55 protein-coding genes, 1 tRNA gene and 1 riboswitch (2 of these 57 only partly in view) are annotated in these 55,398 nt (G+C 62.8%); of the genes, 31 read left to right on the forward strand and 25 right to left on the reverse strand.

Going from position 1 to position 55,398, the window contains the following annotated elements:
• The 6 genes in view from ACRTG1_RS19215 to ACRTG1_RS19240 are tightly spaced (each overlapping or abutting the next) and all read left to right on the forward strand, a layout consistent with a single transcriptional unit that may run on beyond the window.
• Nucleotides 1–352, forward strand: partial view of an FAD binding domain-containing protein gene (locus ACRTG1_RS19215; RefSeq protein ID WP_432516851.1) — the 3' portion only. The gene continues 515 nt to the left of window position 1, outside the view; 352 of the gene's 867 nt are visible here — the last part of the coding sequence; its start codon lies off the left edge, out of view; it ends in the stop codon at nt 350–352.
• Nucleotides 349–3,096, forward strand: a complete 2,748-nt coding sequence (locus tag ACRTG1_RS19220; RefSeq protein WP_432516852.1) for a molybdopterin-dependent oxidoreductase — start codon at nt 349–351, stop codon at nt 3,094–3,096. Before ACRTG1_RS19215 ends, ACRTG1_RS19220 begins: the two co-directional genes overlap by 4 nt.
• Nucleotides 3,093–4,619 (forward strand): 6-hydroxynicotinate reductase, encoded by a 1,527-nt coding sequence (locus ACRTG1_RS19225; RefSeq protein ID WP_432516853.1) that lies wholly within the window; start codon nt 3,093–3,095, stop codon nt 4,617–4,619. The genes ACRTG1_RS19220 and ACRTG1_RS19225 overlap by 4 nt, the downstream gene beginning before the upstream one ends.
• The gene (locus tag ACRTG1_RS19230) at nt 4,616–5,533 is read left to right on the forward strand and encodes a UPF0280 family protein (RefSeq protein WP_432516854.1); all 918 of its coding nucleotides are present in this window, start codon (nt 4,616–4,618) and stop codon (nt 5,531–5,533) included. Before ACRTG1_RS19225 ends, ACRTG1_RS19230 begins: the two co-directional genes overlap by 4 nt.
• On the forward strand, nt 5,526–6,110 hold the full coding sequence (locus ACRTG1_RS19235; protein WP_206546187.1) for an amino acid synthesis family protein: 585 nt from the start codon (nt 5,526–5,528) through the stop codon (nt 6,108–6,110). Before ACRTG1_RS19230 ends, ACRTG1_RS19235 begins: the two co-directional genes overlap by 8 nt.
• Complete coding sequence (locus ACRTG1_RS19240) at nt 6,107–6,571, forward strand: MarR family winged helix-turn-helix transcriptional regulator (protein ID WP_206546188.1); 465 nt, start codon at nt 6,107–6,109, stop codon at nt 6,569–6,571. Before ACRTG1_RS19235 ends, ACRTG1_RS19240 begins: the two co-directional genes overlap by 4 nt.
• A gap of 66 nt (nt 6,572–6,637) precedes the next feature.
• Here the strand turns inward: ACRTG1_RS19240 and ACRTG1_RS19245 are convergent, their stop codons facing one another.
• Together ACRTG1_RS19245 and rpmB are read right to left on the reverse strand one after the other, a co-directional pair.
• A complete protein-coding gene (locus ACRTG1_RS19245) occupies nt 6,638–7,270 on the reverse strand; it encodes a queuosine precursor transporter (RefSeq protein ID WP_113153160.1) in 633 nt (210 codons plus the stop codon).
• 147 nt (nt 7,271–7,417) lie between these two features.
• A complete protein-coding gene (gene rpmB / locus ACRTG1_RS19250; protein WP_113153159.1) occupies nt 7,418–7,717 on the reverse strand; it encodes a 50S ribosomal protein L28 in 300 nt (99 codons plus the stop codon).
• A gap of 257 nt (nt 7,718–7,974) precedes the next feature.
• Here rpmB and ACRTG1_RS19255 point away from each other — a divergent pair, with 257 nt between their 5' ends.
• Both ACRTG1_RS19255 and yddG read left to right on the forward strand, forming a co-directional pair.
• Nucleotides 7,975–8,739 carry a DUF3108 domain-containing protein gene (locus ACRTG1_RS19255; RefSeq protein ID WP_206994876.1) on the forward strand — a complete coding sequence of 255 codons (765 nt, stop codon included), beginning with the start codon at nt 7,975–7,977 and terminating at the stop codon, nt 8,737–8,739.
• A gap of 27 nt (nt 8,740–8,766) precedes the next feature.
• The gene (gene yddG, locus ACRTG1_RS19260) at nt 8,767–9,657 is read left to right on the forward strand and encodes an aromatic amino acid exporter YddG (RefSeq protein ID WP_432516855.1); all 891 of its coding nucleotides are present in this window, start codon (nt 8,767–8,769) and stop codon (nt 9,655–9,657) included.
• A gap of 35 nt (nt 9,658–9,692) precedes the next feature.
• Here yddG and gloB read toward each other — a convergent pair whose 3' ends face one another.
• The gene (gloB, locus tag ACRTG1_RS19265; protein ID WP_206546191.1) at nt 9,693–10,460 is read right to left on the reverse strand and encodes a hydroxyacylglutathione hydrolase; all 768 of its coding nucleotides are present in this window, start codon (nt 10,458–10,460) and stop codon (nt 9,693–9,695) included.
• A gap of 104 nt (nt 10,461–10,564) precedes the next feature.
• On the opposite strand from gloB, the gene ACRTG1_RS19270 reads away from it, so the two are divergent.
• Both ACRTG1_RS19270 and ACRTG1_RS19275 read left to right on the forward strand, forming a co-directional pair.
• Nucleotides 10,565–11,350 (forward strand): class I SAM-dependent methyltransferase, encoded by a 786-nt coding sequence (locus tag ACRTG1_RS19270; protein ID WP_432516856.1) that lies wholly within the window; start codon nt 10,565–10,567, stop codon nt 11,348–11,350.
• Nucleotides 11,351–11,355: 5 nt separating this feature from the next.
• Nucleotides 11,356–12,423 carry an NAD(P)H-dependent flavin oxidoreductase gene (locus ACRTG1_RS19275; protein WP_432516857.1) on the forward strand — a complete coding sequence of 356 codons (1,068 nt, stop codon included), beginning with the start codon at nt 11,356–11,358 and terminating at the stop codon, nt 12,421–12,423.
• Nucleotides 12,424–12,428: 5 nt separating this feature from the next.
• Here ACRTG1_RS19275 and metA read toward each other — a convergent pair whose 3' ends face one another.
• On the reverse strand, nt 12,429–13,364 hold the full coding sequence (gene metA / locus ACRTG1_RS19280) for a homoserine O-acetyltransferase MetA (protein WP_206994873.1): 936 nt from the start codon (nt 13,362–13,364) through the stop codon (nt 12,429–12,431).
• A 76-nt stretch (nt 13,365–13,440) separates the two neighbouring features.
• Nucleotides 13,441–13,518, reverse strand: a riboswitch (SAM riboswitch).
• Between the two features lie 117 nt (nt 13,519–13,635).
• On the opposite strand from metA, the gene hisC reads away from it, so the two are divergent.
• Nucleotides 13,636–14,736: a histidinol-phosphate transaminase gene (gene hisC / locus ACRTG1_RS19285; protein WP_113153152.1), complete on the forward strand. Its 1,101-nt coding sequence runs from the start codon at nt 13,636–13,638 to the stop codon at nt 14,734–14,736.
• 3 nt (nt 14,737–14,739) lie between these two features.
• Entirely contained in the window at nt 14,740–15,675 is a 936-nt protein-coding gene (locus ACRTG1_RS19290) for a prephenate/arogenate dehydrogenase family protein (RefSeq protein WP_432516858.1), read from the forward strand.
• A gap of 3 nt (nt 15,676–15,678) precedes the next feature.
• Here the strand turns inward: ACRTG1_RS19290 and ACRTG1_RS19295 are convergent, their stop codons facing one another.
• On the reverse strand, nt 15,679–16,674 hold the full coding sequence (locus ACRTG1_RS19295) for a DUF2125 domain-containing protein (protein WP_432516859.1): 996 nt from the start codon (nt 16,672–16,674) through the stop codon (nt 15,679–15,681).
• A gap of 75 nt (nt 16,675–16,749) precedes the next feature.
• Here ACRTG1_RS19295 and ACRTG1_RS19300 point away from each other — a divergent pair, with 75 nt between their 5' ends.
• Entirely contained in the window at nt 16,750–17,286 is a 537-nt protein-coding gene (locus ACRTG1_RS19300; RefSeq protein WP_432516860.1) for a gamma-glutamylcyclotransferase, read from the forward strand.
• 28 nt (nt 17,287–17,314) lie between these two features.
• Here ACRTG1_RS19300 and ACRTG1_RS19305 read toward each other — a convergent pair whose 3' ends face one another.
• The 4 genes from ACRTG1_RS19305 to ftsE all read right to left on the reverse strand — a co-directional run bounded on the left by ACRTG1_RS19305 (nt 17,315) and on the right by ftsE (nt 20,747).
• A complete protein-coding gene (locus tag ACRTG1_RS19305; RefSeq protein WP_206546197.1) occupies nt 17,315–18,106 on the reverse strand; it encodes a lysophospholipid acyltransferase family protein in 792 nt (263 codons plus the stop codon).
• 201 nt (nt 18,107–18,307) lie between these two features.
• Nucleotides 18,308–19,024 (reverse strand): YdcF family protein, encoded by a 717-nt coding sequence (locus tag ACRTG1_RS19310; RefSeq protein ID WP_206546198.1) that lies wholly within the window; start codon nt 19,022–19,024, stop codon nt 18,308–18,310.
• Between the two features lie 81 nt (nt 19,025–19,105).
• Complete coding sequence (locus ACRTG1_RS19315; RefSeq protein WP_206546199.1) at nt 19,106–20,095, reverse strand: cell division protein FtsX; 990 nt, start codon at nt 20,093–20,095, stop codon at nt 19,106–19,108.
• Complete coding sequence (gene ftsE / locus ACRTG1_RS19320; protein WP_113153146.1) at nt 20,088–20,747, reverse strand: cell division ATP-binding protein FtsE; 660 nt, start codon at nt 20,745–20,747, stop codon at nt 20,088–20,090. Before ftsE ends, ACRTG1_RS19315 begins: the two co-directional genes overlap by 8 nt.
• Before the next feature lie 170 nt (nt 20,748–20,917).
• Between ftsE and ACRTG1_RS19325 the strand changes: the two genes are divergently transcribed.
• The 3 genes from ACRTG1_RS19325 to ACRTG1_RS19335 all read left to right on the forward strand — a co-directional run bounded on the left by ACRTG1_RS19325 (nt 20,918) and on the right by ACRTG1_RS19335 (nt 22,614).
• Complete coding sequence (locus ACRTG1_RS19325) at nt 20,918–21,565, forward strand: hypothetical protein (RefSeq protein ID WP_432516861.1); 648 nt, start codon at nt 20,918–20,920, stop codon at nt 21,563–21,565.
• 68 nt (nt 21,566–21,633) lie between these two features.
• Nucleotides 21,634–22,176, forward strand: coding sequence for a hypoxanthine phosphoribosyltransferase (gene hpt / locus ACRTG1_RS19330; RefSeq protein WP_113153144.1), 543 nt, complete (start codon nt 21,634–21,636; stop codon nt 22,174–22,176).
• Nucleotides 22,177–22,248: 72 nt separating this feature from the next.
• A complete protein-coding gene (locus ACRTG1_RS19335; RefSeq protein ID WP_113153143.1) occupies nt 22,249–22,614 on the forward strand; it encodes a response regulator in 366 nt (121 codons plus the stop codon).
• Between the two features lie 83 nt (nt 22,615–22,697).
• On the opposite strand, the gene ACRTG1_RS19340 is transcribed toward ACRTG1_RS19335, so the two are convergent.
• From ACRTG1_RS19340 to argH, 5 genes are all read right to left on the reverse strand, one after another.
• Nucleotides 22,698–23,051 (reverse strand): cupin domain-containing protein, encoded by a 354-nt coding sequence (locus ACRTG1_RS19340; protein ID WP_432516862.1) that lies wholly within the window; start codon nt 23,049–23,051, stop codon nt 22,698–22,700.
• Between the two features lie 91 nt (nt 23,052–23,142).
• A complete protein-coding gene (locus tag ACRTG1_RS19345) occupies nt 23,143–25,728 on the reverse strand; it encodes a TIGR02302 family protein (protein ID WP_432516863.1) in 2,586 nt (861 codons plus the stop codon).
• A gap of 124 nt (nt 25,729–25,852) precedes the next feature.
• Complete coding sequence (gene lysA, locus ACRTG1_RS19350; RefSeq protein WP_432516864.1) at nt 25,853–27,124, reverse strand: diaminopimelate decarboxylase; 1,272 nt, start codon at nt 27,122–27,124, stop codon at nt 25,853–25,855.
• Nucleotides 27,125–27,258: 134 nt separating this feature from the next.
• Nucleotides 27,259–27,462: an LPS translocon maturation chaperone LptM gene (gene lptM / locus ACRTG1_RS19355; RefSeq protein WP_113153139.1), complete on the reverse strand. Its 204-nt coding sequence runs from the start codon at nt 27,460–27,462 to the stop codon at nt 27,259–27,261.
• Between the two features lie 36 nt (nt 27,463–27,498).
• Nucleotides 27,499–28,920, reverse strand: a complete 1,422-nt coding sequence (argH, locus tag ACRTG1_RS19360; protein WP_432516865.1) for an argininosuccinate lyase — start codon at nt 28,918–28,920, stop codon at nt 27,499–27,501.
• Nucleotides 28,921–28,952: 32 nt separating this feature from the next.
• Here argH and tlpA point away from each other — a divergent pair, with 32 nt between their 5' ends.
• Nucleotides 28,953–29,633, forward strand: a complete 681-nt coding sequence (gene tlpA, locus ACRTG1_RS19365) for a thiol:disulfide interchange protein TlpA (protein WP_206546206.1) — start codon at nt 28,953–28,955, stop codon at nt 29,631–29,633.
• Between the two features lie 54 nt (nt 29,634–29,687).
• Here tlpA and ACRTG1_RS19370 read toward each other — a convergent pair whose 3' ends face one another.
• Nucleotides 29,688–30,044, reverse strand: a complete 357-nt coding sequence (locus ACRTG1_RS19370; protein ID WP_113153137.1) for a 6-pyruvoyl trahydropterin synthase family protein — start codon at nt 30,042–30,044, stop codon at nt 29,688–29,690.
• Between the two features lie 274 nt (nt 30,045–30,318).
• On the opposite strand from ACRTG1_RS19370, the gene ACRTG1_RS19375 reads away from it, so the two are divergent.
• Nucleotides 30,319–30,846 (forward strand): molybdopterin-dependent oxidoreductase, encoded by a 528-nt coding sequence (locus ACRTG1_RS19375; RefSeq protein ID WP_206546207.1) that lies wholly within the window; start codon nt 30,319–30,321, stop codon nt 30,844–30,846.
• Nucleotides 30,847–30,890: 44 nt separating this feature from the next.
• Nucleotides 30,891–33,284, forward strand: a complete 2,394-nt coding sequence (locus ACRTG1_RS19380) for a putative bifunctional diguanylate cyclase/phosphodiesterase (protein ID WP_222474110.1) — start codon at nt 30,891–30,893, stop codon at nt 33,282–33,284.
• A gap of 12 nt (nt 33,285–33,296) precedes the next feature.
• On the opposite strand, the gene ACRTG1_RS19385 is transcribed toward ACRTG1_RS19380, so the two are convergent.
• Complete coding sequence (locus tag ACRTG1_RS19385; RefSeq protein WP_432516866.1) at nt 33,297–34,934, reverse strand: AMP-binding protein; 1,638 nt, start codon at nt 34,932–34,934, stop codon at nt 33,297–33,299.
• Between the two features lie 85 nt (nt 34,935–35,019).
• Nucleotides 35,020–35,104 (reverse strand) — tRNA-Leu (locus ACRTG1_RS19390).
• A 157-nt stretch (nt 35,105–35,261) separates the two neighbouring features.
• On the opposite strand from ACRTG1_RS19390, the gene ACRTG1_RS19395 reads away from it, so the two are divergent.
• Together ACRTG1_RS19395 and ACRTG1_RS19400 are read left to right on the forward strand one after the other, a co-directional pair.
• Nucleotides 35,262–35,843 carry a YqaA family protein gene (locus tag ACRTG1_RS19395; RefSeq protein WP_206546210.1) on the forward strand — a complete coding sequence of 194 codons (582 nt, stop codon included), beginning with the start codon at nt 35,262–35,264 and terminating at the stop codon, nt 35,841–35,843.
• Nucleotides 35,844–35,852: 9 nt separating this feature from the next.
• Nucleotides 35,853–36,359: a disulfide bond formation protein B gene (locus tag ACRTG1_RS19400; RefSeq protein ID WP_113153133.1), complete on the forward strand. Its 507-nt coding sequence runs from the start codon at nt 35,853–35,855 to the stop codon at nt 36,357–36,359.
• A 20-nt stretch (nt 36,360–36,379) separates the two neighbouring features.
• Here ACRTG1_RS19400 and ACRTG1_RS19405 read toward each other — a convergent pair whose 3' ends face one another.
• Nucleotides 36,380–36,937, reverse strand: coding sequence for an HNH endonuclease (locus ACRTG1_RS19405; RefSeq protein ID WP_113153132.1), 558 nt, complete (start codon nt 36,935–36,937; stop codon nt 36,380–36,382).
• 132 nt (nt 36,938–37,069) lie between these two features.
• A complete protein-coding gene (locus ACRTG1_RS19410; RefSeq protein WP_206548323.1) occupies nt 37,070–37,714 on the reverse strand; it encodes a DNA-3-methyladenine glycosylase family protein in 645 nt (214 codons plus the stop codon).
• 88 nt (nt 37,715–37,802) lie between these two features.
• Between ACRTG1_RS19410 and gluQRS the strand changes: the two genes are divergently transcribed.
• Nucleotides 37,803–38,687, forward strand: coding sequence for a tRNA glutamyl-Q(34) synthetase GluQRS (gene gluQRS, locus ACRTG1_RS19415; RefSeq protein WP_297564742.1), 885 nt, complete (start codon nt 37,803–37,805; stop codon nt 38,685–38,687).
• A gap of 105 nt (nt 38,688–38,792) precedes the next feature.
• Here gluQRS and ACRTG1_RS19420 read toward each other — a convergent pair whose 3' ends face one another.
• Nucleotides 38,793–39,197 (reverse strand): hypothetical protein, encoded by a 405-nt coding sequence (locus tag ACRTG1_RS19420; protein ID WP_222474109.1) that lies wholly within the window; start codon nt 39,195–39,197, stop codon nt 38,793–38,795.
• Between the two features lie 78 nt (nt 39,198–39,275).
• Between ACRTG1_RS19420 and ACRTG1_RS19425 the strand changes: the two genes are divergently transcribed.
• Complete coding sequence (locus ACRTG1_RS19425) at nt 39,276–40,181, forward strand: DMT family transporter (RefSeq protein WP_206548321.1); 906 nt, start codon at nt 39,276–39,278, stop codon at nt 40,179–40,181.
• Here ACRTG1_RS19425 and ACRTG1_RS19430 read toward each other — a convergent pair.
• Nucleotides 40,145–40,999 (reverse strand): YihY/virulence factor BrkB family protein, encoded by an 855-nt coding sequence (locus tag ACRTG1_RS19430; protein WP_162742204.1) that lies wholly within the window; start codon nt 40,997–40,999, stop codon nt 40,145–40,147. The two genes, ACRTG1_RS19425 and ACRTG1_RS19430, sit on opposite strands and share 37 nt — an antisense overlap.
• Nucleotides 41,000–41,100: 101 nt before the next feature.
• Here ACRTG1_RS19430 and ACRTG1_RS19435 point away from each other — a divergent pair, with 101 nt between their 5' ends.
• The 7 genes from ACRTG1_RS19435 (at nt 41,101) to ACRTG1_RS19465 (ending at nt 46,558) form a co-directional block, all read left to right on the forward strand.
• Nucleotides 41,101–41,934, forward strand: coding sequence for an SDR family oxidoreductase (locus ACRTG1_RS19435; protein WP_113153127.1), 834 nt, complete (start codon nt 41,101–41,103; stop codon nt 41,932–41,934).
• Between the two features lie 19 nt (nt 41,935–41,953).
• On the forward strand, nt 41,954–42,154 hold the full coding sequence (locus ACRTG1_RS19440) for a twin transmembrane helix small protein (RefSeq protein WP_113153126.1): 201 nt from the start codon (nt 41,954–41,956) through the stop codon (nt 42,152–42,154).
• A gap of 8 nt (nt 42,155–42,162) precedes the next feature.
• Nucleotides 42,163–42,744, forward strand: coding sequence for a cob(I)yrinic acid a,c-diamide adenosyltransferase (locus ACRTG1_RS19445; RefSeq protein ID WP_297564749.1), 582 nt, complete (start codon nt 42,163–42,165; stop codon nt 42,742–42,744).
• Nucleotides 42,745–42,785: 41 nt separating this feature from the next.
• Nucleotides 42,786–43,553, forward strand: coding sequence for a rhomboid family intramembrane serine protease (locus tag ACRTG1_RS19450; protein WP_206548318.1), 768 nt, complete (start codon nt 42,786–42,788; stop codon nt 43,551–43,553).
• A gap of 213 nt (nt 43,554–43,766) precedes the next feature.
• Nucleotides 43,767–44,516 carry an electron transfer flavoprotein subunit beta/FixA family protein gene (locus ACRTG1_RS19455; protein ID WP_113156027.1) on the forward strand — a complete coding sequence of 250 codons (750 nt, stop codon included), beginning with the start codon at nt 43,767–43,769 and terminating at the stop codon, nt 44,514–44,516.
• A 16-nt stretch (nt 44,517–44,532) separates the two neighbouring features.
• Nucleotides 44,533–45,462, forward strand: coding sequence for an electron transfer flavoprotein subunit alpha/FixB family protein (locus ACRTG1_RS19460; protein WP_432516867.1), 930 nt, complete (start codon nt 44,533–44,535; stop codon nt 45,460–45,462).
• A 214-nt stretch (nt 45,463–45,676) separates the two neighbouring features.
• Nucleotides 45,677–46,558 (forward strand): 3-hydroxybutyryl-CoA dehydrogenase, encoded by an 882-nt coding sequence (locus tag ACRTG1_RS19465; protein WP_113153122.1) that lies wholly within the window; start codon nt 45,677–45,679, stop codon nt 46,556–46,558.
• 53 nt (nt 46,559–46,611) lie between these two features.
• On the opposite strand, the gene ACRTG1_RS19470 is transcribed toward ACRTG1_RS19465, so the two are convergent.
• From ACRTG1_RS19470 to secA, 4 genes are all read right to left on the reverse strand, one after another.
• Complete coding sequence (locus ACRTG1_RS19470) at nt 46,612–48,897, reverse strand: acyl-CoA dehydrogenase (RefSeq protein WP_432516868.1); 2,286 nt, start codon at nt 48,895–48,897, stop codon at nt 46,612–46,614.
• A gap of 90 nt (nt 48,898–48,987) precedes the next feature.
• Nucleotides 48,988–50,190 (reverse strand): GNAT family N-acetyltransferase, encoded by a 1,203-nt coding sequence (locus tag ACRTG1_RS19475; protein WP_371685973.1) that lies wholly within the window; start codon nt 50,188–50,190, stop codon nt 48,988–48,990.
• A gap of 68 nt (nt 50,191–50,258) precedes the next feature.
• A complete protein-coding gene (locus tag ACRTG1_RS19480; RefSeq protein ID WP_113153119.1) occupies nt 50,259–51,671 on the reverse strand; it encodes a lipopolysaccharide biosynthesis protein in 1,413 nt (470 codons plus the stop codon).
• Nucleotides 51,672–51,835: 164 nt separating this feature from the next.
• Entirely contained in the window at nt 51,836–54,565 is a 2,730-nt protein-coding gene (gene secA / locus ACRTG1_RS19485) for a preprotein translocase subunit SecA (protein ID WP_206546219.1), read from the reverse strand.
• Nucleotides 54,566–54,808: 243 nt separating this feature from the next.
• On the opposite strand from secA, the gene ACRTG1_RS19490 reads away from it, so the two are divergent.
• A protein-coding gene (locus tag ACRTG1_RS19490; protein ID WP_113153117.1) for a peptidylprolyl isomerase crosses the window boundary here: on the forward strand, nt 54,809–55,398 show its 5' portion. Its footprint extends 328 nt past the window's final position; the window shows 590 of its 918 coding nt (coding positions 1–590); it begins with the start codon at nt 54,809–54,811; its stop codon lies beyond the right edge, outside the window.

Here is a 55,398-nt window from a genome sequence, read left to right on the forward strand (position 1 = left end):
GGGCTTCATGAAACTGGGCGCGCGGCGCTATCTGGTGATTTCCATCGCCATGGCCGCTGCGCGGGTGGTGATTGATGGCGGGCGGATCGCGGAAGCGGCGGTCAGTGTCGGTTCTTGCTCGGCGGTGGCGCAGCGGCTCTCAGGCCTGGAGGCGCAGCTGAAAGGCGCGCGGGTTGCGGATATCCGCTCTGCGGTGGCGTCGTGCGACCTGTCCGAGCTGTCGCCAATCGACGATGTGCGCGGCACGGCCGCCTATCGGCTGGAAGCGGCGCGCGAAATCACGGCGCGGGCGCTGGAGCAGGCGCTTGAGCGGGCGCTTGGCGTTGCACCGGAAAGAGGGGCCATGGCATGAGCGCAGAGCGACTTTCCGTTTCGTTCGAGGTGAATGGCGAGCCCGTGGTGGCGGAGGTTTCTCCACTCCAGCGGCTTTCTTCCGTGCTGCGTGACGGGCTGGGGCTGACCGGCACCAAGGTTGGCTGCGATGCGGGCGATTGCGGGGCCTGTTCGGTTGAGGTGGATGGCGCGGTGGTCTGCGCCTGCCTCGTGCCGGCGGCGGGGCTGTCGGGCAGCCGCGTGCGCACGGTGGAGGGGCTTTCAAATGGCAGCCTGTCGGCGCTTCAGGAATCCTTCCTGCGCCATGGTGCAGCCCAGTGCGGCATTTGTACGCCGGGCGTTCTCGTGAGCGCGGCAGCACTTCTGGAAAAGAACCCTGCGCCATCTGAAACCGAGGTTCAGGATGCGCTTGGCGGCGTTTTGTGCCGCTGCACCGGCTATCGCAAGATCATCGATGCGGTGATGAACGCCAACCGTTCGGTTGCTTCGGATGCGGCCATGGTGGAGCAGGGCCGCGCCGTCGGGGCGTCGCCCATCAGGCTCGATGGCGAACGCAAGGTGAGTGGCGCTGAGGTGTTCGGCGCGGATGAACGTCCGGCCGATGCGCTTTCGGTGGCGGTGGTGCGCTCGCCGCACTGGCATGCGGATTTCGAGATCGGCGACACGGAGGCGTTCATCGCGGCGCATCCCGGTATTGTCGCGGTCTTCACGGCAGCCGACATTCCGGGCGAAAACCGGTTTGGCGTCATTCCGCCTTTCGCTGACCAGCCGGCGCTGGCCGGGGGGCGGGCGCGGTTTCGTGGTGAGGCTGTGGCGCTGATCGCCGGCGAACGCGCGGCCATCGAGGCGCTGGACATGGATGCGTTTCCGGTCAGCTGGAAGGCGCTGCCCCATGCGCTTACGCCGGATGAGGCGCGGCGTCCGGGCTTTCCCGATCTGCATGAGGGGCGCACGGGCAATCAGCTCACCCGGGGCTTTGTGGAGAGTGGTGATCCCGAGGCGGCTCTGGCGGGTGCTTTCGTTTCTGTCTCCGGCGAGATCGAGACATCTTATGTGGAGCATGCCTATATCGAGCCCGAGGCGGGGTTTGCGGCGATGGAGGGCGACACGCTGGTCATCAAGGCCTGCACGCAGGCGCCTTACATGGACCGCGACGACACCGCCCGGGTTCTGGGCCTGCCGCCTGAAAAGGTGCGCATCGTGCCGCTGGCGGCAGGGGGCGGTTTTGGCTCCAAGCTCGACATCTCGCTACAGCCGCTGGTGGGGCTGGTGACGCTCAAAACGGGCCGGCCGGCGGCGATGGTCTACACACGTGGCGATTCCATGCGCTCCACCACCAAGCGGCACCCGGCGGCCATGCGCGCCTCAATCGGTGCGGATGCGGCGGGGCGCGTCACCGGCATGGTGTTCGAGGGGGATTTCAACACCGGTGCCTATGCAAGCTGGGGGCCGACCGTGGCGAACCGTGTGCCGGTTCACGCCTCCGGTCCCTATCGCACGCCGAATTATCGCGCCACGGGCCGGGCGATCCACACCAATGGTCCGGTATCGGGCGCGTTTCGCGGCTTTGGCGTGCCGCAGGCGACCATCATGCAGGAAACGCTTTATGACCGGCTGGCGGAGAAGCTTGGCCGCGACCGGCTAGCGTTCCGCATCGACAATGCGCTTGTCGATGGTGATCGCACCACTTGCGGGCAGGCGCTTTCAGGCGTTGGCATTCGCGATTGTCTCGAGGCGCTGAAACCGCACTGGGCGCGCGCCCAGGCGGAAGCCGATAGCGCCAATGCGGGCGACGGGAGGCTGCGGCGCGGCATCGGCGTTGCGTCCTGCTGGTATGGCTGCGGGAACACGGCGCTGCCGAACCCCTCGACGATCCGCGTCGGCATCACGGCGTCCGGTGCGGTGATGCTGCATCAGGGCGCGGTGGATATCGGGCAGGGCTCCAACACGGTGGTGACGCAGATCTGCGCGGACGCCAGCGGTTTGCCGCTTTCGGCGTTCCAACTCGTGGGCGGGGATACGGGCGTCACGCCGGATGCGGGCAAGACGTCTGCCTCGCGCCAGACCTATGTGACGGGCAAGGCTGCGGAGAAGGCGGGCCGCGCTTTGCGGGAGAAAATCCTGCGCTTCGCAAATGTGTCGGATGCGGCGGTGATCGGCCTTGAAGACGGGGCGCTCGTCATTCGCGAGGGGGCGGTGCGGCGGCGTGTTGAGCTCGCTGAGATTGAAGCCGGTTCTGATGGCTATGTGTTTTCGGCGGAGGAAACCTACGATCCGCCCACAACGGCGCTGGACGAGAAGGGGCAGGGTGTTCCCTATGCCGTTTACGGCTATGGCGCGCAGCTTGTGGAACTGGAGGTCGACACCACGCTTGGTACGGTGCGGCTTCTGCGGATCGTCGCCGCTCACGATGTGGGCCGCGCCATCAATCCGCTTCTGGTGGAAGGCCAGATCGAGGGCGGCATTGCGCAGGGCATCGGCCTGGCGCTGATGGAGGAATATGTTCCGGGCCGCACGGAAAACCTGCACGATTATCTGATCCCCACCATTGGCGACGTGCCGCCCATCGAAACCATTCTCGTGGAAGTGCCGGACCCGGAAGGGCCGTTCGGGGCGAAGGGGCTGGGCGAGCATGTGCTGATCCCCACCGCGCCGGCGATCCTCAATGCGATCCGTCATGCGGTGGGTGTGGAGGTGACGAAAGTGCCGGCCACGCCAAGCCGCATTTTGGCGGCCATCCGGGCGCGGGAGGCAGGACAATGAACGAGCTGACCGAACGTTTCGAGGCGATGCCGCCCAAAAAGCCGGCAGGCGACAAGCTGCGCTGCGATGCATGCCCCGTCATGTGCTACATCGCCGAAGGGCGCACGGGCGCCTGTGATCGCTATGGCAATTTCGACGGGCGCATCACGCGCTGCGACCCGGTGACCATTCTCGAACATGCGGCCGAGGAAGGCGACCCGGTGGTACCCTTCGAGGGGGACGCGCCGTGGGATGGCGAACTGGTCAACACCAAGCGCCGCTTCGTGAGCGCGGTGGGCGCGGGCACCACCTATCCCGACTACAAGCCCGCCCCCTTCATTGTGTCGCAGGAGGTGGAAGGCGTCGATCTCGTCACGGTCGTGACGGAGGGGATTTTCTCCTATTGCGGCGTGAAGGTGAAGATCGACACCGACCGGCATCTCGGCCCTGAAGCCGCGACGGTGCGCGCGGATGGCGAGGCGGTCGGCCATGTGACCACGGCTGAATATGGCAGCCAGATGCTCTCGCTCGGCGGGGTGCAGCACCTGACGGGCGGCTCCAAGGCGGAAGGCCGTGTCACCTGCCAGGCGCTGATGGACCTGTGCAACAAGAAGCCGGTGGAGCTGACCATCGACGGCGGTGCAGGCATTGTCGTGCAGGCGGGAAAGCCGCCGGTCATCGACGGCACGCGCGAGGAGCGCATGCGGGTCGGCTGCGGATCGGCGACCATCGGCATGTTCGCCTCGCAATGGAAGGGGCTGGTGGACGAGGTGGTTGTCGTCGATGACCACATCACCGGCGTCGTGTCCGAGCATCAGGCGGGCAAGGTGATCGGCTGGGAAGACACCGGCATCAAGATCATTGGCCGCCGCTCCACACCGGGGCGCTATTTCAAGGTGTCCGAGCCGGGGCTGGGCTGGGGCGGCACGACCATTGACGATCCGCTGGAAATTCTTGGCCCCTTCAATGAGAAGAAGGGCGCACGGCCCGGACTTTCGCTGCTCATGGTGTCCACCACGGGCGAGCAGTTTTCCTATTACGAGCTCGACGAGGCGCTGAAGCCCGTCAAGAAGCCGTTCCCCGAACGCCTGCGCAAATCCGTGGAACTGATCGAGGAGAATTGCGAGCCGGCGCTTTGCACCGTTCTGTTCATGGGCGGTGCGGGAGGCAGTCTTCGCGCTGGTGTGACGGAAAATCCGGTCAATCTCACGCGCTCGGTTCAGGGGCTCAGAACCTATGTCACGGTTGGCGGCGCGCCGGTTTATGTGTGGCCGGGCGGTGGCATCACCATCATGGTGGACGTGATGCGCACGCCCGAGAATGCTTTTGGTTATGTGCCGACCCCGGCGCTGGTCGCGCCCATCGAGTTCACGCTCCGGCGGGAGGATTACATTCGCCTCGGCGGCTATGCGGATGAGATCCGCAGCGTGGAAGACGTGCTGGAAAAGGGTGGCGAATATTTCAATCAACGTGAGGCGCAAGGCGCTGCCGCATCGAACCCCTGGCCGCCGCTGCACCAGTTGCGCCGGGAGCCGAAGCGGTGAGCGGCCCGACCGCCAGCTGGTTGGCCGATGGGCGTCGTCTGCATCTGAACCACGGCCCGATTGATCTGATTGTCGAGGCGTTCGGCGCGGAAGATGAATGCCGTGCGGCCTGTCGGCAGGCCGTTGCGCGGTTCGATACGATCCTTGAAGAACTGGTGGCGGAACTGCCGGCTCTGCGCAGCCCTGTCGGTGAAGAGCCGCGCAGTTTTGCATCCACCACCGCGCGCCGCATGGAGGCGGCGGTAGAGCGCCATGCGCCTGCCTTCGTCACGCCCATGGCGGCGGTGGCCGGGAGCGTTGCCGATGAGGTTCTTGCTGCTCTCGTTGAGGGGCGGACGCTGGCGCGCGCCTATGTGAACAATGGCGGCGACAGCGCGTTTTATCTCAGGGAAGGCGAAAGCCTCGAAGCGGCCATTGCCGGAACTGGAAATGGCTTCGCCGACCGCGTGACAATCCGCTCAGGCGATCCCGTGCGGGGCATGGCGACGAGCGGGTGGCGCGGGCGCAGTCATTCGCTCGGCATCGCCGATGCGGTGACGGTGCTGGCGCGTTCCGCTGCTTCTGCCGATGTGGCGGCGACGCTGATCGCCAATGCGGTTGATCTGCCGGGGCACCCGGCAATATCCCGCGTTCCGGCCTGTGAAATCGATCCCGACAGTGATCTGCGCGACCGTCTGGTGACGCAGGCTGTTGGCGCGCTCTCGCGGTCCGAGGTTGCGCAGGCGCTTGAACGCGGTCTTGCGGTGGCCGAGGCGATCCGCGACCGTGGTCTCATCGAGAGTGCGGCCCTTTTCCTGTGCGGTGCGGTGCGCGAATGCGGCGCTGCCCCGCTTGTCAGCATGCGTGATCGCGCCGCCAAAGGCGCAACCGGACCCAGAAACATTTCCAGCAACAGGATTGCCCATCATGCCTGAATTCACCCTGCGCAAGATCGCGCTCGTGACCGAAGAAATTCTCCATGAGGGCGGCCCGGCCCCGATGAAGCCGCGTCGCCGCGCCGCCGCTCTGGCACTGGTGAAGAACCCCTTCGCCGGGGGCTATGTGGAAGAGGTCGAGAGCGCGATGGAGGATTTGAAGCCGCTCGGGCTGGAGATGTCCGACCGCCTCATCGCTGCGCTTGGCGGTGACATTGCGGTGATCGACGGTTTCGGCAAGGGCGCCATTGTCGGCACGGCCGGTGAGCTGGAACACGGGGCGCTGTGGCATGTGCCGGGCGGTTACGCCATGCGTGAGCGGTTGGGCGATTCGAAGGCCATCGTGCCCTCATCCAAGAAGGTGGGCGGGTTTGGCGCGCGCATCGATATTCCGCTCGGCCACATCAACGCGGCCTATGTGCGCAGCCATTTCGACGCGATGGAAGTGGGGATGCCGGATGGTCCGCGCCCTGACGAAATCCTGTTTGTGCTTGCCATGGCCTGTGGACCGCGTATCCATGCGCGCATGGGCGGCCTGACGGCCGACGAAGTGAAAGGCGAGGACGGTCTCAGATGACAGTGGAGCGCGACGGGCTCGGGATGCAGGCCGATAACAACACGGCCGATGTCTATGAGCTCGGCGAGCAGGTTGGCTTCATCCTGCGCAAGGCCAACCAGCGCCATCTGGCGATTTTTGCGGCGCGCATCAGCGATCTGACGCCGCCGCAGTTTGCTGCGCTGGCAAAGCTTCACGAGGTTGGCGCAACCTCCCAGAATCAGCTTGGCCAGCTTGTGGCGATGGACGCCGCGACCATCAAGGGCGTTATCGACCGGTTGAAGGCCCGCGATCTCGTTGCGCTTGAGCCGCATGGCAGTGACCGGCGTCGTCTGGTCGTCAGCCTGAGCGACAAGGGCAGGGAGACCATCGAGGCGCTCCTGCCCGATGCGCTGGAGGTGAGCGAGGAGACGCTGGCTCCGCTGACCCAGCGCGAGACCGCTACCTTTCTGCGCCTTCTGGCAAAGCTCGCCGAAGGCTGAGGCCAAAGCGCCGTGCGTCCGAATGGACGCACAAAGGACGCTCTAACCTCTTGAAAGAACGATGCTCTAACCCCGGTTATAGGCGGGTTTTGCGCGCAGGAATGTGAGCAGTGCGCCATAAGGCGCGAGCATGGCGAAGCCGATCAGCAGTTTCACCGCGAAATCTCCCAGCGCCAGCGAAAGCCACAGGGGCGCTTCAATGCCTGTGCCGAACAGCGAGACCGGGAAGGCCAGAGAAGCGTCTTCCAGACCGAATGCCGTGTCGAGAAAGGCAAACCGCGCGGCAAAGGCCAGCGAGAAGAAGAGCACCGTGTCGAGCATGGAGCCGATCAGCGTCGAGATGAGCGGCGCGCGCCACCATGCGCTGCCGCGAAGCCGGTCGAACACGGCGACGTCGAGAAGCTGTGCAAAGAGGAACGCTGCGCCCGAGGCAATCGCGATTCGCGGGCTGGCGAGCCAGATCGAGAGAATCACCGCCAGCACGAAGCCTGAAAGCACCACCCGCCGGGCGGCGCCGGGGCCAAAGCGGCGATTCGTCAGATCGTTGATGAGAAACGCCACCGGATAGGTGAAAGCGCCCCAGGTGAGAAGCTCACCCAGGCCAAAATGGCGAAACGGAAACTGAACGAGAAAGTTCGAGGCGGTCACGATGATCGCCATGGAGGCCATGAAAGGCCAGATCGCATAAAGCCGATTCATTTTTTTATCCTGGGTGATGGAACCAGAAAACTCGCCAGCGGTGCAAATCCTGAAAAGGCTTGAAGCCTCAACCCGGGAAATGCACGCCCCATGGCGAGCCGATCATCCTGTCAAACAGTGCCCCGGCTTTGCCGGGGCGCAGAAGCCTCAGGCAGCTGCAACCTGTTCGGACATCTTCTTCTCGACCTGCTTCTTCAGCAGACGTGCACGCTGGGAAAGCTCATTCGCTTTCGCCTTCACGAGGAACGCGTCGAGGCCACCACGGTGCTCCACCGTGCGCAGGGCGCTGGCGGAAACGCGCAGACGCACGTTCTGGCCAAGAGCCTCGGACTGCAGGGTCACGTGGCACAGGTTGGGCAGAAAGCGACGACGCGTCCTGTTGTTCGCGTGGCTAACATTGTTGCCGGTCATTACGGCTTTGCCGGTCAGTTCGCAGGCGCGGGACATTTTTCAAACCTTCATCGTCTTGGCCCGTCCATACCCCACTGCCGCACCTTAAATTGGCGGCGCGCGGTTGATCATTGGCGGCCTTATGGAAAAAGTTGCCGTTCCATAGAGATATTTGGCGAGCGGGTCAAGCACCCAGCGCCCCTGTTCGGACAATCTCCATGGCCCTTTTCCAAAGAAATGCCTTAATATTCCTCTTCACGCAAGGGGAAGGGACGCTGCCGGTTCGCCGGCCTGGCTGGAGGAGACCGCTCGTGATGCGGCCTGCTGGATATTGTCTTGTTGTTGCGATTGGCTTTTGCGCCGCTTCAGGAACCGCTCTGGCGGAGACCGAGACGCACCGCCTTCGCTATGATGCGTTTCTCTATGGCATCCCCATTGGAAAGGCCGATTTCACGAGCCGTCTGGACGAAAGCCGCTTCGAGGTTTCGGGGCGGTTCGCCAGCGCCGGCATTGCGCGCCTGTTCGACAAGACGGATGGCACGGTGATTTCGAAAGGCCGGCTCTCCGGCGATGCCGTGACGCCATCTTCCTATGAGCTTGCCTATCTGAGCGGCAAAAAGCGTGAGACGACCACGATCCGTTTTTCCAAGGGGCAGATCATGGAGACGGTGATAACGCCGAAGCCGAAGAAACGCGGCAAGGACTGGGTTGCCGTGTCGAAGAAGGATCTCGCCGGGGCGCTTGATCCGCTGTCGGCCCTGCTTTCGCCGGCGGCAAGTGCGGCTGACGTCTGCAACCGCCGCTTCAAGGTGTTCGATGGCGAAATGCGCGCAGACATCGTTTTTTCTCCGGCAGCCAGGGGAGAGCGGATTGGCACGGACCTGATCACCTGCAGGGCGAAGTTCATCCCGGTCTCGGGTTATCGCAAGGGCCGCTCGACCATCGCTTTCCTGCGCGACAAGGCTCGTCTATTGGTAGCCTTCCGGCCGCTTGGGGCGCGTGGCCATCACACGCCCGTTGAAGCGCGGATCGGTACCAAGGTCGGCACGGTCCATATCAGAGGCCGTCCGGTTGATTGAGGGGCGCATCTGCGCCGGGAGGGGATTTTGGCGCGCGCCACGCTGATCGGATTTACCGCTGTTGCCATGTGGGCGCTTCTGGCGCTTTTTACCGCCGGGTCGGGCGCTGTCCCGCCATTTCTCCTGTCGGCGCTGGCCTTTTCGGTGGCCGCGCTGATCGGTCTCGTCATGCGGGTGGCCGCGCCGTCCTCTGCGCCTGCCGCGCCCATTCCGCCCGTGGTCTGGCTGATCGGCATTGCCGGCCTGTTCGGCTACCACTTTTTCTATTTCACTGCCCTGCGCAACGCGCCGGCGGTGGAGGCGAGCCTGATCGCCTATCTCTGGCCGTTGCTCATCGTGCTCGGCTCCGCGCTCATGCCGGGCGAGCGGCTCGGCTGGCATCACATTGCCGGCGCGCTTCTGGGGCTTGCGGGCACCGCGCTCATCATCACCAAGGGCGGCGGCTTCACCTTCGAGAGCCGCTATGCGCTGGGCTATGCGGCGGCGGGGGCCTGCGCGTTTTTCTGGTCCGGTTATTCGCTCCTGTCGCGCCGTTTTCAGGCCGTGCCGACGAGCGTCGTGACCTGGTTCTGTGCGGCGACGGCGATCCTTTCCGCACTCTGCCATGTGTTGCTTGAAGAAACCGTCTGGCCGGGCTCTACGAGCGAATGGCTGAACGTGCTCGGTCTCGGGCTGATGCCGGTGGGCGCTGCGTTCTACGCCTGGGATTACGGGGTCAAGCGCGGCAACATTCAGGTTCTGGGCGCGGCGAGCTATGCCGCGCCGCTTCTTTCGACGCTGATCCTGATTGGAGCCGGCGCGGCGGAACCCTCCACCAGCATCATCGCCGCCTGTCTGCTGATCACCTTCGGCGCGGTGCTCGCGGCAAAGAACATGATCCTCAAACCGTCGCGGAAAAAGGCCGGTGAGCCGGCCTGATCCCGTGGCGTGAGGTCAGGACCTGTGGTGTGAGGTCAGGAAATGTCCTTGCGTTTCCTGATTTCGGCGAAGACTTCCTCTTCGCTCGCGCCTTCCATACCGAGATTGCGGCGGATCACCGGATCATGCGCGCGCAGGAATGGATTGGTGGCCATCTCCGCGCCGATGGTGGTCGGCAGGGTGGGCCTGCCCTCGCTGCGCAGACGCGCAATCTCCTTTGCACGCTCCTTGAGCACCGGGTTGGTGGGGTCCACCGTCAGGGCGAAGCGCGCATTGGTTTCCGTATATTCGTGGCCGCAATAGACGATTGTCTCAAGCGGCAGGGCGGCAAGCTTCTGGAGTGAGGCGAGCATGACCGGCGGCTTGCACTCGAACAGCCGCCCGCAGCCAAGCGCAAACAGCGTGTCGGCGGTGAACACGACGCCGGAATCGGCGAAGTAATAGCTTACGTGCCCCGCCGTGTGCCCAGGCGTTTCGATCACCCGAACCGCCTGCTTGCCGACGCGCACCGTGTCACCTTCCTTCACCGTGCTGTCGATGCCGGGAATGCGCCCGGCTTCTGCCGCCGGGCCGATGATGGTCAGGCCGAAACGCTCCTTGAGCGCGAGATTGGCTTCCACATGGTCGGGGTGATGGTGGGTTGTCAGGATCATCGTCGGACGCCAGCCGGTGCGTTCCACGGCTGACAGGATGGCGCGTTCTTCCGGCGCGTCGATCAGCGCCGTTTCGCCGGTTTCGCTGTCATGGGCCAGAATGCCGAAATTGTCGCTGCGACAGATGAATTGTTCGATTTCCAGGGCCATGAATCTCTCCGTTGTCGGCTGGACGATAGGGCGGGGGCGGCGGCTTGTCACGCCGGGTGCGACAATTCTTGCCGGTGTCGTGGAAGGGGGGTACCGTCCCTGCCATGATTTCGGACATTGTTGCGCTTCGCGCCTTCTATTCCTCCCTGCTCGGTCATTTGGCCGAGCGCTCCATCGCCATGGCGCTTTCCGCCATCTGGTCGAAAAGCACCAGCGAGCGGTTTGTCGGGCTTGGCTACACGCTGCCCTGGCTCGACCGTTTCGGCGCGGATGCGGAGCGCACCTTCGCCTTCATGCCGGCCATGCAGGGCGCGGTGCCGTGGCCCTCGGGCAAACCCTCCGCCACCGCTCTGGTGTTCGAGGAGGAACTGCCGCTGCCCGACGCCTCGGTTGATCGCGTGCTGATGGTGCATGCGCTGGAGCATGTGGAGAACCCGCAGCAGGCGCTTCTGGAAATCTGGCGTGTGCTGGCCCCGGGCGGGCGGTTGATCATTGCCGTGCCGAATCGGCGTGGCATGTGGGCGCGTTTCGAGCACACGCCGTTTGGCACCGGGCGGCCCTATTCGCGCGCCCAGCTTGCCGAGGCGCTGCGCGAGGCGAATTTCACCGCCACGGCCTGGGGGGACGCGCTGCACTTCCCGCCATCCGAGCGGCGCTTCATGCTGCGGCTGCATCAGCTTCTGGAGCAGGCCGGGCGGCGCTTCTGGCCGATTTTCTCGGGCGTTCTGGTGGTCGAGGCGGAGAAGCGCCTTTATCAGGGATTGCCGGTGGCGGCGCGGGCCTCGCGGCGCGTTTTCGTGCCGGTGCTTTCGCCGCAGGGCGCAACACGGGTTGGCGGCCTTCGTCGCGCTGGGGGGCGCAATGGGGGCCGAAACGGGGGAAAGGGATAACCATCATGGCAATGAGCACATCCGTTACGGAACTCTTCGGCATCGAACTGCCGATCCTTCTGGCGCCCATGGCGGGATCTGCCGGATCGGCGCTTGCGATTGCCGTGAGCAGCGCCGGCGGTCTGGGCTCGCTGCCCTGCGCCATGCTGACGCCGGAGAAGATACGCGCCGAGATGGAGGCGATCCGAAAAGGGACGGACGGACCGGTCAATCTGAACTTCTTCTGCCATGTGCCGCCTGAACCCGATCCCGCGCGCGAGGCGGCATGGCGCGAGCGTCTGCGGCCTTTTTACTCCGAATTCGGCATCGATCCCGATGCGGCACCGCCCGGTGGCGGGCGCAACCCTTTCAACGAGGAAAGCTGCGTCATCATCGAGGAGACGCGCCCGGAAGTGGTGAGCTTTCACTTCGGCCTGCCGGATGAGGCGCTGATGGCGCGCGTGCGCGAAGCGGGGGCGAAGATCATCGCTTCGGCGACCACCGTGGCCGAGGCGCGCTATCTGGAAGAAAACGGCTGCGACGCCATCATCGCGCAGGGCGCGGAAGCAGGCGGACATCGCGGCGTCTTTCTGGAGCCGGAAATTGCGACGCAGCCCGGCACGCTGGCGCTGGTGCCGCAGGTGGTGGACGCGGTTTCCGTTCCGGTCATTGCAGCCGGTGGCATCTGCGACGGGCGCGCCGTGGCGGCCTGTTTCATGCTTGGCGCTTCCGCAGTGCAGGTGGGGACGGCCTATCTGCAATCGCCCGAGGCGCTGACCGGCGCGGGTCATCGCGATGCGCTGGCGCTGGCGCGGGACGACCGCACGGTTCTGACCAATGTGTTCACCGGCAGGCCAGCCCGCGGGCTTTTGAACCGCTTCGTCAGCGAAGTGGGACCGATGAGCGATGATGCGCCGGAGTTTCCGCTGGCGACGGCTGCCATTGGCCCGCTGCGCGCTGCGGCGGAAAAGGCCGGGGTGAGCGATTTCTCGCCCTTATGGGCGGGGCAGGCGGCGGCTCTGGCCGCGCCCATGCCGGCAGGCGAACTCACGGTGAAGCTCGCCCGCGACGCTGCCGCGCTTCTACGCGGCTAGCAATTTCATTTCGTAGCCTTATGCCCTGCGCCGATCTCCGCCAGATCGTAGGGCGTCGACTGGTAGACCTGGTTGATCCAGTTGCCGAACAGAAGATGCGCGTGCGAGCGCCAGCGGTTCAGGGGCGGGCGGCTCGGATCATCATCGGGGTAATAGCCGTGCGGCACGGCGACCTCGGTTCCCGAAGCCACATCGCGATCATATTCCTCCTTCAGCGAAGTGGAATCATATTCGATGTGGTTGAACATGTAGAGCCGGTTGCCCGTCTCCTCCGTCAGCAGGCATGGCCCCGTGACATCCGATTCCATCAGCACCTGCAGGCCCGTTTCCGGCTTAATGTCGGCGGAACGCACTTCGGTCCAGCGTGACACCGGAATGGCGAAATCGTCGGAGAAACCGGCGAGGAAGGGCGAGGCGGGTGCGTTGTTGCGATGGCGGAAGACGCCGAACGCCTTCTTCTCCAGCGTGTATTTGGGAATGCGGTGAAAGTGCCATGCGGCGGCCATTGCGCCCCAGCAGATGAAGAAGGAGGAGTGGACGTTGGTCAGCGTCCAGTCGAAAATCTTCTCCAGTTCCTTCCAGTAGGTGACGTCTTCGAACGACAGAAGCTCGATGGGCGCACCCGTGATGATGAAGCCGTCGAACTTGCGGTCACGCACTTCTTCCCAGGTCTGGTAGAACGAGATGAGGTGGTCTTCCGACGTGTTCTTGGCGCGGTGGTTGCCGATGCGCACAAGCGTCAGCTCCACCTGCAGCGGCGAAGCGCCGATGAGGCGGGCGAACTGCGTTTCGGTGCGGATCTTGTTCGGCATGAGGTTGAGCAGTCCGATCTGCAGCGGGCGGACGTCCTGCCGCAGCGCTGTTTCCTCGTCCATCACGGACACACCTTCACGCACGAGCACGTCGCGGGCGGGAAGCTGGTCGGGGATCTTGATCGGCATTGTTTTGCTCCAAACAAAAAGGACCGGGCTCCAAACAAAAAGACCGGCAGCGAAATCGCGGCCGGTCTCAGCAATATTCTTGCATCGCACGGCCTTTTAGCGAGTTGTTTTACGTGGCTGCAAGCCGACCGGCCAAATCACCACGAATGGAGATCATTATTTAAGGTGGCGTTTTCTTTGCGTCAATCGCCGTCATGGTCTAAAGCATCTGACGGATTTTCGCCTGAGACAGGCGTTCCCATCAACCGTTTCCCTAGAGCAGGACCATTCAATGAGCACGTCCGACCGTCCCGAACCGAAGCCCGGTGTCATGGATATCGCCGCTTATGTACCCGGTCGCGAAAGCGCGCCCGGCGCCATGAAGGTGTGGAAGCTCTCCTCCAACGAGTCCCCGCTTGGCCCTTCGCCAGCGGCCGTTGAGGCGATCTCCAAAACCATGGGACATCTGGAGCTCTATCCGGACGGTTCGGCGACGGCGCTGCGCGAGGCGATTGCCGAGACATATGGCCTGAACCCGGCCAATATTCTCTGCTCCAATGGTTCTGACGAACTGCTCGGCCTGCTGGCCCAGACCTACATCAAGCCCGGCGATGAAGGCATCTTCACCGAGCATGGCTTCCTCGTTTACCGCATCCAGATCCTGGCCGCCGGCGGCAAGCCGGTGGTGGTGAAGGAAGACAATGAGCGCACCGACGTGGATGCGATCCTTGCGGCGGTGACGCCGAAGACGCGCATCGTGTTCCTGGCCAACCCGAACAATCCGACCGGCACCTATATTCCGGTTGAAGAGGTGCGCCGCCTGCAAGCCGGCCTTCCGAAGGATGTGCTTCTGGTGCTGGACGCCGCCTATGCGGAATATGTGCGCCGCAACGACTATGAAGCCGGTATCGAGCTGGTGTCGTCGAGCGAGAATGTCGTCATGACGCGCACCTTCTCGAAGATCCACGGCATGGCGGCGCTGCGCATCGGCTGGATGTATGCGCCGGCTCATGTGGTGGACGCGGTGAACCGCGTGCGCGGCCCCTTCAACGTCAATGCGCTGGCCATTGAGGCCGGTGCTGCTGCGATCCGCGACAAGGCGCATCTGCAGCGCGCGCTCGAGCACAACGAGACCTGGAGCGCCTGGCTGGTTGAAGAGCTTGGCAAGCTTGGTCTGCGCGTGACGCCCAGTGTCTGCAACTTCCTGCTGATCCACTTCCCGGAGAATGGCGGCAAGACGGCTGCGGAGGCCGATGCCTTCCTTGGTTCGCGCGGTTATGTGCTGCGGCGTGTGGTGCCTTATGGTTTCCCCAACGCCCTGCGCCTGACCGTCGGCCCGGAAGAGGCCAACCGCGGCGTCGTCGCCGCTCTCAAGGAATTCATGGAAGGCTGAATCGTGCCTGACCCTCTTTTTAACAAGGTCGCGCTGATCGGCATCGGCCTGATTGGCTCGTCGCTTGCACGCGCCATCAGGCACGCCGGTCTGGCGTCGACCGTCGCCATCTCGACGCGCAGTGAACAGACGCTGGAAAAGGCCCGCGAGCTGGAACTGGGCGATGTCTACGAGCAGGACGCCGCTGCGGCGGTGCGCGATGCCGATCTGGTGATCATTTCGGTGCCCGTTGGCGCTTCGGGTGCGGTGGCGCAGGCGATTGCGCCGGCGCTGAAGCCGGACGCGATCGTGACCGACGTTGGCTCCACCAAGGCATCTGTTGTCGCGCAGATGCAGCCGCATCTGCCGGACACTGTGCATTTCATCCCCGGCCACCCAATTGCCGGTACGGAGGATTCCGGACCTGCCGCCGGTTTTGCCGATCTGTTCGAGGGGCGCTGGTGCATTCTGACGCCGCTGCCGGACACGGATGCGGATGCGCTTGCGCGTCTGTCAGCCTTTTGGGAAGGCTGTGGCGCGATGGTCGACAGCATGGACCCGGAGCACCACGACATGGTGCTGGCCATCGTTTCGCACCTGCCGCACATCATCGCCTACAACATTGTCGGCACGGCGGATGATCTGGAAGCGGTGACGAAATCCGAGGTCATCAAATATTCGGCCTCCGGTTTCCGCGACTTCACGCGCCTGGCAGCGTCCGACCCGACCATGTGGCGCGATGTGTGCCTGCACAACAGCGACGCCATTCTGGAGATGCTGGCGCGGTTTTCCGAAGACCTTTCCGCACTTCAGCGCGCGATCCGCTGGGGCGATGGCGACAAGCTGTTCGAGATGTTCACGCGCACCCGCGCCATCCGTCGCTCCATCATCGAGGCGGGCCAGGACATCGACGTTCCGGACTTTGGACGTCACGCGCTGGCCCATCCCGAAAAGCCGTAAGGCTTATCTGACGGGCGGCACGCGCCCGAGCGGAATGAAACCGACAAAGACACGGCCCTGGCGGATATTGACCGGCAGGGTCGGCGCCTTGCCGAGATTGGCAAGCCCCGACGTGATGCCTGCGATCTGATCGCGCTGTGCGGGGAAAAGATCGCCGGCAAGACGCGCAATGGTCTGCGGCTCGTTGACCGTGACGCGCAGCTCGGCGTCAATCAGGCCGTTCTCCGCGATACGTATCGGCCCCTGAAGGCTGAGCCCGGCCTCGGTGCCGGCCACGCTGAGGCGCAGGTTCTGCACATTGCCGGAGCGTCCACGCAGGCCGTTTCGTGCATTGGCCAACAGCGCCACGCCATCATCCAGCGACAAAAGCACTTCACCATCGAGCGCCGGTATGGTCGCGCCACTGGTGAGAGCCGGGTCGAGCGAGAGCTTCTGCGCGATGAAGGCGAAATCCACATTCGCGCCGTTCTGGCGTGTGTGGGTCTGAATGCTGTCTGCGCGCGCGATGGGCTGACGCGTATCGTCGTCCAGCGTCAGGACCACATTGGTGGCCTCGCTCGAAACGCGCTCCGGCAGGCGGGTGGTGAGACGCGCGCTGAGGCGCATATTGTCCCAATTCGCTTCAACCGGCGGGAAATTGGGGGCGGTAATTTTCGCGGGCGAATCCAGTTCACCCACGGTGCGCATGGGCTGATAGACCTGCGCTGCGGATCGGAACGCGCCGGCATTCACGGAGACGCCGGTCTCGGCATTTTCGAAGGAAACGCTGCGGCAGAACAGGCCGATGCGGAAGGGATAACCCCGGGCCGTCGGTTCCTCGCAATTGACGTTCTGCTGGCCGAGATTGATGTCCTCAATGGCCGTGATGGTGCGGCGCTCCAGCGTGTCGGCAGCATAGAACCAGCCGCCGGTGTAAACGAGAATGGCCAGCACAATGAACAGCGCGAACAGCAGGAAGCGGCGGCTGGTATTGCGTTTGGTGCGTTTTCTTGACGGCATGAAGTCCTCCGGTTAACCCGTTCGCCACCAGTGATGACGACACAGCAACACCCTTTCAAGCATTGGGCAGGCGATATGGACGATTTTTGGGTCTTTGGCTACGGATCGCTGATGTGGCGGCCGGGTTTCGCCCACACCGAGACCCGCAAGGCCAGACTGCACGGCTATCGCCGGGCGCTGTGCATCCATTCGCATGTGCATCGCGGCACGCCGGACCGGCCGGGGCTGGTGCTGGGGCTGGACCGTGGCGGTTCGTGCCTTGGGCTCGCTTTTCGCGTGCCGGGAGAATTGCAGCACGAAGTGGTGGACTATCTGCGCGAGCGCGAGCTGGTCACCAATGTCTATCTGGAGCGCCGGGTGGGCGTTCGGCTTGAGGATGGTTCGGCGGTCGAGGCTTTGACCTATGTGGTCGACCGCGCCCACGGGCAATATGCCGGCAGCATGGACATCGACCACGCGGCGCAGCAGGTGAGTGCGTCCGTCGGGCAATCCGGGCCCAATGTCGACTATGTGCGCAACACGGTCGAGCACCTGCAGGCGCTGGGCATTCGCGATCACTGGCTTGAAGCGGTGGCTGCCCGCATCGGCAATGCGGGCAAGGGCGCTATCTAGGGGCCTGCCCCTGGGGGCAGGTCTGGCTTCAGGAGGCGGCGGTGACGCCCAGCTCCTGAAGGCGTTTGCGGGCTGTCTCCGGCAGCGGCGGCGGATTGGCCGAAGTGGCTGCTTCCACCAGCATTTCATCGCAGGCCGCTTCCGTTTCGCCGACAAGGCGCTTCTGGAACTCTTCGCGTGACAGGCCGGGTTCGATGGGCGGCAGGAAGCGCGCGCGAATGACGCCCGGATGGCGCAGGAACTTGCGCCGGGGCCAGAACAGGCCGGCCGCATGCGCAACCGGCACCACCGGAACGCCAAGCTGCGCGTAGAGCTCGACAATGCCGTATTTATAGGCCGGTTCCGCGCCCGGCGGACGGCGCGTGCCTTCGGGATAGATGATGAGCTGGCGATTTTCCTTCATCAGCTCATGGGCCTGTTTTACCGCCTGCTTGAGGGCCTTGGTGCGGCTGCCGCGATTGATCGGGATCATGCGCATCTTGGCCACGTACCAGCCGAAGAAGGGGATCCACATCAGTTCGCGCTTCAGGATGTAGAGCGCATCGGGGATGTGCGGCAGAAAGGCAATCGTGTCCCAGAAGGACTGATGCTTGGGCGCGATGATGCAGGGACCGTCCGGGAGGTTCTCCAGCCCCGAAATCTCCGAGCGCCCGCCGGTCATTGCCTGTTGCAGCCACAGGCTTGAGGCGGCCCAGAACTTCGGCACGAACCACGCCTTCTTGCGTGGCAGCAGGAAGAAGATGGGCGTCCAGAACAGCATCTGCACGATGAGGTTCAGGTAGAAGACGGCATTGAAGGCGGCTGATCGGATGAGGAGCATGAATATGGCCCGTTTGAGCAATTCCAGGAAAAGTGGGAACCGGTTTTCCGTCCGGAATTGCACGAAAACAATGAATTAGAGCGTTTTCACGATTCAGCGAAAAGCGGAAACGCTCTAGGTTCTTGTGAGGCTCTTACAGCAACCGGGGAGCGAGGCAAAGCGCCTGTGGCCAGAGTGTGGTGCGGGGAGTGCGGCCGGATTTCAATTTCCCTGCAGATCGGCCTTTGCGGTTTCTGCCGTCTTTTTCAGGAATGTCATGCGGGGAAGGGGCACGACCTCGCGCACCAGTGCGCCGACATATTTCGTGTATTCCGTGGCGAGCACGCGCAGCGCGTTCGGCTTTGCGAGCCACGCGCCATTGTCGAGCGGCGTGTTGACCACGGGATAGGGATGCACCTGCGCATCGGGCAAAAGGCGGCGCATTTCCAGAAGGCTGCGCGGCATGTGGTAGTTGTTGGTCACCAGGATGATGCTGTCATAGGCGTTGGCCTGCACCCATTTGGCGCTTTCCTCGGCATTGCCGATCGTGTCGAGCGCGGCATGGTCGATGTCGACGCAGCATTCGAAGAGTTCTGTCTCGCTGCCGGTGGCGATCCGCAGATCGTCTGCCCGGGCGATCGGGTTGACGCCGCTGATGAGGAGGCGTTTGCCCTTGCCGTTTTTCAGGAGTTCGACAGCGGCGTCGATGCGCGACTGGCCGCCGGTGAGGACGACGATGCCGTCTGCATCGTCAATGTCGCGGGGGACGGAGAGATGGCCGATATGGTCGGCAAATAAACCGAAGCCTGCGATGAAAACGAACACACCGATGGTGCACACCAGCAAAAGCACCCTGAACACGCGACGCGCGCCGGATCGCCGGCTGCGGCGTGGTGCGTGACCCTGGCCTTTCAGGCCATGCTGGGGCTCCTGTGTCATGCGGTGATCGTTAACTGCAAATTGCGGCGATGGATAGTCGACACGCATCCGGTGAACAGGTCAATTGGGACATCATCGCGGCTACATCGTGTCGGGATGGGCGGTGTCGACATTCTTCAGATAGGAGAGCACCGTCACATGGGTGGTTGCCGCCGTCAGGACGGCAATCACGATCACGATTGCGCCGACGCCGATATAGCCGGATGGGCCGATGGCGAAATTGCCGAAAAGGGCCGTGGCCTGATCGGCCTCGGGCGTGGCCATGTTGCGCGATGACCACCAGTAGAAGCCGATGAAAACGAGGATGGCGGCAAGGCCGCCGGCGGCAGCGCCTTTCATGCCGGCAAACAGGAAGTGCCGGCGGAACTGCGAGGCGATGAAGGGCGCTTCCGCTCCCACGAAATGCAGCACCTCGATGATGTGTCCATTGCCGGCCATCGCGCCGCGCGTGGCGAAGATGACGGTGAGCGCCGTGGCCGAAAGCATCAGCGCCAGCGCGGACATGCCGATGGTGACCGTGGTGCGCGCCATGGCGACGAGCCGGTCGACCCAGGTGCGGTGATCGTCCAGCGTCGCATTGGCGACGTTTTGCGACAGTTCTGCGCGCATAGCCGCGAAATCGGGCCGTGCTGTCGGGTCGATGGTGACGATCACGAGCCGGGGGACGGGCAGGCTCTCAATGTCGAGACCGGTTCCGAGCCACGGTTCGAGCAGGCGTGCGGTGGCCTCGGCGTCGACGATGTTTGCGTTGAGAACGCCATTGTAACCGGCGGCGATGTCGCGGGCCTGGGCGAGGGCGGCGTCCATGTCCAGCCCCTCATCGGGTTTGATCTGGATGGTCGCTTCGCGGGAGATCTGCGTCTGCCAGGTGGAGGCGGTGTCGCGCACCAGCGTCACCGCGCCCAGGGTGAGGCATGAAAGAAAGGTCATGATCGCGATAACGAGCACCATGGCGCGGCCGGCAATGTTGTCCGACGGCACGATGGGTGTCTGCTTGCGCGACACCGCGCCGCGCGCGCCCGAACTCAGGCGTGCGCCGACATTTTTCAGGAGGCGGGTCGTCTCAGTCATAGATTTCCAGCCTTCCGCCCGAGAGCACCATGCGGCGCGCATCCACCTGATCCATCAGGCCGAGGTCGTGGGTGGCGATGACGACGGCGGTGCCGAGCCGGTTGAGCTCCAAAAGCAGCCGCAGCAGGCGGCGGGCCAGTTGCGGGTCCACATTGCCGGTCGGTTCGTCGGCAAGCAGGATGCGGGGTTGCTCGATGAGGGCGCGGGCGATGGCGGCGCGCTGCTTTTCACCGCCGGACAGGATGGGCGGCAGCACATGCATGCGCTCACCTAAACCCACCCATTTCAGCAGTTCGATCACGTCGCTGCGATAGGTGGATTCATCGCGGCCGCGAACGCGCAGCGGCAGCGCCACATTCTCATAGGTGGTGAGATGATCCAGCAGGCGGAAGTCCTGAAAGACCACGCCGATATTGCGGCGCAGGAGCGGCAGCTCCGTGCGGGTGATCTTGGAGCGGTCCTTGCCGAAAATCGTGATCAGGCCGCGCGTCGGCTTCAGCGACATGAAAAGCAGGCGCAGGAGCGTTGTCTTGCCGGCGCCCGAAGGGCCGCTCAGAAACTGGAAGGATCGCTCCGGCAAATGAAACGAGACATCGCGGAGGATCTCCGGACCCATCCCGTATCTATGGCCGACATTTTCAAATCGAATCACGAGGAACCTGCGTTCGTTGGGTGGCGGGTGTTGCCGGGACGCATTCTGTCAGACCATCAATGCGCATGGTTAATAGCAAGTTAACTCCTGCTTGATATGCGGGAGGTCGAAGCATTAACCATTTCCATTTAGCCCGGAAAGGCGGATCACGAAAGGATAGTCTGCCGGCTATGAGGCACTCCGACAGCGCACGCCCTCTTTCGGGCGAAATCATGATGCCCGACCGGGCGCGCGGATCGCAGCGCCAAAGCGATGCCGGGCGCGATGCCGGGCGCGATGTGGTCGATGTGGGCTTCGAAACGCTTGCGCCCGGCGAGAACACCGAAGCGCGCAAGCCGCGCGCGGCGCTGCCGTCGGGTGAAACCGTCTCGGGCCTCGACATGCTGAAACCGGGCGCTGCGCACCGGCGCGTGAAGCGCGGGCCGGCAGGCCCGCTGTTCTGGGCGGTGGGCGCGCTCTTCATCGCCGGCGCGTTCTGGGTGTCTGGCGGGCACAGCCTGGTGCAGGCGATGGATTTCGGTCAGCGGGAGGCGCCGTCGCAGACCCTGCGTCTGGTGGAGGTGACATCGCGCGTCGAGCGGCAGGGATCGCAGGCGCTTCTCATCGTTGATGGCGCAGCCTTTAACGGCGGCAGCAAGATTGTCGCCATTCCATCAATCTCCATCAACGTTACCTCCGAAAACGGCTCGACAACGCGTTATTTTTTGGGGACAAACGAACAACACCTCGGACCGGGCGCGCGCTTTCCCTTCTCCAGTCGACTGGTCGCGCCTAGTGAAGGTGTAAAGTCCGTTTCTGTGACGTTTCGTTCGTCGTAGATCATCTGCTGAATACCCGGTTCCGGACCAGATCGTTTCGGGCCGCCCTTACAGGAGTTCGCCGCCCCATGCCTGTTGTACGCGGCAAGGAAATCGAGGTTTTGTTCTCGGCCTCGACCATCGCAAGGCGCAATCTGGAGCTCGCCAAGGACATCGCTTCGCGCGAGTATGACGACCTTCTGGTGATCTCCGTTCTCAAGGGATCGTTTATTTTCGCAGCCGATCTGATCCGCGCAATGCACGATGTGGGCATCTCGCCGGAAGTGGAGTTCATCATGATCTCCAGCTACGGGGCGGGCACGGAGAGCGGCAAGATCAAGGTGTTGCGCGACATCGACAACGATGTGAAAGGGCGCGACATCCTTCTGGTCGATGACATTCTGGAATCCGGCAAGACACTGAAGCACACGAGCGAACTGATGATGTCGCGCGGCGCAAAATCGGTGTCCGTAGCGGTGCTGCTCGACAAGCATTCGCGGCGGCAGACGGAAATCGACGCCGATTTTGTCGGTTTTGAATGCCCCGACTATTTTGTCGTGGGCTATGGAATGGACGTGGCGCACGCGTTTCGCGAGCTGCCTTTCGTCGGCATCGTCAAGGGCGATGCCTGAACGGAGTGATTTTTAGAAAAGTGGGGGCTGGCGTATTTACCGAAGGGTAATCGGATCGGGTGAAAACAGGTCATGGCTAAGCTTCTTATTGTCGAAGACGACGACTCCGTACGTAATTTTACCGCCCGCGCGCTGAGCGCTGCCGGTCACACCGTGGAAACCGCGGGTGACGGGCTGGAAGGGCTTGAGCGAATCAATGAAACGGCCGGCGATTACGATCTGGTCCTGTCGGACATTCGTATGCCGGCCATGGACGGCATCGAGATGGCGCGGGCCGTGGCAAACGCCTTTCCGGGCCTGCGTCTTCTCCTGATGACCGGCTATGCGGATCAGCGCGAACGTGCCGTGGAGCTTGAAGGCACCGTCAAGGGCGTCGTGAACAAGCCCTTCACGCTGAGCGAACTGCGCCAGCGGGTTGGCGAGGTTCTCGCCGCCTGACCGGCGCTTCTGCACTCGCCGCCTGACCGGCGCTTCTGCAATGGTTCAGATTGCCCGCCATGCCTCCGGATGGGGGCGGGCGATCAGATGACCGTGCGTTTCGCAGCCGTGGCTGCGTCGCCGGTGTTCGGTGTGCCCGTTGGCTCGATCAAGAGGAGATGCGCTTCCTTGTGGGCCACCGGGCAATGCTCGACATCTTTCGGCACGACGAACATTTCACCCGGTTTCAGCGTGACGGTGCGGTCGCGCAGCTGAATGTCGATTTCGCCCTTTAGCACGAGAAAGAAATCGTCGGTGTCGGGGTGAGAATGGCATTTGAATTCGCCCTCGACCTTCACGACCATCACGTCATGGCCGTTGAAGGTGGCCACGGTTCGCGGTGACCATTTTTCGTCAAAGGCAGACAGTTTTTCCGCCAGATTTATCGCATCACTCATCGCACCCCTCCGCTTCATGAAATGAAAATACGCAAAATGCCGAAACGTGACGGGTCCGGGTTGTTCTGCGGGCGAAGGCCCCGGCAGTCGGCTACTGCATGTTGAGTAGCCGTTCGAGATATTCCTTTTCGAGGGCAGGGCTCAGCGCATCGCCGAGGCGCTTGCGGATGGCGTCCAGAATGCGGCGCGCGCGCTGAGTGTCGATCTCGTCGGGAACGTCGACCGAATCGCCGAAATCCGGCCCCGTGGTCGCCTGCGGACGCCCAAGCGGATCGCGGCCATTATTGCCCTGCCGATAGCCCTGTTCGCCGCCGCCCTGCTCACCCTGCATGGCCTGCTGCATCTGGTTCATCATGTCCTGCGCGCCGCGCCGCAGGGCTTCGAGCGCACGGCCCTGTTCGCCCACGGCCTGCTCGCCTTCGCCCTCGCCAAGCGCGCCTTCGGCTTCGCCCATGGCCTCGCCGGCCTCGCCGAAACCTTCGCCGGGCTTGATGCCGAGCCCCTCAAGGCCCTCCATCAGGCTCTCCAGATCCTGCCGCAGCATGCCCTGACCCTGTTGCAGGCCGCGCATGGCGTCAGCGAATTCTTCAGGTGTCATGCCCTGACCCTGTCCGGGCTGCTGGCCCTGACCGGGTTGATTTTGCCCTTCCTGCCCCTGTTGACCGCGCTCGCCCTGCTGGCCTTCCTGACCGGGCTGCCCGCGCTGCCCGCGTTCCATCTGGTCCATGCGGAAGGTCTCGTTCATCAGCTCCTGCTGCTTGCGCATCAGATTGCCGAGCTCGTCCATCTGCTGGCGCATTTCCGACTGCTGGCCACCCTGCTGCCCCTGCTGGGAGCGGCCGGCCTGCAGGTTGTTCATCATGTTCTCAAGTTGGGAGAGCAGTTCCTGCGCCTGATCGCGCGCGCCGGATTTTGCCAGTTCCTCGATCTGGTCGAGCATGCGCTCCAGATCGCTCTGGTTCAGCATCTGGCTGTTCTCCGGCATCTGCTGGGCCAGATCGGGGTTCTGCTGCGCGCGCTCGGCGAGTTCGCGCATGAACTCCTGCATGGCGCTGCGCAATTCGTCCATCAGCTGGGCGATTTCCTCGTCGCTCGCGCCGTCTTCAAGCGCCTGCCTCAGGGCTTCCTGGGCCTGCCGCAGACGCTTCTCGGCAGCGGTGAGGTCACCATCCTCGATGATGAGTGCGATCTCCCAGAGATAATCGACCACGCTGCGCAACTGGTCGTCCGACTGCGCCGTTGCAAGCCGCGAGCGGGCCGCCGAAACACCGAGGAAATGGGCGAGATCGCTCAGCGTTCTCTCCGGCCATGTCATGACCGCGTCCATCAGGTCGAGAACGCGCTGCTTGCCATTGGCGTCCAGCGCCAGAATGCGGCGCTGCTCCACCAGCGCCTTGGCCAGCGGATTGGTGAAGATGCGCTCCGGCAGGGTAACGACTTTCGCTTCGCTCAGCGCTTCCTGCCCTGCATCGTCGACCGCGCGCAGCGTAATCGTCACCGAACTGCCGGCCCACGGGTGCTCGGTGAGGTCGCGTGAGGTCTTCGCGGCGATGCTCTTGCCATCGCGGCGCGGCAGGGTGAGCGCCAGGTCGGGCGCTTCGTAGAGCGGGCGTGCATCGGTCGCCTGCCAGGCCTGCCTGAACAGCGCCTGGGCTTCGGCAGCCCCGTAATCGTCCTCGATTTCGTAGACGAGTTCCAGCGCGCCATTGACGGCGCGTCTGGGGTCTTCGGCAAAGCGGATTGCCGGGGGATTGTCCGGCGTCACCGAAAAGAGCCAGCTTTCGATCTCCTGACCGTCGCGCTTCAGGATGAGCTTGCCATCGCCGGCAAGCGTGCTGGCGAAACGGCGGGCGGTGGCGGCGGAGGATAGCGTTTCGCTCTGCGACGCGCCTTCCGGCTCGATCAGGGTTTCCGCGTCATCGACGCCAAGGAAGGAAAGCGTTTCCGTGCCCGATCCGCCGGTGACCCGCAGCGCGAGCATGCTGCCCTGCGGCACGGTGAAGTGGTCGGTTTCGCGATTGGCCTCTGCGGTCAGATAGAGCGGTGCGCGGCGGGTGTAGTTGGGCGGCGTCACCCAGGCATCGATGCGCGGGGGAACCACTTCCGCCCCGCCATTGGCCCGAAAACCGTCCAGAATGCTGCCGCCATAGGGGCCGGTGGAGAAGGCTGCCGCAATGACCAGAAGCAATGCAGCGGCTGCGCGCAGGCCCCAGGGGTCTTTTTCCGGCACGCCGGTTTCCGGCAGGTCGCCGCGCAGATTGTTCAGCCTTCCGGCCATGCGCTTCTGGTGTTCGCGCCATAAGGCGTCGGCAAATTCGTTCTGGCTGCCGGCGAGCCGGTCCGATTGCGTTGCGACGGGCTCATGCTCAAGTTGATTGACCCGCTCGATGCGCCGGTCGATTTCAGCCGGTTGCGGGCGGCGGAAGCTGCGCAGGCGCCAGAGTGCGGCGAGGCTTGCAAGTCCGAGCAGACCGAGAACGGCGGTCCGCACCATGTCGGGCATGAGCCTGAAGAGGCCAAGCCAGGAAATGCTCAGGAACAGGCTGATAAGGACAACGAGCGGCAGTACAAGCGGCCAGAGACGTTCCACCACCATGACGGAACGAATGGCAAACCGGGTGCGCGCGAGGCGCGCGAACCGGCTCCTGTGCGTTTGCCCTGTCGGTGTTTCAGCCATAGGCGCTCTCTGCACATTGCCGCAGCGCGCGTGAATCGCACGCCCTGTCATTATGAAGGATAGCAGTAAACGCGGCGAAGGCGAGGCGGCGCGCGAAATTGTGATCCGCGCGCTGCAGGTGGTTTTACTCGGCGAGCCAGTCCGGCATCGAATCGAGCGCGATCAGCTCTTCAAGGCTCAGCCGGGGCCGAATCACGTGGAACCGGTCGCCATTCACGAGCACTTCCGGGACAAGCGGGCGCGAATTGTAGGTGCAGGCCTGCACCGCGCCATAGGCGCCGGCAGAGCCGACGGCGATCAGGTCACCGGCCTTGAGCGCAGGCAGCTCGCGGTCGAGCGCCAGATAGTCGCCGGTCTCGCAGACCGGGCCGACCACATCGGCGATGAGCGTGCCGGCATCTTTGTCCGGTTCGGCGACGGGGCGAATGGCGTGGAACGCCTCGTAAAGCGTGGGGCGGATGAGATCGTTCATCGCTGCGTCCACGATGACGAAGTTCTTCGCTTCGCCTTCCTTCACATAAACCACTTCCGACACGAGGATGCCGGCATTGGCGGCGATCAGGCGGCCGGGTTCGAGCATGACCTTCAGGCCGAGCTTTTTCATGTGCTTGCGCACGACTTCGGCATAGGCGTCAGGCAGGGGCGGCTGGTCGCCATCCTCCGCATAGGGAACGCCAAGGCCGCCGCCGAGATCCACATGCTCGATGGCGTGGCCGTCGGCGCGCAGGGTTTCGGTCAACTCCGTCAGCAATGCGAAAGCATCGTCAAAGGGCTGCAGTTCGGTGATCTGGCTGCCGATATGCATGTCGATGCCGGACACTTTCAGGCCCGGAAGCCCGGCGGCGCGCGCATAGGCGGCGCGGGCGTCCTTCCAGCTGATGCCGAACTTGTTCTCCGCCTTGCCGGTGGAGATCTTCTTGTGTGTTTTCGCGTCGACATCGGGATTGATGCGCAGCGACACATTGGCCGTCAGCCCCAGCGCGGTGGCGCGGGCGGAGAGCTGTTCAAGCTCGGGCATCGATTCGACGTTGAAGCAGAGAATGCCGGCCTGGAGCGCGAAGTCCATTTCGCGCGCGGTTTTGCCGACACCGGAAAACAGGATCTTGTTCGCAGGCACGCCGGCGGCCAGCGCACGGCGCAGCTCGCCTTCCGAGACCACATCCATGCCGGCGCCGAGGCGGGCAAGCGTGGTCAGAACGGCCTGGTTGGAGTTTGCCTTCATGGCGTAGCAGACGAGCGCGTCCAGCCCCTCGAAAGCTTCCGAGAAGACACGGTAATGGCGCGTCAGCGTTGCCGTGGAATAGCAGTAGAACGGGGTGCCGACGGCTTCCGCAATGGCGGGCACCGGCACGTCTTCGGCGTGCAGCACGCCGTCACGATATTCGAAATGATTCACGGCAGCAGGCTTTCGGCTGAGCGTTTGGTTGTCTGGCTCGCGCCGTCACGCGGCGCAAGCCTTTTTTGGGTCTGGACTTATCGATGGAGCATCGGATTATCCGAAAACCGGTTCCCACTTTTCGGTCCGATGCTCTAGAGCAGACCGTCGAGGATGAACGGACGATCTTCGACCGGTTTTTCCGGCGCCGGCGGGACGGGCTGGTCGTTGCGTTCAGCTTCCTTGCGCGCATCCACTGCCGCCTCATAGGGCGAATCAAGTGGCGCCTTGCGCCCGCAGGCGGCAAGGCCGAGCGCGAGGCCGAGCATGACAAGGGTGAGCGTGCGGCGGGCCGTCATGAGCGTTCCATTCCTCGAAAGTGCGTGGGCTGCGTTTTAGCGCTTTTTGGCGGGCGTTGCATCCCGTTTCAGGCGTTTCTTCCATGCGCTGATCTGGCGGGCCACTTCGGAGGGTGCGGTGCCGCCATAGGAGGTGCGGCTTTTCACGGAATTGCTGACCGACAGCACCGAGAAAACGCCATCGTGAATGGCCGGGTTGATCGCCTGCAGGTCTTCCAGCGCAAGCTCTTCAAGCCCGCACTTCTTTTCCTCGGCAAGCGCCACGGCGCGGCCCGTCACGTGATGGGCCTCGCGGAACGGCAGGCCCGCTTCACGCACCAGCCAGTCGGCCAGGTCGGTTGCGGTGGAGAAACCGGCTCCGGCGGCCTCCTTCATGGCGGTCGTGTTGACCTCCATGTCGCCGACCATGCCGGTCATCGCGGCAAGCATCAGGTCGAGCGTCTCGGCAGCGTCGAAGACGGCTTCCTTGTCTTCCTGCATGTCCTTTGAATAGGCGAGCGGCAGGCCTTTCATCACCGTCAGCAGCGCGATCAGGTCGCCATTGATGCGGCCGGTCTTGGCGCGGATCAGTTCAGCGGCGTCCGGGTTCTTCTTCTGCGGCATGATCGAGGAACCGGTGGAGAAGGAATCGGACAGGCGCACAAAGCCGAACTGCGGCGTCGACCAGATGACGATTTCCTCGGCCAGACGCGAAAGGTGAATGGCGCAGATGGCCGAAAGCGACAGGAACTCCAGCGCGAAATCGCGGTCCGACACGGTGTCGATGGAGTTGCGGGTGGGCTCACGGAAACCGAGCGCCTCTGCCGTCATGTGACGGTCGACGGGGAAACCGGTGCCGGCAAGGGCGGCCACGCCGATCGGGCTTTCGTCCAGCCGCTCGATGGCGTCGCGCACGCGCGAACGGTCGCGGCCGAACATTTCGACATAGGCCATCAGATGGTGGCCGAACGTGACCGGCTGTGCCGACTGCAGATGCGTGAAGCCCGGCATGACGCTCGCAGCGTGTTCCTCGGCGCGGATGAGAAAGGCCTCGATGAGGCCGCCAAGCGCGGCATCGACGCGCTGCAGCTCTTCCTTGACCCAGAGGCGGAAATCGAGCGCCACCTGATCATTGCGCGAACGCGCCGTGTGCAGGCGTCCTGCGGCCGGTCCGATAAGCTCGGCCAGACGCGCCTCGACATTCATGTGAATGTCTTCGAGCCTGGTGGAAAAGGTGAAGGAGCCAGCCTCGATCTCTGACAGGATCGTGTTCAGGCCCTCAACGATTTTTTTCTCGTCGTCAGCCGAAATTATGCCAGTCTTTGCCAGCATGGCGGCGTGGGCCAGGCTGCCGCGAATGTCCTGGGCGTAAAGCTTCTTGTCGAAACCGATGGATGCGTTGATCGCTTCCATGACGGCATCGGGTCCTGAGGCAAAACGTCCGCCCCACATGCGGTTGCTGGCTTGGTCTTCGCTCATCATGATAACCGGGCGCTAGTGTGGAAAGAAGAATGTCGAAGCAGAAACAAAAATTCCCGGCACTTCGCTTGGTCGTCCTGGCTGTTGCCGCGGGCGCTATAGCGGGTGCGATTGCGGTATACGTGAAGGGTGGGCTGGATGGCAACAAGCCGGCGACCCAGATTGCCGTCGATGCAGACAATGCCGTCTGTGAGGCGAAGCAGGAGCAGGCGCGCGCCATTGGCGCTGCGGCAACCGGTCACGTGGCGGCCATGCTGGCTGCCGATCCGCCGCGCTCGCTGAAAACACTGGCCTTTGCCGGTCCCGACGGCGAGGCGATGTCGGTCGGAGATTTTTCGGGCCGTGCGATCCTGATCAATCTCTGGGCCACCTGGTGCACGCCCTGCCGTGAGGAAATGCCGGCGCTTGATGCGCTGCAATCTGCCAAAGGCGGCGACGATTTCGAGGTTGTTGCGGTCAATGTGGATCGCGGCGACGATGAAAAGCCGACTGCGTTCCTGGAAGAAACGGGCATTGAGGCCCTGGGCTATTACCGCGACAGTTCGATGAAGATTTTCAACGATCTGAAAAGTCAGGGGCTGGCGCTTGGCCTGCCGGTGACGCTGCTTCTCGATGGGGAAGGCTGCCTCATGGCGCATATGAACGGACCCGCCGAATGGGCGAGCCCGGATGCCGGGCGTCTGATCGACGCGGTGGTTGCGAACCAGAAATGATCCTGTCGGGGAGCTTCATGCTCCCCGAAATCGCTCCGGCAGCGGAAAGCCTTTTCAGGCAGCCGCGCGCGGGCTGTAGACGCAGCCTTCGGCCTGCCCGTCAGGTCCACGCTTGACCTCAACACGATCAACCGTGAGCGTTGTCTCCGAAAGCTTGTCGAAAATCCATTTGGCAAGATTTTCGAGCGAAGGGACCGACAGGCCGTCGATCTCGTTCAGATAGGTGTGGTCCAGGGTCTTGTGGACGACGGCTATCTGTTGTTCGACTTCATAGAGATTAGCCGCCCAGCCATAAACCGGGTCAGGTTCGCCGACGAGATGGACGGAGACCTTGAAGGAATGCCCGTGCAGACCGGAATAAGGCTCCAGCTTGTGCGCGGCCTCGAATGTAAATTCCTTGTACGTTTCCACTTCCTAATCCCCTGACTTTAAATGGATTTTCGGACTCACGATCGTTTCTTCCGGAGGAAGCTTTACCTTTCCTCAAGGCTGAGCGACGCCTGCCGTAGGTCGATCGGACGATCTGTTGTATAATCCTTTTGGCTTAAAGGTTTGGCACCCGCTTTGATGCCTGTCAATCTACCGGGACGAGTGTGCCAAAAGAGGCGTGCCGTTAACCTGTTGTTTGGTTAGCCGGCATTATCCTTGGCTGCGTTTTAATTTACGCCAGCAAAGAGGCTCAAGAATGACCAATAAAAATAACCGCGGAGGCTGGTTTGCGGCACTGGCGGTGCTGCTTTTCTCGTTTGTGGCTCCGGCCGCTGCGCAGAATGCCGAACTGCCAAAGCCCGAGGGCAATGTCATCCTGACGATTGACGGCAATATCGGTGCGACCAATGGGGAAGGCGTCGCCGATTTCGATATCGCCATGCTCGAGAAGCTGAAATCCGCAAAGATCAAGACGAGCACACCCTGGTTCGACAATGAGGTCGAGTTCGAAGGGGCGCTGATGACCGAGCTGATGAAGCTCGTTCAGGCAGATGGCAAGGAAGTGGTTGTAACGGCGCTGAACGACTATCAGGCGCCGGTGCCGATTGCCGATTTTGCCGAACATGGCACGATCCTCGCCTACAAGCGCGACGGAGAGTACATGCCGGTCAGCGACAAGGGGCCGCTCTTCATCGTCTATCCTTACGATTCCTCACCTGAACTGAACACGCAGAAATACTACTCTCGTTCTGTTTGGCAGATTCGACGCTTTACCGTTCGCTAGGCGTCTGACAAGCTCTGTTCATGGCGGAACCGGAAACAATACATATGAAGCGTCGCACGGCCTCTCGTGTAGTGCAGGTGGTTCTTTCCATCGGCATGATCGCATTGGCCGTTGCGGCGCTTTATATTTCTGTTCTGGTGTTCCAGCGTCAGGAAGCACTGACGCAGATCTTCCGCTACAACATCGCCTATAGCGCCAGCCAGGGCATGAACGAGCTCCTGCGCTTCAGGCGGACCCTGACGGCGGCTCTCATCGATCCGCCGCAGGTTACCAAGCAGGATGTGGAGCTGCGCTACCAGATCCTGCTCAGCAGGCTGAGCCTGTTCGAGCAGGGCGAATTCATGAACTTCGTCACTGCATTGCCGGAAAACCGGGAAACGGTCGACGAACTGGCAAGCGCGCTGGACGAAATCGGCGGATTTATCGGCGAAATCGACGATCCGGAAGTGGCCCAGCAGGCGCTCGACCTGACAGCGCCGCTTGAACGCAAGATGGTCGCGCTCGCTTCCAAGGCGAATGAATATGGAGCGACGGCGCAGGCGGAGGATCAGCGGCAGCTTCTCACGCTGCACTGGATATTCTCATCCCTTGCGCTTTCGCTCGTCGTGTCGGGCTTCATCTTCATCGCCATGCTGCGATGGCAGCACCGGCTGCAGATCAGTGTGCAGCAGCGGCTGAAAGCGACCAATGAGGATCTGTTGCGAACGAGCGCGGAGCTCAGCGAAAGCGCTGCCGCCGCACGTCGCGCCAATGAAGAGCTGATTACCCAGAACCTGCTCTTCAACACGGCGCTGAACAACATGTCCCACGGCCTTTGCATGTTCGATGCAGAGGGCAAGCTCATCGTCAGCAATCAGAAGATGGAGAACATCTACGGCCTGAGCCAGGAGCAGCTCCGGCTGGGCACGTCGCTCGACATGCTGATCCAGCATATGGTCGAGACGGGCGCCTGCGCTGAATATGAGGCCGAACAGCTCTCTCAGATGCAATGCAAGCTGATCGAAGAGGATCGGTCCGATACGCTGATACAGGAACTGCGCGATGGGCGCACCATTCTGATTTCCCACCAGCCGATGCGCGGCGGCGGCTGGGTTGCGACTTATGAAGACATAACCGAGCGGCACAAGGCGCAGGCGCAGGTTGCCTATATGGCCCGCCACGACACGCTGACCGATCTTCCCAATCGCATTTTGATGCGTGAGCAGCTGGAGGACATTCTTGCCTCCAGCAGCGACCGGGGCCTCGCCACGGCGGTGATGTGCGTCGACCTCGACAATTTCAAAAGCATCAACGACACGCTCGGCCACCCGGTTGGCGACGCCCTTCTGCGCGCTGTTGCCGGGCGCATTCGCAACACGGTGCGCGAGACGGATGCGGTGGCGCGTCTTGGCGGCGACGAATTTGTGGTTGTTCAGGGCAATGTCGAAAAGCCGGAGCAGGCGAGCAGCCTGGCCAAGCGGCTGATCGAGGCGCTGGACGAACCCTATATCATCGAGGGGCATCAGGTGCTCACCGGCGCAAGCGTCGGCATCGCCATTGCCGAAGCCGACGAACAGGGCGGTGACCTTCTCATGCAGGCGGACGTAGCGCTCTATCAGGCCAAGGGCGATGGGCGCGGCGTGTTCCGCTTCTATGAGGCCGGCATGAACAAGCGCCTGCAGCGCCGTCGCTCACTGGAGGCGGAGTTGCGCGCGGCCAATCTGGACGAGCAGTTCCATCTCGTCTTCCAGCCGATCATCGGGCTTGGAACCAACCGGGTCACCACTTTCGAGGCGCTGCTGCGCTGGACGCACCCGGTGCACGGACCGATCTCGCCGGACGAGTTTATCCGCATTGCCGAGGAAACGGGCGCGATCGTGCCCATCGGCGAATGGGTGCTGCGCCGCGTCTGCCTTGAGATGAAGTCGCTGCCGGACAATATCAGCATCGCTGCGAACCTCTCGCCGATGCAGTTCAAGCGGGATGACATCGTGGAGACGGTCGCGCGTGTTCTCTCCGAGACCGACACGCCGGCAAACCGCCTCGAACTCGAGATCACCGAAACGCTGCTTCTGGAAGACAGCCGCAAGCTGCACACGGATCTGCGTCGCCTGCGCAAGCTGGGCACCCGCATCTCGCTCGACGATTTCGGCACCGGCTATTCATCGCTCAGCTATCTGCAGAAATTCGCCTTCGACAAGGTGAAGATCGATCGCCTTTTCATCAAGGAAATCACCAAGAGCGCGGATCAGGCGGCGATTGTTCAGACCATCGTGAACCTGGCCTTCACGCTGGGCATGACCACGGTGGTGGAAGGTGTCGAGATGGAAGAGCAGTTGCGCATCATTCGCGCCATGGGTTGCGATGAAGCGCAGGGCAATCTGTTCAGCAAGCCGATCCCTGCCTCCGACATTCCCGACTTCCTGGCTGCGCACAAGCTTCGCCGCTATGCGGCCTGATCCCGAAAGCCTTTAATCTTCTGCACGTTCGTTTCGCGCGCGCTCGCGGAAAATGCGCCGTATGACCTTGCCGGTCGTCGTGAGGGGCATGGATTCCACGAAAGCGATTTCGCGCGGATATTCGTGGGCTGAAAGGCGTTCACGCACCCATAATCGAATGTCCTCGGCAAGCGCATCGCTGGGGTCGGCTCCCTCGCGCAGGACGATATAGGCCTTCACGATTTCGGTGCGCACGGGATCGGGCTTGCCCACGGCGGCGGCGAGTGCCACGTCGGGATGGCCCGTCAGGCAATCTTCGATCTCCGTTGGCCCGATGCGATAGCCGGCCGAGGTGATGACGTCATCGTCGCGTCCGACGAAATGGATGTACCCGTCTTCATCGCAAACGCCCTGATCGCCGGTCGTCATCCAGTCGCCGATGAATTTTTCGGCGGTCGCGGCTTCGTTCTCCCAGTAACCCAGAAACATCACCGGGTCGGGCCTCAGAATGGCGATGTCGCCAGCCTCATGGGCGGGCAGGGGGCGACCCTCCCTGTCGATGACGGCAACCCGGTGTCCGGGAACCGGCAGGCCGATCGCGCCGGGCTTCCCCGCATTGAGCGCATGGCAGGACGAAAGGACGAGGTTGCATTCGGTCTGTCCGTAGAACTCGTTGATCTCCAGACCGAGCGCATTGCGCGCCCACTCGAATGTTTCGCGCCCGAGCGCTTCGCCGCCGGAGCCGATGGTGCGCAGGGAAAGGTCGAAACGCTTCCGGATATCGGGAACGGCTTTCAGCATGCGCAGCGCCGTGGGCGGGATGAAGGCGTTGCGCACCTTCATCTTCTCCATCAGGCCAAGCGCCGTTTCGGGGTCGAATTTCTCAAACCGGCCCGCGACGACGGGTGTGCCGAGATAAAGGCCGGGCAGGAGCACGTTGAGCAGTCCGCCCGCCCACGCCCAGTCGGCCGGGGTCCACAGGAGATCGCCGTCCTGCGGCAGGAATTCATGGTGGAACTGAACGCCCGGCAGATGCCCCAGCAAGACCCGGTGCCCGTGCAGCGCGCCCTTGGGCGGTCCGGTGGTGCCGGATGTGAAAATCATCATGGCCGGATCGTCCGGTCCCGTGGCGGCTGCTTCGAAGGGGCCGGCATTCTCGGCGATGATGCGGTGAAAATCCTGCGTGTCGCCGCTTGCCCCGTCCACACAGACCGAAAGCCTCAGTGCGGGGAGCCTGTCCCGGATGCGCGCAATCTTGGAGAGCCCGGTATCATTGGTGATCACCGCTGCAGCGCCCGACGTGAACAGCCGGTATTCGAGCGCTTCGGCCCCGAAGAGGAGGGCGAGCGGCACTGCGATTGCGCCGAGCTTGTAGATTGCAGCATGCGCAATCGCGGTCTCGAAGGATTGCGGGAGGAGCAGCGCAACCCGGTCGCCCCGCCTGATGCCGGCTCTGGCAAGGCCTGCGGCCAGCGCATCGGACTGCGCGGCAAACATGCCATAGGTCAGCGTGGCCGGTGTCTCTCCGGGCCCGTATTCGAAAAGGGCGATGCGTTCGGGCGCGCGTTTCGCCCAGTCATTGGAGATGGCTGTACCGATATTGAACGTCTGCGGGATGTTCCAGCGGAACCCGTCATAAAGCGCTTCGTAGCTTTCGCGCCGTTCAAGCATCGTCGTGACATGTCCTCCCCTGTCCGTCGCCTTGATGCTCTCGGGAGCCAGTGTCCCTCTAAGGAACCAGTGTCCCTTGGGGAAATGGTGCCCCTGGCCGGACTCGAACCAGCACTCCTTGCGGAACTCGATTTTGAGTCGAGCGCGTCTACCAATTCCGCCACAGGGGCCCGCCGCGAACGGCCGGACAGGCAGCGGACTATACGGGGAAGCGGGGCTCCGTCAACACTTTGCGAGACAAAACGCCCCGCGTTTCGCGTCTTTTGTCGCCAGCGTTGCACATGGCCGCCGCAGCGGCTAGACAAAGCGCCTCATCGAGGGCCATCCATGCTTCGCAAACTCTACGACTGGACCATGTCGCTGGCAGCCACACGGCATGCCGAAAAAGCGCTGGCCTCCGTGTCTTTCATCGAAAGCTCCGTGTTTCCCATCCCGCCGGATGTGCTGCTGATTCCGATGGTGTTATCGGAGCGCGCCAAATGGCTGCGCTACGCGCTCATCTGCACCGTCAGCTCCGTTCTCGGCGCGCTTCTGGGCTATTTCATCGGCGCGTTTCTCTACGAAGCGGTCGGGCAGCCGATTCTCGCCTTCTATGGCAAGGAAGATGCCTTCGATCAGGTGGCCGGCTGGTACAACACCTGGGGCGGCTGGGGTGTGCTGTTCGCGGCGGTAACGCCGTTCCCCTACAAGGTACTCACCATCTTTTCGGGCGCGACGGGGCTCAACCTCGTCACCTTCGTGGTGGTGTCGATCATCGGCCGCGGCCTGCGCTTCTTTCTGGTGTCGTGGCTGCTCTACAAGTTCGGCCCGCCGATCCGCGTCTTCATCGAAAAGAATCTTGGCCTTCTTTTCACCCTTTTCATGGTTTTGCTGGTCGGTGGTTTTGTCGCCATCCGCTACGTTTTCTAGAGGCCTTCCATGTCCCTTACCGCTCCCACCGGCGCCACCCAGAAATTGAGCGCCGCGCTGCTGGCCGTTGGCATGGCGGCGACCGTCGGCATCGCCCTCGGCTTCGAGCATATTGGCGGCTACATTCCCTGCATGCTGTGCCTCGAACAGCGCACGCCCTATTACATCGGCGCGCCGTTGATGCTTCTGGCGCTGCTGGCGTCATGGTTGAAAGCGCCCGCCATTGTCACGCGCGGCCTGCTTCTGGCCGGTGGCGCGCTCATGCTCTACGGCATGGGGCTCGGTGCGTATCATTCCGGTGTGGAATGGGGCTGGTGGGAAGGCCCTGCCGATTGCGGAGCCGGTGCCGCAAACCAGGATTTCGGTGGCAATCTGCTCGATCAGCTCAACGCCGTGATCCCGCCGTCCTGTAGCGAGGCGGCCGGTCGTTTCCTCGGCCTGTCATTTGCTGGCTGGAACGTTCTTGCAAGCGCGCTCTGGGCGGTCATCGCCCTTCGCGCCGCCTTCAAGCGGTAGGAAAGCCGCTAGCGAACAGGCTAGGGCTGCAGTTCAACATCCCAGTAAAGGTAATCCATCCAGCTTTCGTGCAGATAGTTGGGTGGGAAGAGCCGCCCGTTGTTGTGCAGATCCTGCACGGTGGGGCGGTAGGGTTTTTGCTGCGGCCACATCTTTGCCCGTGAAGGCATGACGCCGCCTTTTTTCAGATTGCAGGGCGAGCAGGCCGCGACCACGTTTTCCCAGGATGTGACACCGCCAAGGCGGCGGGGAACGACATGATCGAAGGTGAGGTCTTCATGGGTGCCGCAATACTGGCACCGGAAGCGGTCGCGCAGGAACACGTTGAAACGTGTGAAGGCTGGATAGCGCGACGGCTTTACGTAGGTTTTGAGGCAGATCACGCTCGGCAGCTTCATCGCGAAGGATGGCGAGGAAACCTGCTGGTCGTACTCGGCAACGATGTTCACCCGGTCGAGGAAGACTGCCTTGATGGCATCCTGCCACGACCACAGTGACAAAGGATAATAACTGAGCGGTCTGTAGTCCGCATTCAGCACCAGAGCAGGCATGCTGTCTGGCGAGGCCGCGATCGTCACGTCTTTGAAGCTCCTTCAACTGACCAAGTCGATCGATGCAAATACTGTAAGCCCGCCGTGACAGGATTGTGAAGCGCATATTTTGCTTTATGACATTTCAAACAGCTGGTTTTTCGCTGTTTTTTGCGTCGATCAGGGCAAAGGAGCGGCTTCGTGCCCTTTTCTCTCCCGATAATAGGCCCAGAACAGGCGTGCGGCGACGGCGCGAAGCGGCGTCCATGATTCGGCCAGCAAGGCCAGATCGCGGGGATTGGGGCGCTCGGACAGGGCCAGGGCATCGGCAACGGCAGCCTGAAGCGCGACATCGCCGGCCGGAAACACATCCGGGTGACCGGCGGCGACAAGCAGATAGACCTGCGCGGTCCATGGGCCGATGCCGGGCAGCGCGGTGAGCCGGGCGATGGCCTGATCGGCGTCAAGCGCACACAGCGCCTCAAGGTCGAGCCCGTCATCCCGGATCGCGCAGGAGAGCGCCAGAACGGTGCGCTGCTTGGCGCGTGAGAGGCCGGCAGCGATCAGCGGTTCTTCGCCGCCCGAAAGCACTGCGTCCGGTGTCAGCGGATTCACCAGCCTGACAAGCCGCCCTTCAATGGCGTCGGCGCTGGCGCGGGAAACCTGCTGGGATACGATGATGGAAACGAGGCTCGCAAATCCGGGTGCGGTGCGCCGGAGCGGAACCTCGCCCGCCCGCGCGCGCACGGCTTCAAGGCGGGGATCGATCCCGACAAGCGCGTCCAGCGCCTCCAGAATGTGCGCATCCGTGTCTATGCGGTGCATGGCGGCGCTGTGTCCTCTTCTTGCCGAGCACGAAAGAAAGCCGTAGCAATCGATGAATGCCGACCGCAACCCGATTCACGATTTACCCATGACACGCCCGGTTTTCCGGTTCGCGCCGAGCCCGAACGGCCAGCTTCATCTTGGCCACGCCTATTCCGCGCTTTTGAACCATCAGATGGCGCGCGAGGCCGATGGCCGGTTTCTCCTGCGCATGGAAGACATCGACGTGACGCGCTGCACGCCCGAGCTGGAGCGTGGCGTGCTGCATGATCTGGCCTGGCTGGGGCTTAACTGGGAGCAGCCGGTGCGCCGTCAGTCGGAGCATTTCGACGATTATCGTGCGGCTCTGGAACAGCTTGTCGAGGCGGAGCTTGTCTATCCCGCCTTCATGAGCCGGGGCGAGGTGCGGGCAAGCATTGCCTGTTACGAGGCTGATGGCGCGTCATGGCCGCGTGATCCGGATGGTGCGCCGGTTTATCCGGGCGACGACAGGTATCTCACGCCGGAAGAGCGCGAAGCGCGCATTGCCGAGGGGGCGGCCTTCGCGTGGCGTCTCGACATGCGAGCGGCGATTGCGCATGTGGGCAAACCGCTTTTCTGGGACGAGACGGGGCAGGGACCGAAGGGCGAGACGGGAAGCGTTGCCGCCGATCCAGAAGCCTGGGGCGACGTGGTGATTGCGCGTAAGGAAATCCCCGCAAGCTATCACCTGTCAGTCGTCGTCGATGATGCGCTTCAGGGCGTCAGCCATGTGGTGCGTGGGCGTGACCTGTTTTACGCGACGGCGGTTCATCGCCTGCTTCAGGAGCTTCTGGGCCTGCCGGTCCCGCAGTACCACCATCACGATCTGATCCTCGATGATGATGGTCGCAAGCTTTCCAAGAGCCGGGGTGACACCAGCCTCGACGCCCTCAGGGCAAGCGGCGCAACGCCGGAGGACATCAGGCGCATGATCGGCTTTCCGGTATCCTGACCCTGGATCGCTGTTGGTCTGCACCGACGCACAAAGGGTGCTTCAAGCTATTCCTGGAGCATCGGAACAACCCGAAAACCGGATTCCATTTTTCGGGCCGAGGTTCTAGCCGATCCTTTTGATGATGGCCTTGATGATGACGAGGAGGAGCAGCGCGCCAAACGCGCCGCCGAGGCCCGCCAACGCCGCGTCGAGCAGGCTCCCGAAGCGCGTGCCACGTTCGTTGAAAACATAAATGGTGCCGAAAAAGGCGAGCGTGATGATCGTGGCGTTGCCGAGTGTGCCGAATCCATCATCGCCCAGCGCGGCGCTGAGGCCGAGCGAGAGGATATAGGAGATCATTGTCACGGCAACGAGCGCGAACAACAGCCAGCTCGTGTCCAGTTTCATCAGCATTCGCGCATCCCCCCGGTGGCGCAACAGATCATCTTTCTTGATCGTATGATGGAAATGTTTCGCTTTCCTTGCGGGGTGCGTGGCTGATAAAGCCGCGCTCAGACCGCCAGCCAATGGATTGCCGTGCGTCCATGGGGACGAACAAAGGGCAATCCGGCCTTCCGATGCTCCAGACGCAGGGACAAGAGACCGATGCAAGACCTTACGCGGGCCATCCCGGCCCTCTTCGTCCTCCTCTGGGCGACGGGCTTCATCGGCGCGCGTTACGCCATGCCCTGGGCCGAGCCCTTCACCTTTCTGTGGGTGCGCTTTGCCATCACCTTCGGCGTCCTGCTTCTGATCATCCCTCTGGTGAAAGCGAAGGCGATTGGCCCGTTGAACGCCATGCACGCGGCAATCGCCGGTGTGCTGATGCATGGTGTTTATCTGGGAGGCGTGTTCTGGGCTGTCCGTCAGGGGCTTCCGGCGGGCTTTGCCGGCCTGATCGTCGGGCTCCAGCCCATGCTGACCGCCGTGATCGCCGGGCTTTTCCTTGGCGAGACGGTGACGCGCAAGCACTGGCTCGGCCTTGTGGTCGGGCTTGTCGGCGTCGCCACCGTGCTGTCGCCAAAATTCGGCTCGGCCACGGACGGCGTCACGGTTGCAACGCTTGGCGCGGCCATCGTCGCGGTGATCGCCATGAGCGTGGGCACGGTGTGGCAGAAGCGTTTCGTGGCGACCGCCGATCTGGTCACGGTGACGCTTTGGCAATATGTCGGCGGCTGGGCGGTGGCTTTCCTGATCGCCACGCTGTTCGAGACCGGCGATTTCGTGCTGAACGGCGAACTGGTGTTCGCCATGGTCTGGCTGGTCTTCGTCCTGTCGCTGGGCGCGATCTTCCTTCTGATGATCCTCATCCGCGAAGGAGAGGTGGCCCGCGTGGCCTCGCTGTTCTATCTCGTGCCGGGCGTGACCGCCCTGATGGCGTGGGTGCTGTTTGACGAAACGCTGAGCCCGATCCAGCTTGTCGGCATGGCCATCACCACATTCGGGGTGGCGCTGGCGACGCGCCGCAGCCCGCGTCAGTCGGCTCCGGCCACGATGCGTGCTTCGCGATAACGCTTGATCGAGGCGTTCAGCTCGCCGCCGAGAATGAACATCGCCGAGATGATGTAGAGGAACACCACCGCGATCATGATCGAGGCGAGGCCGGCATAGGTGCTGGCATAGCTGCTGAAACGGCCGAGATAGGCCGCGAAGACGCTCGAGCCGACAAACGAGCCGAGCAGGGTGAAGGCAATGCCCGGCAACACATCCAGCAGGCTGCGACGCCCCGCCGGCAGCCACAGATGCACTGTGATCAGCGCCAGGATGAGAACCGTCAGCGCGATGACGTAGCGCCAGAATGTGATGGTGCCGACATAGGGCGCGATCCACTCGAAATTGCTTTCGGCGATGTTCAGCGCCACGGGCGCGATGACGAGAAGCAGGCTGATCGCCAGAAAGCCGATGGTCGCCACCAGCACGAAGATCAGGCTCTGCGCGCGCAGCCGAAAGATCGAACGCTGTTCGCTGACCCGGTAGGCGCGGTTGAGCGAGAGGCGCAGCGCCTCCACGCCATTGGACGCGAAAACGCCCGCAAGCACGACACCAAAGGTCAGGACGTCGCTGCGGCGCACGCCAAGCACATTGTGCACTTCCTGCGCGATCGGCTCTGCAACCTCTTTGGGCCATGTGTCGAAGATAAGGTCCACCGCCTGCTGCGAAAAGGCGTCGGCTCCCAGAAAGCTGGCGAGAGCCGTTGCGAAGATCAGGAAAGGAAACAGCGCCATCAGCGCCGAGATCGCCACGTGACTGGCCATCGCCCAGCCGTCATCGGTGTTGAAGTGGCCGAGCGCATCGCCGAGGATGCGTCTTGTGGCGTTCAGTCCGCGCACGGCTGTTCCTTTCAGTTCGATTCCAAGACTGCTTTTTATTGTTTCGCACCGGTCAATATGTGAAACCGAGGCACTTATAAACAAGTGCAGACGGGAATTTCATGGGCCAGGGCCGGACAATTCTGATCACCGGAGCATCATCGGGCATCGGGGCCTGGTGCGCCAGTGCCCTGCAAAAAGATGGCTGGCGGGTCTTCGCAACGGTGCGCCGCCCGGAGGATCGCGCGACGCTGGAGGCGCAGGGGATCGAGCCGCTTTATCTGGATTACGCCGAGCCCGAATCAATTGCCGCCCTTGTCGAAGAGGTGCTGCAACGCACCGGCGGCACGCTTGATGCGCTTTTCAACAATGGCGCTTATGCGCAGGCCGGCGCGGTCGAGGATCTGCCGGTGGAGGCGCTGCGTCATCAGTTCGAGGTGAATGTCTTCGGCTGGCACGATCTCACCCGGCGCATCGTACCCGTCATGCGCCGGCAGGGGCATGGCCGCATCGTCCACTGCTCGTCGATCCTCGGTCTCGTGCCGATCAGGTTTCGCGGGGCCTATGCCGCGTCCAAACATGCGCTGGAAGGGCTGATGCTCTGCCAGCGGGCGGAACTGGAAGGATCGGGCATTCATGTTTCGCTGATCGAGCCGGGGCCGATTGCCTCGAAAATGGCCAGCAATGGCCTGCCATGGTTCGAGCGTTTCATCGACCACGAAAACTCCGTTCACCGCGAGGCCTATGAGGCGCAGCTGGCGCGGTTGCGGCAGGGCGGCGTGAAATCGCGCTTCAAGCTTGAGCCGGATGCGGTCTATGTTCAGCTCGCCCACGCGCTTCTTTCCCCACGCCCGAAGCCGCACTATGTGGTAACCACACCGGCGCGCATCGGTGTCGCATTGAAACGTCTCCTGCCTGCGCGCATGCTCTACAGCTTCCTGTCGAATCAGGGTTGAATCCGAGAAGAAAACCGCCATGGAAACACTCTTCAATATCCTCTCCATCCTCGTGATGATGGCGGTCGTGATCGTCCTCATTCGCGGCCTCATGAACATGATGCGCGGCGGGTCCGCCAACACGTCCAACAAGCTGATGCAGGCGCGGGTCATCCTTCAGGCAATCGCCATCGTCTTCGTCGTTCTCGCGCTCTACTACGCGCGCTCGAAGGGCGGCTGAGGCGCTTCATGGTCAAGCTGAACAAGATCTACACCCGCACGGGCGATGACGGGACGACGGGGCTCGGCTCGCGCGAGCGCCGCCTGAAGAGCGATTTGCGGGTCGCCTCCTACGGCACGGTGGACGAGGCCAATGCCTGCATCGGCATGGCCCGCATTCATCTGGCCGAGACCGCGCCGGCTATCGACGCGATGCTTGTGCGCATCCAGAACGATCTTTTCGACCTGGGGGCCGATCTTGCCACGCCGGACACGGGCGAGGTGCTGGAATATGAGCCCCTGCGCATCGTCCAGAGCCAGGTGGACCGGCTGGAGGCGGATATCGATGCGCTGAACGCCGAGCTTGCGCCGCTGCGCTCCTTCGTTCTGCCCGGTGGCAAACCGGCGGCGGCGGCGCTTCATCTTGCCCGCACGGTCTCGCGGCGGGCCGAGCGCCTCATGGTGGAACTCGGAACCATTGAGGGCGAAATCGTGAGTGACGAGGCCATGCGCTACATCAACCGCGTGTCGGATTTCCTCTTCGTCGCCTCCCGGGCCGTCAATGACAATGGCGCGCTCGACGTGCTATGGGTGCCTGGGCAAAATCGCTGACGAAAGTCGGGCCGGGATCGGGGCCCGCGAAGAGGGCTCCGATGTTCATACCGCTGCACGACGCAAACAGCCTGCGGCATATCAATCGCCAATATGTCACGCTGACCATCATTGCGGTCAACGTGATCGCCTATCTGATAACGACGGTCGGCGGCACTGATTTCGCTTTCGCCGCCGCGATTGGCCTTGGCTACATTCCCTCCGTCGCCTACGATCTCGCCGTGCTTCCGCCCGAGCTTGATCTCGTGCCGGAACCGCTGACCTACATCACCTACACTTTCCTGCATGGCGACCTGATGCATCTGGGCGGCAACATGCTGTTCTTGTGGGTGTTCGGCGACAATGTGGAAGATGCGCTCGGCCATTTCCGCTTTCTGGTCTTCTATGTGCTCTGCGGCGTGGCCGGCGCCTATATGCATGGCTTCATTGCGCCGGCTTCCAATGCGCCGCTGATCGGCGCTTCTGGCTCGATTGCCGGCATTGTCGCCGCCTATCTGATCCTGCATCCCCGGGTGAAAGTGTGGGTGCTGGCCTTTGCCCGCATTCCGCTTCGCATTCCGGCCTTCGTTCTTCTGGCGCTGTGGATCGGTTTTCAGTTCCTGATGCTGGTGATCGACACGGAAAACCAGATCTCTTGGGCTGCCCATGCCGGCGGCATTCTGGCGGGCGCCGTGCTGGTGTTTATCCTCAAGCGCCGCGATGTGCCGCTGTTCGACCGCAGCATCGAAAAACCGCGGGCGGTGGAGCTGGAGAAACCCGACATGGCGCGGCCGCTCGAAAGCAGCCAGCCCCGCTGGGGACGACAATAGGGCGTTTCGACATATTGACGTGAACGTTAGGCCTCTCTACGGTCCCGCCAACTCCGGCGGCGAGCCGCATGAAGGGGGGAGGAGGCGTGTTCTGAATTTCCCCGCACATGTCGGCATTCGGCTAACCGGCTAATCCGTCTGCTGTTATTCAGCATCAGAACCCTGCTGTTATTCAGCATCAGAACCGAAGTCCACCATGGAAGGTGAATGCGCATGAAAGTCCTTGTTCCGGTAAAGCGGGTCATCGACGCCAATGTGAAGCCCCGCGTGAAGGCGGATGGCTCGGGTGTCGAGCTGACGAACGTCAAGATGGCGATGAACCCGTTCTGTGAAATCGCGGTCGAAGAAGCGATCCGCATGAAGGAAGCCGGCAAGGTCGAAGAAATCGTCGCCGTTTCGATTGGCCCGGACAAGGCCCAGGAAACGCTGCGCACCGCGCTCGCCATGGGCGCTGACCGCGCAATTCTGGTGAAGACCGACGATGCGGTCGAGCCGCTCGACGTCGCCAAGATCCTCAAGGGCGTGGCCGATGAAGAGAAGCCGGAGATCGTGATCCTCGGCAAACAGGCCATCGATGATGATTCCAACCAGACCGGCCAGATGCTTGCAGCGCTGCTCGGCTGGAGCCAGGGCACGTTCGCATCGGATGTGGAGCTTGCCGACGGCAAGGCCAAGGTCACCCGTGAGGTGGACGGTGGTCTGCAGGTGGTCGAGCTCAAGCTGCCGGCCATCGTGACCACGGATCTGCGCCTGAACGAGCCGCGCTACGCGTCTCTGCCCAACATCATGAAGGCCAAGAAGAAGCCGCTCGACGCCAAGACGCCGGGTGACTACGGGGTCGAGGTCAAGGCGCGTCTCAACGTGCTGAAAACCGAGGAACCGGCTGGCCGCAAGGCAGGCATCAAGGTGGGCTCCGTCGCCGAACTGGTCGACAAGCTCAAGAACGAAGCCGGCGTGCTTTAAGGGGAAGGGAAAAAAGATGGCTATTCTTCTGGTTGCCGAACACGACAACGAAACCCTTTCCGACCAGACCGCCAAGGCGCTGTCCGCCGCGAGCCAGATCGGCTCCGACGTTGATGTGCTGGTTGCCGGCAAGGGCGCAAAGGCTGCCGCCGATGCCGCAGCGAAGCTTGCCGGCGTGCGCAAGGTTCTGCTCGCCGAGAGCGACGCGCTTGCCGAGCGTCTCGCCGAGCCGCTGGCCGATCTGGTTGTCTCGCTGGCTGGCGATTACGACACCTTCGTCGCGCCCGCCACCACCACCGGCAAGAACGTCATGCCGCGCGTTGCAGCGCTGCTCGACGTGATGCAGGTGTCCGACATCGTCGAAGTGGTCGACGCCAAGACCTTCAAGCGCCCGATCTACGCCGGCAACGCGATCCAGACGGTCGAATCGACCGACGAAAAGCGCGTCATCACCGTTCGCACGGCCACCTTCCAGGCTGTCGCCGAGGGTGGTTCGGCTGCTGTCGAGACCATCGACGCGCCTGCCGCTTCCGATCTGTCGAGCTTCGTTGAGAACCGCATCGCCGAGAGCGACCGTCCCGAACTGACGTCGGCACGGGTCATCATCTCCGGTGGCCGCGCGCTCGGTTCGGAAGAGAAGTTCAACGAGGTCATCCTGCCGGTTGCCGACAAGCTGGGCGCTGCCGTTGGCGCTTCGCGCGCTGCCGTCGATGCGGGTTATGCCCCGAACGACTGGCAGGTGGGCCAGACCGGCAAGGTCGTTGCACCCGAACTCTACATTGCCTGCGGCATTTCCGGCGCGATTCAGCACCTGGCGGGCATGAAGGATTCCAAGGTGATCGTCGCGATCAACAAGGACGAGGAAGCCCCGATCTTCCAGGTCGCCGATTACGGCCTGGTTGCAGACCTTTTCGACGTGCTGCCGGAGCTCGAAAAGGCGCTTTAAGCCAATAATCAGAACACCGGAATCTCAGGCAACAGCCCCGCTTTCGAGCGGGGCTTTTTTTATGCGGCGTTCACGGCTCCGCCAGCGCCACCGTTCGCGGCAGAGCTGGCCAAGGATTTTGTAAGCGGGGGTAGACGCCATTGCGCGGCCCATCTAGTTTGCACTGCAACAACAGCGACGAAGGGTGCGGACCGCACTTCACGGGGTTTTCGACATGACTGGAAAGATTGAAAAAGTGGGTGTGATCGGTGCGGGTCAGATGGGCAGCGGCATCGCCCATGTGGCTGCACTGGCAGGTTTCGACGTGAAGCTCTACGACCTTTCCTCGGAGCGGATCGAGGCCGGCATCGCAACCATCTCCGGCAACATGGCGCGCCAGGTCTCTTCGGGCAAGCTGGAAGACAAGGTGCGCCAGGATGCGCTGGCCCGCATCGCGCCCGCGACCACCATGGAAGCACTGGCCGACATGGATTTGGTCATCGAGGCGGCCACCGAGGATGAGACGGTCAAGCGCAAGATCTTCGCCCAGCTCTGCCCGGTTCTGAACCCCGAGGCCATCGTCGCAACCAACACCTCGTCCATCTCGATCACGCGCCTTGCCGCACAGACGGATCGCCCCGAGCGCTTCATCGGCATTCACTTCATGAACCCGGTTCCGGTGATGAAGCTGGTCGAGCTGGTGCGCGGCATCGCAACGGAAGACGACACGTTCGAGAAGGCGCGCGGTTTCGTCGACAGCCTTGATAAGACCATCACGGTTGCCGAAGACTTCCCGGCCTTCATCGTCAACCGCATCCTGCTGCCGATGATCAACGAGGCGATCTACACGCTTTACGAGGGCGTCGGCACGGTCGAGGCCATCGACACCGCCATGAAGCTTGGCGCGAACCATCCGATGGGCCCGCTGCAGCTTGCCGACTTCATCGGCCTCGACACCTGCCTGTCGATCATGCAGGTGCTCTATGAGGGCTTAGCAGACTCCAAGTACCGCCCATGTCCGCTTCTCGTGAAATATGTCGAGGCAGGCTGGCTTGGCCGCAAGACCGGTCGCGGCTTCTACGATTATCGCGGCGAAACGCCGGTGCCGACGCGCTAGAATAATCGCGGTCAGGTGTATGAACCTGACTGCTTTTGCGGTCCCGACCGGCGCTATTCGGCAGCCTGTCGCCGCGGTGTCTTTCGCCGCGCGGCAGGCTTCTTCTTTTTGTGCTGGTCTGCGGTGGTCGAGATGTCTTCCATCGGAAAGGCATCCACCGCGATCACCCGCGCGACCGCTTCCTGCGCTTCGCGAAGCTGCGTGAACTCGCCATCGGTGATGAGGTCCATGTCGTGTGCTTCCTGCGGGTCGCTGACCTTCCTGGCGCGCATCTTCTTCTCGATGGGCGCTGCATCGATAACGAGCCGGAACGCGCGTTCCAGATCCTTCAGCGGATGGTGGTCATGCCCCTGACCCAGATAGAGATCCGGTGTCAGCCGGTCCCGCTGCTCTGACGGTTTCATGAGGATTTCGGCAAGCTGCGAGGAAAGCCTGTCGGACGGCGCCGGTTTGGGCACGCCAAGGGGGAAGGCGATCAGGCGCACCAGCCAAGCGGCGGGCCGTGCCGGCAGATTGTCCAGAACGCCACGGAAGGCAACGCCGAGGCGTGCTTCGCCCTCAAGCATCAGATAGTCGACGACGGGCTTGTCTTCGGCAAACCGCCCCTCGCTCTCATAGCGCTTGAGCACTGCACCGAGGAGGTAGAGTTCGGCCAGAATGTCGCCCAGCCGCGCGGAGATCATCTCCCTGCGCTTGAGGGAGCCGCCAAGCGTCAGCAGGGCGAAATCCGAGAGCAGGGCGAAGGCCGCTGAATAGCGCGACAGCTTCTTCCAGTGATGCGGCATCGCCGCACTTTCGGGCGCGGGCCCGAGGAAGCCGCCGCTCCAGCCGCGAACGAATGCGCGTCCCGCAGTCTTGAGGGCGTGGCCGACATGCTTCCAGAACGTGTCGTCGAAATGGTCGAGCCCTTCTTCCCTGTTGTCGCTCGAAAGCGCCAGAAGCTCTTCCAGCATATAGGGGTGGGAGCGGATTGCACCCTGTCCGTAGATCATCAGATTGCGGGTGAGGATGTTCGCGCCTTCGACCGTGATGCCGACGGGAACGGCACGATACATCGCGCCCATATAGTTGTTCGGCCCGTCGATGACGGCCTTGCCGCCATGAATGTCCATGGCGTGCTCCACGGAGCGGCGCATGCGCTCGGTGGCGTGGTATTTCATGATTGCCGAGACGACCGAGGGCTTGTGCCCTTCATCCAGCGCCGCCAGCGTGACGCGCCGCGCGGCATCGATCAGATAGGCGTTGCCGCACAGTTCGGCGAGCGGCTCCTGAATGCCCTCGAACATGCCGATGGGCACGTTGAACTGCGTGCGCACCCGCGCATAGGCCCCGGTGGCGCGCGCGCACATGGCGGCGGATGCGGCCGACTGAGAGGGAAGCGAAATGCTGCGACCGGCGGCGAGCGCCGTCATCAGCATGGTCCAGCCCTGGCCGATCTGTTCCTCGCCGCCGAGAATGTGATCAAGCGGCACGAACACGTCCTCGCCGTAGAGCGGTCCGTTCTGGAAGAAAGTGTATTGCGGAATGTGCCGGTCGCCGTGGCGCACGCCCTTCGTGTCGGTGGGCAAAAGCGCGACGGTGATGCCCAGATCCTCGCCCCGGCCAAGATGGTTTTCCGGGTCGTGCATCTTGAAGGCGAGGCCCATCACCGTGGCGATGGGGCCAAGCGTGATGTAGCGCTTGTGGAAGTTGAGACGCAGGCCGAGCACCTTCTTGCCCTTCCACGTGCCGTATTCCACCACGCCCGTGTCGGTCATGGCGGCGGCGTCGGAGCCCGCATGGGGCGAGGTGAGGCCGAAACAGGGCACTTCGCGGCCGTCGGCCAGCCGCGGCAGCCAGTATTTGCGCTGCGCCTCTGTGCCGAAATGCATGAGCAGTTCGCCGGGGCCGAGCGAATTGGGCACCATCACCGTGACGCCCGCCACGATGCTGGCGGAAGAGAGCGTGCGCACCACTTCCGAATGCGCGGTGTTGGAAAAGCCGAGCCCGCCGAATTCCTTCGGGATGATCATGCCGAAGAATTTGTTCCTGCGCATGAAGTCCCAGACGGCGGGCGACAGGTCGCGGTCACGCCAGTTCAGCGTCCAGTCGTCGACCATGGCGCAGAGTTCGCGCACCGGCCCGTCCATGAAGGCCTGTTCCTCGTCCGAAAGACGCGCCGGCGGCATTGCCACAAGCTGCTCCCAGTCGGGATCGCCGGTGAACAGCTCGCCATCCCACCAGACCGTGCCTGCGTCGATCGCCTCGCGTTCCGTTTCCGAAATCGGCGGCATGATCTTTCGCGCCCAGTTGAAGATGGGCTTCGAAACATGGTCGCGGCGGAAAGTCTTCAAACGCATGGCCAGCCTCCGATGTTGCGCCAATATATCAGGCTTGCACGTTATAGGCGAACGGCGGACGGCCCGGGTTTGTTCCCGAACGTGGAAGCTTTACCCAAGCGCGCTGCGCAGGCGGTTTCGGGCAATCCGGAGCCGGTTTCGCACACGCCGTGTCAGGCTGAGCTGCGCCGCCGCCTTGCGGACATGCCGGTCCGAATCGGGCGTGAGCCCCACAACCATGGTGCCGAGCGGCCTCCGCTCGCTCCACAGGCGGCTCATCACGGGATGATCCGGCACCGCGCAGGAATCCGTCATGATGATGTTGGGATCGTCCAGATGCGTCTTGGTGACCTCGATCATGAGAAGCGTGCCGGGCGAATAGGCGGCGAAGCCCTCGTCATAGGCCGTCTTCCACGTATAGGCGGTGCCGTTTTCGATGAACACGATGAGGCACGCGATCACCGCATCATCGAGCGTCAACATGTGAATGCGGCACATGTCGCGCTCGCACAGCCGGTGCACGGCTTCGCGGGCGAAGGCGGCGCGGTAGCGGTCGATGGCCATGGCCGAGCGTTCGCGGCCCTTCCAGCCCGAAGCCTCGAGCGTCAGAAACGCTTCGATGCCGTGGCGCACCTCGTCGGGGTGGCGGGCGATCCTGTAGTCCAGCTTGCCCATTTCGCCCAGCCGACGCTTGAGGCGACGGAACTCGCGATAGTGATGGGCGCGCAGCGAATCGCGCAGATAGGTGTCGCCATCAAGCGCGCTTTCGAGCGTCGGGCGCTCGATGCGGTTGGTGATCTGGAAGGGCAGGTTCCGCGCATCCACCACCGTGCGCAGGATGGCCGCAAATGCGCCGTCCAGTCCCACATCCGGCAGGACGAACACCTTGGGGTGGTCGAGATGCGGACGCGCCAGCATGGCGAAAAAGTCTTCGATCACGCCTGCCGGATCGTCATAGTCGACCAGTGGCGTGCCCAGAGGGCCAAACGGGTTCGACCAGGTGCGCAGAACCGGAACGCTGAACGGCAAAAGCGGGCGCTCGATGGTGAAGGGAACGAGAAGCCGCAGGCGGCTGCGCTCCTCCGTACCGTCGCGGATGACCGCAAGCCGCACTTCGCGGTCTTCAAGGCGCGGCATGGCCGGCGCCAGAAAACGCGGATTGAAGAAGATGTTGGTTTCGATGGAGCGCGCCGCCAGATAGTCGAGCTCGTCCACCAGCTCGAAGCCGGCGGACGCCGGATAGATGGCGAGCTTGCGTTCGCTCTGCTCGGCTGCAAGCAGCGCCAGATGTCTGGTGTCGGTTTTCTGAGCGATATCGGTCAGGTGATCGCTTGCCGCGCCCGATGCGCCGCTGCTCGATTCTTCGAGGAGAGGGGGGATGCTCAAGAGGAAGCCTCCTTTCTGGCGCGCGGGAGGAACACCAGCATGCGGATTCCAAGCTTCCGCCAGGCGGTGAATGAGAGGGATGCTGCTTCGAACAGAATGGCGAGCCCGGTGGCGATGGCTGCGCCCCACAGGCCGTAGATCGGGATCAGAACCATGTTGAGCCCGATATTGATGCCGAGCGTGATGGCGTAGATGCCGGCGCACACTTTCTGGTAGCCGCTCATGGTGAGAAGGCTCTCCGCAGGCCCCACGGCCGCGCGGGCGACCACGCAGGAAACAAGAAGGAAGAGAAGCGGATAGCCGGCCGTGAAGCCGCTGCCGAACAGCATGAGCATGGGCCTGCCGATGATGAGCACGACAACGCCCATGGCCAGCGACGGCCAGAATGTCCAGGTGACCGTCTCCGCCGCGAAGGCTGCAAGGCCTTCCCTGTCGCCGCCATGCATGTAGGCCGAATAGCGCTGCGCAACGCTGGCCTTCACCGCGAAATAGACGAAATGCACCAGCGCCAGCGTTTTCACGGTGGCGAAGTAGATGGCCACATCCGTGGGCGTCATGTAGCGACCGACCATCAGCACATCGGCATTGGTGAGCAGGAAATAGAAGCTCTCGACCAGAAAGATCGGCAGCGAAATGCCGACCCAGTGCTTCATCAGGAAGCGGGGTTTGCCGGGCGGCGTGCTGCGCTTCACCCGCGTCGTGATGCTGACGAATTGCAGGAGCGTGGTGGCATAGGTGGCCAGAATGGCCGTGATGATGGCCGTCTTTGCGTCGGGCGCGTAGCCGGAAAGAACCGCTCCCGCCATGAAGAGCAGGATCAGTATGGGGCGGATGAAATAGGCGGGAAGCAGGGCCCAGACCACCCATGCATTTGCCCGCGAGACGCCCTGCAGAAGGTCGCTCAGCGCCAGCATGGGCAGGCAGATGAGCCCCAGATAGAACGGAACCACGTAATAGGATTCGATATAGGGTTCCAGAAAGCGCAGGCCCGCCAGGCCCGCGAGCATGAACAGTGTCGAGGTGCCCAGCACGAAGAACCGGCCGGCAATGTTGACGCCACGCAGCTCCGCAAAAGCACCCTTGGTGCGGTATTCGGGAATGAAACGGATGATCGCCGTGTGAAAGCCGAGGCACGAAATGTTGCCGAGGATGATCATCGTCACCCAGACCAGCACATAGATGCCGTATTCGAAACTGCCCATCCAGCGGGCCAGAAAGACCTGGCTGAAGAACGCGATGACCGCGTTGACGATGCGGATCGCGAAGGCAAGCAGTGCGTTGCGACCGGCCTCGCCACGCGCATCGCGTGCAGAAATGAGGGTGTCGAGCTTCGCAAGCCAGGGACGCGCGCGCGCGGCCAGCTGCTCCGGCAGCAAGCGTTCACCGGTCCCCGTCGCTGAAAAGCGCACCCGCCCCACTCCTCTCAAGTCACTCGACCTGCGGTTTAGCGCAAACTGCTTAAGAAAAAGAAAGGGCGGGCCGGGCGGTCGCTTCTTTGTTCCGGCAAAGAAAAAGGCCGGATGAAAACCCGGCCTTTTCGTTATCTGTTGAGAGACGCCGCGCGCCGGACCGCTTAGGCGAAAGCGCCGTGGCAGTGCTTGTATTTCTTGCCCGAGCCGCAGGGGCAGGCTTCGTTGCGGCCGACCTTGCCCCAGGTTGCGGGGTCGTTCGGGTCGCGGTCCTCTGCGGCGACCACGCCGCCTTCGGCGCGGGCGAGCGTCATCGTCTCGCCGTCCGCGAACTCGTCTTCGCCCGTCGAACCGTCGATATGATGCGCCTGCATTTCCGGTGCTTCCGGCGGCGGGGCGTCGGCGGCCTCGCGCACCAGCTCGACGCGCATGAGCTGCGACGTCACCACCTGGCGCAGATTGCTGAGCATCGACTGGAAGAGCTCGAATGCCTCGGTCTTGTACTCGTTCAGCGGATCGCGCTGGGCGTAGCCGCGGAAGCCGACGACGGAGCGCAGATGATCGAGATTGACCAGATGCTCGCGCCACAGATGATCGAGTGTCTGCAGCAGGATCGACTTCTCGACATAGTTCATGATGTCGGGGCCGAAACGCTCGGCGCGGTCCTTGGCGGCAGCCTCGGCGGCCTCGCTGATGCGCTCGCGGATATCGTCTTCGGCGATGCCTTCTTCCTGCGCCCATTCCTCGATGGGAAGGTCCAGGTTCAGCGAATTCTGCACCGCTTCGCGCAGTTCCCTGGTCTGCCACTGCTCGGCATAGGCCTTTTCGGGGATGTGGCGTGCGACCAGATCGTCGACCGTGTCCTGACGCATCTCGGCGACGGTCTCGGAGAGGTTCTCACCGTCCATCAGCTCGATGCGCTGCTCGAAGACCACCTTGCGCTGGTCGTTCATCACGTCGTCGAACTTGAGCAGGTTCTTGCGGATGTCGAAGTTGCGCGCCTCGACCTTTTTCTGCGCCTTTTCAAGCGCCTTGTTGATCCAGGGATGGACGATGGCCTCGTCTTCCTTGAGGCCGAGCTTTTGCAGCATGCTGTCCATTCGGTCGGAACCGAAGATGCGCATCAGGTCGTCCTGGAGCGACAGATAGAACTTGGAGCGGCCCGGATCGCCCTGACGGCCGGAACGGCCACGGAGCTGGTTGTCGATGCGGCGGCTTTCATGGCGCTCGGTGGCCAGAACGAAAAGGCCGCCGGCGGCCAGCGCCTGCTCCTTGAGGCGCTTCACGTCCTCGCGGATGGCCTGTTCCTTCGCATCGCGCTCGGGGCCGGCTTCCATGTCGCCAAGCTCTTCGGCAATCCGCATTTCCGGGTTGCCGCCGAGCTGAATGTCGGTGCCGCGGCCGGCCATGTTGGTGGCGATGGTGACAGCGCCCGGCTTGCCGGCCTGCGCCACGATGAAGGCCTCGCGCTCGTGATGGCGCGCGTTCAAGACCTCAAAGCCCTGCAAGCCTTCCTGACGAAGACGCTCGGCCAGGAACTCCGATTTTTCGATGGACGTCGTGCCGACCAGGATCGGCTGCCCCTTGGCGGCGGCTTCCTTGATCTCGCGGACAATCGCCTTGAACTTCTCTTCGACGGTCCGGTAGACCTCGTCGTCCTCATCAAGACGCTGGATCGGCAGGTTGGTCGGGATCTCGATGACTTCGAGCCCGTAAATGTTGCCGAATTCTTCCGCTTCCGTCGAAGCCGTACCGGTCATGCCGCCCAGCTTGTCGTACATGCGGAAGTAATTCTGGAAGGTGATCGAGGCGAGCGTCTGGTTCTCCGGCTGGATCGCCACGTGCTCCTTGGCCTCAAGCGACTGGTGCAGGCCTTCCGAGAAGCGGCGGCCCGGCATCATGCGGCCGGTGAATTCGTCAATGATGACGATTTCGCCATTGCGGACGATATAATCCTTGTCGCGCTGGAACAGTTTGTGCGCCTTCAGCGCATTGTTCAGGTGGTGCACGATGGCGACATTCTCGATGTCGTAAAGCGAATCGCCTTTGAACAGATCCGCTTCGCGGAGCATGTTCTCCATCTTCTCCGTGCCTTCTTCCGTGAAGGTCGCGGTGCGCTGCTTCTCGTCGATTTCGTAATCGTCTTCCACGAGATGCGGAATGAAGGTGTCGATCTTGTTGTAAAGCTCGGAGCGGTCGTCCAGCGGGCCGGAAATGATGAGCGGCGTGCGCGCCTCATCGATCAGGATGGAGTCCACCTCATCGACGATGGCGTAGAAGTGTCCGCGCTGGACCATCTGGTCGCGCTCATACTTCATGTTGTCGCGCAGATAGTCGAAGCCGAGCTCGTTGTTCGTGGCGTAGGTCACGTCGCAGGCATAGGCCGCGCGGCGCTCGTCATCCGACATGCCATGCACGATGACGCCGGTCGAAAGACCGAGGAAGCCGTAGAGGCGGGCCATCCACTCGGAGTCGCGCTTGGCCAGGTAGTCATTGACCGTGACCACGTGCACGCCCTTGCCGGACAAGGCGTTGAGGTAAACGGGAAGCGTCGCAACCAGCGTCTTCCCTTCACCCGTCTTCATCTCGGCGATGGAGCCTTCGTGAAGAACCATGCCGCCGATCAGCTGCACGTCAAAGGGGCGCATGCCCAGCGCGCGGCGGGATGCCTCGCGCGCCACGGCGAAGGCGGGAACGAGAATGTCGTCGAGCGACTTTCCGTTCGCGAGCTCCTTGCGGAACTCTTCTGTTTTTCCGCGCAATGCCTCGTCGGACAGCGCCTTCATTTCGTCTTCAAGCGCGTTGATCGCGGCGACGCGCGGGCGGAAACCCTTTACGCGACGATCGTTCGAGGAGCCGAAAACTTTGCGGGCGAGACCGCCGAGACTGACCATCCAGTGGTCCTTTCACTTTCTGACAGACGGCATTCAAGAGCGGGGTAAAGACCCTGCTCGCGCCGAGCGAGAGCAATTATATAACAATTCGTGTCCTGAAATGCGTTCTGGACGCAGGACATCAGGACAGATAAGAGGGGCCAAGAGTGATGTCAACGCCGCGTTAAACATGCGCTCTTGCGCAAAATTCCGCCATATTGATAAGCGGTTTGGGCTAAAACGGAATCACCAACGGAGAGTTTCATGCTGAAATCGTTTCGCCGTTTCCTGGCCATTCAGGTTGGGGCCGGTCTGACGCTGGCCGCTGTAGGCTTCATGCCTGCTCATGCTGCCGATGCCGATGTCGTCGCCACTGTGAATGGCATGGAGATCACGGAGGGCGATTTGGCTATCGCCAGCGCGGAGTATGGCGCGCAGTTCGGTAATCTGCCCGATCCGCAGCGCCGCGCAGCACTTCTTTCGGCGCTGATCGAGATCCGTCTGCTGGCCTCCGAGGCCGAAGAAAAGGGCCTTGCCGAGGGTGAAGCCTTTGAAAAGCGCCTGGCATTCCTGCGCAATCAGGCGCTTCATGCGGCCTTCATCGAGAAGATCGTCAACGACGCCGTGACCGAGGAAGATGTCCGCGCCAGCTACGACAAGCAGATCGCTGATGCGCCTGCCGTCAACGAGGTGCGCGCCCGTCACATTCTGGTGAAGACCAAGGAAGAAGCCGAAGCGATCATCAAGCAGCTCGAAGAGGGCGGCAATTTTGAAGAGATCGCCAAGGAGAAATCCACTGACGGTGCGGCAGCCAATGGCGGCGACCTCGGCTATTTCGCTTCCGGCCAGATGGT

The sequence above is a fragment of the Nitratireductor sp. PBL-C9 genome, from assembly GCF_050877045.1.
In the GTDB taxonomy this organism is placed as follows: domain Bacteria; phylum Pseudomonadota; class Alphaproteobacteria; order Rhizobiales; family Rhizobiaceae; genus Nitratireductor; species Nitratireductor aquimarinus.

Excerpts from the sequence above, each read along its gene's own strand:
- ACRTG1_RS19270 (WP_432516856.1), top strand. The coding sequence starts at position 10,565 with ATGATTTCGGACATTGTTGCGCTTCGCGCCTTCTATTCCTCCCTGCTC.
- argH (WP_432516865.1), bottom strand. The coding sequence starts at position 28,920 with ATGAGCGAAGACCAAGCCAGCAACCGCATGTGGGGCGGACGTTTTGCC.
- ACRTG1_RS19440 (WP_113153126.1), top strand. The coding sequence starts at position 41,954 with ATGGAAACACTCTTCAATATCCTCTCCATCCTCGTGATGATGGCGGTC.
- ACRTG1_RS19340 (WP_432516862.1), bottom strand. The coding sequence starts at position 23,051 with ATGAGTGATGCGATAAATCTGGCGGAAAAACTGTCTGCCTTTGACGAA.
- ACRTG1_RS19300 (WP_432516860.1), top strand. The coding sequence starts at position 16,750 with ATGGACGATTTTTGGGTCTTTGGCTACGGATCGCTGATGTGGCGGCCG.
- ACRTG1_RS19435 (WP_113153127.1), top strand. The coding sequence starts at position 41,101 with ATGGGCCAGGGCCGGACAATTCTGATCACCGGAGCATCATCGGGCATC.
- ACRTG1_RS19225 (WP_432516853.1), top strand. The coding sequence starts at position 3,093 with ATGAACGAGCTGACCGAACGTTTCGAGGCGATGCCGCCCAAAAAGCCG.
- ACRTG1_RS19220 (WP_432516852.1), top strand. The coding sequence starts at position 349 with ATGAGCGCAGAGCGACTTTCCGTTTCGTTCGAGGTGAATGGCGAGCCC.
- ACRTG1_RS19255 (WP_206994876.1), top strand. The coding sequence starts at position 7,975 with ATGCGGCCTGCTGGATATTGTCTTGTTGTTGCGATTGGCTTTTGCGCC.
- ACRTG1_RS19410 (WP_206548323.1), bottom strand. The coding sequence starts at position 37,714 with ATGCACCGCATAGACACGGATGCGCACATTCTGGAGGCGCTGGACGCG.
- ACRTG1_RS19335 (WP_113153143.1), top strand. The coding sequence starts at position 22,249 with ATGGCTAAGCTTCTTATTGTCGAAGACGACGACTCCGTACGTAATTTT.
- ACRTG1_RS19345 (WP_432516863.1), bottom strand. The coding sequence starts at position 25,728 with ATGGCTGAAACACCGACAGGGCAAACGCACAGGAGCCGGTTCGCGCGC.
- ACRTG1_RS19395 (WP_206546210.1), top strand. The coding sequence starts at position 35,262 with ATGCTTCGCAAACTCTACGACTGGACCATGTCGCTGGCAGCCACACGG.
- gluQRS (WP_297564742.1), top strand. The coding sequence starts at position 37,803 with ATGACACGCCCGGTTTTCCGGTTCGCGCCGAGCCCGAACGGCCAGCTT.
- ACRTG1_RS19425 (WP_206548321.1), top strand. The coding sequence starts at position 39,276 with ATGCAAGACCTTACGCGGGCCATCCCGGCCCTCTTCGTCCTCCTCTGG.
- gloB (WP_206546191.1), bottom strand. The coding sequence starts at position 10,460 with ATGGCCCTGGAAATCGAACAATTCATCTGTCGCAGCGACAATTTCGGC.
- ACRTG1_RS19460 (WP_432516867.1), top strand. The coding sequence starts at position 44,533 with ATGGCTATTCTTCTGGTTGCCGAACACGACAACGAAACCCTTTCCGAC.
- metA (WP_206994873.1), bottom strand. The coding sequence starts at position 13,364 with ATGCCGATCAAGATCCCCGACCAGCTTCCCGCCCGCGACGTGCTCGTG.
- ACRTG1_RS19235 (WP_206546187.1), top strand. The coding sequence starts at position 5,526 with ATGCCTGAATTCACCCTGCGCAAGATCGCGCTCGTGACCGAAGAAATT.
- rpmB (WP_113153159.1), bottom strand. The coding sequence starts at position 7,717 with ATGTCCCGCGCCTGCGAACTGACCGGCAAAGCCGTAATGACCGGCAAC.
- ACRTG1_RS19275 (WP_432516857.1), top strand. The coding sequence starts at position 11,356 with ATGGCAATGAGCACATCCGTTACGGAACTCTTCGGCATCGAACTGCCG.
- secA (WP_206546219.1), bottom strand. The coding sequence starts at position 54,565 with ATGGTCAGTCTCGGCGGTCTCGCCCGCAAAGTTTTCGGCTCCTCGAAC.
- ACRTG1_RS19465 (WP_113153122.1), top strand. The coding sequence starts at position 45,677 with ATGACTGGAAAGATTGAAAAAGTGGGTGTGATCGGTGCGGGTCAGATG.
- ACRTG1_RS19325 (WP_432516861.1), top strand. The coding sequence starts at position 20,918 with ATGAGGCACTCCGACAGCGCACGCCCTCTTTCGGGCGAAATCATGATG.
- ACRTG1_RS19315 (WP_206546199.1), bottom strand. The coding sequence starts at position 20,095 with ATGACTGAGACGACCCGCCTCCTGAAAAATGTCGGCGCACGCCTGAGT.
- ACRTG1_RS19310 (WP_206546198.1), bottom strand. The coding sequence starts at position 19,024 with ATGACACAGGAGCCCCAGCATGGCCTGAAAGGCCAGGGTCACGCACCA.
- tlpA (WP_206546206.1), top strand. The coding sequence starts at position 28,953 with ATGTCGAAGCAGAAACAAAAATTCCCGGCACTTCGCTTGGTCGTCCTG.
- ACRTG1_RS19470 (WP_432516868.1), bottom strand. The coding sequence starts at position 48,897 with ATGCGTTTGAAGACTTTCCGCCGCGACCATGTTTCGAAGCCCATCTTC.
- ACRTG1_RS19445 (WP_297564749.1), top strand. The coding sequence starts at position 42,163 with ATGGTCAAGCTGAACAAGATCTACACCCGCACGGGCGATGACGGGACG.
- ACRTG1_RS19245 (WP_113153160.1), bottom strand. The coding sequence starts at position 7,270 with ATGAATCGGCTTTATGCGATCTGGCCTTTCATGGCCTCCATGGCGATC.
- ACRTG1_RS19305 (WP_206546197.1), bottom strand. The coding sequence starts at position 18,106 with ATGCTCCTCATCCGATCAGCCGCCTTCAATGCCGTCTTCTACCTGAAC.
- ACRTG1_RS19455 (WP_113156027.1), top strand. The coding sequence starts at position 43,767 with ATGAAAGTCCTTGTTCCGGTAAAGCGGGTCATCGACGCCAATGTGAAG.
- ACRTG1_RS19240 (WP_206546188.1), top strand. The coding sequence starts at position 6,107 with ATGACAGTGGAGCGCGACGGGCTCGGGATGCAGGCCGATAACAACACG.
- hisC (WP_113153152.1), top strand. The coding sequence starts at position 13,636 with ATGAGCACGTCCGACCGTCCCGAACCGAAGCCCGGTGTCATGGATATC.
- ACRTG1_RS19375 (WP_206546207.1), top strand. The coding sequence starts at position 30,319 with ATGACCAATAAAAATAACCGCGGAGGCTGGTTTGCGGCACTGGCGGTG.
- ACRTG1_RS19380 (WP_222474110.1), top strand. The coding sequence starts at position 30,891 with ATGAAGCGTCGCACGGCCTCTCGTGTAGTGCAGGTGGTTCTTTCCATC.
- ACRTG1_RS19400 (WP_113153133.1), top strand. The coding sequence starts at position 35,853 with ATGTCCCTTACCGCTCCCACCGGCGCCACCCAGAAATTGAGCGCCGCG.
- ACRTG1_RS19385 (WP_432516866.1), bottom strand. The coding sequence starts at position 34,934 with ATGCTTGAACGGCGCGAAAGCTACGAAGCGCTTTATGACGGGTTCCGC.
- ACRTG1_RS19450 (WP_206548318.1), top strand. The coding sequence starts at position 42,786 with ATGTTCATACCGCTGCACGACGCAAACAGCCTGCGGCATATCAATCGC.
- ACRTG1_RS19295 (WP_432516859.1), bottom strand. The coding sequence starts at position 16,674 with ATGCCGTCAAGAAAACGCACCAAACGCAATACCAGCCGCCGCTTCCTG.
- hpt (WP_113153144.1), top strand. The coding sequence starts at position 21,634 with ATGCCTGTTGTACGCGGCAAGGAAATCGAGGTTTTGTTCTCGGCCTCG.
- lptM (WP_113153139.1), bottom strand. The coding sequence starts at position 27,462 with ATGACGGCCCGCCGCACGCTCACCCTTGTCATGCTCGGCCTCGCGCTC.